A 54,765-nucleotide genomic window follows, 5' to 3' on the forward strand; every position below is an offset into this window, starting at 1 on the left:
CTGGTCCTGGGCTCCAACAGCTTCATCCCCGGCTTCGAAGAGCAGCTGACGGGCGTGAAGGCCGGCGACGAGAAGAACGTCGAAGTTACCTTCCCCGAGGAATACGGTGCAGAGCACCTGGCCGGCAAGGCCGCCGTCTTCGAGTGCAAGATCAAAGAGGTCAAGGCGCCCAAGGCCGCCGAGATCAACGACGAGCTGGCAACCAAGTTCGGCGCGGAAGACCTGGCTGGCCTGAAGGCCCAGATCGCAGAGCGCCTGGAAGCCGAATACGCCGGTGCCGCCCGTGCCGTCATGAAGCGCAAGCTGCTGGACGTGCTGGACGAGACCGTGACCTTCGAACTGCCGCCGAGCCTGGTGGAAGCCGAGGCCAGCCAGATCGCGCACCAGCTGTGGCACGAGGAAAACCCCGACGTCCACGACCACAACCACGACACCATCGAGCCCAGCGAAGAGCACACCAAGCTGGCCGAACGTCGCGTGAAGCTGGGCCTGCTGCTGGCCGAGCTGGGCCAGAAGGCAGAGGTCCAGGTGACCGATGCAGAGATGACCCAGGCCGTCATGAACCAGGCACGTCAGTACCCGGGCCAGGAACGCCAGTTCTTCGAATTCGTTCAGCAGAACCCGCAGATGCAACAGCAGCTGCGCGCGCCGATCTTCGAAGACAAGGTCGTCGACTATGTCTTCGAACTGGCAGAAGTGTCCGAGACGGAAGTGTCCAAGGACGATCTGCAGAAGGCCGTGGAAGAGCTCGACGACGAGTAATTTCCGCCGCAAGGCAATCGCGAAGGGCCGCCCCATGGGGCGGCCCTTTTGCGTTGCGAGATATGCTTTGCCCCGTCAAACCATCTGCCGCCGAACCGCCGGCCGGTACGTACCCGCCGTTGTTTCGCCAAGTGGCTGAAAAGCCGCGATCAAAACGTCGGTATTACGTCGGTATCGTAGCGGTATCGCGACGGTGGAACATTCAGTGCCGTGAAAGCAGCCGGGCCAGGTGCGCCATATGCGCCTCTGCCGCGTCTGGGCCGGGCGCGCCGGCGAAAACCGCCAGGGTCAGCGGGTCAGGCAGATCGGGCAGGTGGGTCACCACGCAGCCCGCGAAGGGCCCGCCGCCGGTATGCCCGAAGCTGGACCCGAGCGCGCCCAGCCCGCCCGCCATCAGGCCACCACCATAGCCATGTTCCGTCCAGGGACGGCCGGGCAGGGCGCCGCCCAGGGGCGTGACCTGCCGCATCCAGGCCAGCGCCGGGGCCGGCAGCAGCGCGCCGGTGGCCAGGGCCTGCAGCACGCGGGCCGCCGCCCGGGCGGTGCCGGTGAAGCATCCGTGATAGACCCAGCCGGGATCGTAATCCGCCCCCGGCGGCCAGAGCGCGGCCATGTCTGCCCGGCTGCGGGCCAGCGGGATTTCCACCCCCAGGGGGCGGGCAATGCGGGCGGCGACCTGCGCCTCGATATCGCCCGCGATGCCTTCGAGGTGACGGCGCAGCAGCAGGCTTGCCAGGTTGGAATAGGCCCAGCCGGTGCCGGGGGCGAAAAGCCGGGGCTGCGCCAGCGCGCGGGCGCGCAGCAGATCGGCGGGCCAGGCATCGCGCCCGGCCGCCACATCGGCCCGGTAGGCGGGCAGGGTGAAATAGTCGGGCAGGCCCGAGGTCTGCGCGATCAGCTGTCGCGGGGTGGGCGCGGGGGCTGGCAACTCGAGCGGGACGTCGAGGTCCAGCTGACCTTCGGCAGCCAGGGCCAGGGCGCAGATCGCCAGCAGGGTCTTGGAAAAGCTCCACCAGGGGAAGCGCCGCTCGCCCGCCGTGCCGCCTTCGGCGCCGGAGGCGCGGATCGCATGCCAGGGCAGGCTGTCGGTCATTCCGCTTCCACCAGGCAGAAGGCGGGCAGGGTGTTTTCGTTCTTGAACGAGCGCAGCAGGAAGTTCGTGCGGTAGGAAGCGACGGAGGGCCATTCGCCGAAGACCTCCTGCGCGAAGTCGTGGTAGGCCTCGATCGAGCGTTCCTGCACGATCAGCAGGAAGTCGAATTCGCCGGTGACCGCGTGGCACTGGGTGACCTGTTCGAAGGTGGTGATGCGCCGGGCGAAATCGCTGCTGACCGAGGCCTTGGGCGCGGTCAGCGTGACCATGACCGCCGCCGTCACCGGCTTGCGAAAGCGCCTGCGGTCGATCAGCGCCACGGCGCGGGTCAGGTAGCCATCGGACCAGAGGCGCGCCACGCGCTTGGCACAGGCAGAGAGCGAGAGGCCCAGTTCCTCTGCCAGGTCGGCATTGGTGCGCCGCGAATCTGCCTGAAGCGCCATGAGCAGCCGCTTGTCGCGAGGGTCGAGCATAATTCCTGTCCTGATGTCTGGTGTTGCGCATTTTTATCACGTTTGCGAGGTTTGCGACAGAGGTTCCTGAATGGGCGGCAATATCGTGGAAAATGTGGATCCAGCGCCCTCTATCGTTCCGGGCAGAGCGTTTTGCCCGAAAGAGAGGCCCTTGATGACCCAGTCCAACTTCCTTGCCCGCGCCGATGGCAGCCTGATCCGCTATGGCGCGCATTTCTTCGAGCGGGAGATCGTGTCGGCCCATGGCAGCTACGTGGTGGCCGCAGGCGGGCAGGAGATCCTGGATTTCACCTCTGGCCAGATGTCGGCGGTGCTGGGGCACAGCCATCCGGAGATCCGGGAGGTGATGCATGAATGGGTCGACCGGGTGTGCCACCTGCATTCGGGCATGCTGTCGGCGCCGGTGCTGGATCTGGCGGAGGGGCTGAAGGCGGTGACGCCCGAGGGCCTGGACCGGGTGCTGCTGCTGACCACCGGGGGCGAGGCCAATGACGCGGCGATCCGCATGGCCAAGCTGGTGACCGGCGGCCACGAGGTGGTGAGCTTTGCCCAGAGCTGGCACGGGGTGACCGGCAGCGCCTCGGCCGCGACCTATTCGGCGGGGCGCAAGGGCTATGGCCCGGTGGCGCCGGGCAATTTCGCCATCCCGGTGCCCAATGCCTACCGTCCGCGCTTCGCGGGGGTCGCGCTGGACTGGCGGGCGGAGCTGGACGATGCCTTCGCCCAGGTGGATGCCATGTCGACGGGCAACCTGGCGGCCTTCATCGCGGAGCCGATCCTGTCCACCGGGGGCATCATCGACCTGCCGGAGGGCTATATCGCGGCGCTGAAGAAGAAATGCGAAGAGCGCGGGATGCTGCTGATCCTCGACGAGGCGCAGACGGGGATCGGGCGCACGGGGCTGATGTTCGCCTTTGAACGCGACGGGGTAGCGCCGGACGTGCTGACCCTGTCAAAGACGCTGGGCGCGGGGCTGCCGCTGTCGGCGGTGATGACCAGCGCCGCGATCGAGGCGGAGGCCCATGCGCGCGGCTTCCTCTTCTACACCACCCACGTGGCCGACCCGCTGCCCGCCGCCGTGGGCTGCAAGGTGCTGGAGATCGCGACGCGGGACGACCTGCCGGGGCGGGCGGCGCGGATGGGCGCCTATTTCAAGGCCGGACTGGAGAAGCTGAAGGACCGCCACGAGATGGTGGGCGATGTCCGGGGGCGCGGTCTGCTGCTGGGCGTGGACGTGGTGGAGGACAAGCTGTCGAAGCGCCCGAACGAGGCCTACGGGGTGCGCGTCATGGACATCTGCGCGCGCGAGGGCCTGTCGATGAATATCGCGGGGCTGCCGGGGCTGGCCTCGGTCTTTCGCATCGCGCCGCCACTGACGGTGAGCGAGGCCGAGCTGGACACCGCGCTGGAGATCTTCGGCGCGGCCTTGGCCGAGGCGGAGTAGTCGCTCCCGGGGGCAGGGCGCGCGCCCGGCCGGGCCCTTGCCTTTTGAGTATTTGGGGCGGGTTGAAGGAGGGGCCTGGGCGCGTTTTTGGCGCGGGCGGGCCCGGCGGCAAGGCGGCCAAGCGCAGTCGAAAAGTGGGCCGGGCTGCCGGACCGGGTGCCGGGCCCATGGCTTCAACCCGCCGAAAATACTCCGGGGGTGAATTGAGCCGCAGGCTCAAGAGGGGGCAGAGCCCCCTGCCTTGCCTCAGGAAAGGAAAAGGGCCTGCCCGGTGTCCCGGACAGGCCCATTTTACTGTCTGGCGAACCGGATCAGTCAGGCAGTGCGTAGGCGATCACGTAGTCGCCGCGGTCCGGGGAGTTCCGGGCGCCGCCGGCGGAGATCACGATGTACTGCTTGCCGGTCTCCGGCGAGACGTAGGACATCGGAGTGCCCTGGCTGCCGACGGGCAGGCGGGCTTTCCAGACTTCCTTGCCGGTCGCGCTGTCGAAGGCGCGCAGCCAGTTGTCCTGGGTGGCCGCGAAGAACACCAGGCCGCCCTGGGTGGTCAGCGAGCCGCCGATCGTGGGCATGCCCACGGGCATCGGCAGGTGCATCTTGGTGCCGAAGAGGACGGTGTCCTGCACGGTACCCAGCGGCACTTCCCAGTTCACCTGCTGCGTTTCCATGTTGATGGAGGTCAGCGTGCCGAAGGGCGGTTCCTGGCAGGGGATGCCCAGCGGCGACAGGAAGCGGTTCTTGTTGACCGAGTAGGGCGTGCCCTTCAGCGGAACGGCACCCATGACGGTGTTCACGTCCTCGTTGCCGTCAGAGGCTTTCGCGCCCTGCTGCTGCTCCTGCATGTGGACCCAGAGGCCGAGGCGCATGTCGTTGACATAGAGCGTCTTGGCGGTCGGATCGTAGGAGAGGCCACCCCAGTTCATGCCACCCAGCGAGCCGGGGAAGGACAGGGAGTAGTCGGTGTCCGGCGCGGTGAAGAGACCTTCGTAGCGGTAGCCCTTGAAGATGATGCGGCACATCAGCTGGTCAAAGACCGTGGCGCCCCACATGTCGCGTTCTGCCAGGTGCTGCGCCCCGATCTGCGGCATGCCGACGGAGACGGGCTGCGTCGGGGAGTAGGGTTCGTCGGGGATGGAGGCGGGTTTCACCGGAACCTCTTCCACGTCGGTCAGCGGCTGGCCGGTCAGACGGTCGAGCACGAAGATCTGCCCCACCTTGGTGCCGAAGGTCAGCGCCTTGGTGCCGTCGAAGTCGATCAGCGTCGGCTGCATCGGCACGTCGAAGTCCCACAGGTCGTGGTGGACGGTCTGGTAGACCCACTTCTCGCGGCCGGTGGTGGCATCCAGCGCCAGCATGGAGGCGCCGTATTTCTCGTCTTCCGGGGTGCGTTCCACGCCCCAGAGGTCGATGGCCGCGCCGCCCACGGGCATGAAGACCGTGTTGGACCAGGCGTCATAGGTCATCGGCGCCCAGACGTTCGGCGTGGACCGCGTGAAGGCGGTTTCGCCGGTCATCGGACCGTCGATGGTCGGATCCGCAGCGCCCGGGTCGAAGGCCCACTTCATCTCGCCGGTCATGACGTCGAAGCCGCGCATCACGCCGCCGGGCATGTCGAGGGCGACGTTGTCGGCCACGCGGCCGCCGACGACGACGGTGGTGCCGGCCACCAGGGGCGCGGAGGTCAGCGAGTAGAGCGGCGATTGCGCGTCGCCCAGGCCTTCCTTCAGGTCCACGGTGCCATTGGTGCCGAAATCGGAGCAGAGCTCGCCCGTCTGGGCATCCAGCGCCACCAGGACGGCGTCGATGGTGTTCATGAAGATGCGCTGTTCACACTGCGCCGGATCGGCCGCGAGCGGCGTGACCGGGGTGCTGTCGGGGGCATCGGGTTGCTGGATCGGCGCGGAGGCGTCGAAGTAGGCCAGGCCACGGCACCGGACCCAGACGCGGGTGTCGGTGGGGAATTCGTGGCGCCACTTTTCGACACCGGTGGCGTTGTCGAGCGCGATCACGGTGTTGGCCGCGGTGCAGAGGTAGAGCGTGTCACCGACCTGCATCGGCGTGTTCTGATCTTCGAGGCCACCGCCGGTGGATTCGGGGATCTCGCCCGTCTGGAAGGTCCAGGCGACCTGCAGCTCATCCACGTTGTCGCGGTTGATCTGGTCGATGGAGGCGAAGCGATCCTCGTTCGGGGTGCCGCCGTAGTTGGACCAGTCGTTGGTTTCCTCGGGGGCTGCGACCATGCCGGTGGCGGCGTCGGCGTAGTGCTTGCCGTGCGGGATGAACATGCCGTAGCCCATGCCGAGAACGGCGATCAGGGCGAGGACGGCCGCGCCGTACCAGGTGCCGGTGCGGGCACGGATGCCGGCGCGGCGTTCGATGATCGGCTGGACCAGGAAGAGCACGAGGAGCGCCACAAGGAAGGTGTAGATCCGGGCGTGCAGGGCCCAGAAGTCCAGGCCGGCTTCCCAGAAGGCCCAGATGACGGTGGCCACGAAGGCGACCAGGTAGATGATCATGGCGGTGGTCTTGCCGCGGATCAGTTCGATCCCGGTGGCGAGGCCTGCCAGACCCATGAGGAGGTAGTACCAGCTGCCGCCGCGCGCGATCAGCATCACCCCGCCCGCGGCCAGGCCGAGGCCGGCCAGGGCGAAGAGAACGCCCAGGACGATGGTGAGGATCACGCCGGCGCGCTTGGCGCGGGGTGTATCGATTTCGGACATGTGAACTCCGTCTGCGGGGCCGGAGGGAGGAAGCCCCAACGTGTTGAGGCGCCCGGGGCGGGCGCCTGGTTCATGGCTGTGCCATAGGCATGGCGACGGCGCTCTCATCGGCCGCGTGCGACAAGTTGTCAAGAGTTGGCTCTGTCAATCACTTTTTCCAAGTGTTTGAAATTGCGTAAGTAAATTGGAGGTATGCAAAAGTATGCGCGCAGACTGTGCCAGATTGCACAGCCAGAAGCGTAGGGTTCGGAGCCGGGATACGGGAGCGTTCCCACTGGTGCAGGGCCGCTATGTGTCTGGCGGGACAGCGGACGCGCGCCGCCGAATGTGACCTGGGGTGAGTCTCTGGCCGGAACGGCGGGGGAGGCGGTCATGGAGGGGCAGTTCGGCTGGCGTGGCCGCAGGGCACGAAAAAACCGCGCCCCCGGGGGGACGCGGTTCGTAACTTCGAAAAGCCCGGAGGATCAGTCCTCTTCGGACTCTTCTGCCGGTGCTTCGTCGTCGTCGGAAGCGGCGGAGCCGATGTCGTCGAAGAGTTCGGAGATCTCGAACTCTGCGGCGGCTTCTTCTTCGGCGGCCAGTTCCTGGATGGACTTGCCGGCAGCCTGAACTTCGGCTTCTTCCGGGGTCCGTGCGACGTTGAGGATCACGGTGACCTCAACTTCGGGGTGCAGGGTGACCTTGGCTTCGTGCAGGCCCAGTTCCTTGATGGGATCGGGGATGATGACCTGCTTGCGCTCGACGGTGAAGCCGTTTTCGGTGGCGACGTTGGACACGTCACGCGGCGAAACGGAGCCGTAGAGGTTGCCGCCGTCGGAGGCTGCGCGAATCACGACGAACTTCTGACCGTCGAGCTTTTCGCCCAGGGCTTCGGCTTCTTTCTTGGTCTCCAGGTTGGTCGCTTCGAGCTGCGCTTTCTGCGCTTCGAAGTGAGCCAGGTTTTCCTTGGAGGCGGTCAGCGCCTTGCCCTGCAGCAGCAGGTAGTTGCGGGCGTAGCCGGGCTTGACGGAGACGACATCGCCCATCTGGCCGAGCTTTGCGACGCGTTCGAGAAGGATGACTTCCATGTTACGGGCTCCTTACTTGACGGCGTAGGGCAGCAGGGCGAGGAAGCGGGCACGCTTGATGGCACGGGCCAGTTCACGCTGCTTCTTGGCCGAGACGGCGGTGATGCGGGACGGGACGATCTTGCCGCGCTCGGAGATGTAGCGCTGCAGCAGACGGGTGTCCTTGTAGTCGATCTTGGGTGCGTTGTCCCCGGAGAAGGGGCAGACCTTACGACGACGGAAAAACGGTTTAGCGGCCATGGTTTATGTCCTTTCCTGGTTAGATCAGCGGCGACCGCGGCGCTCTTCGCGCTCGTCGCGTTTCTGCATCTGGACCGAGGGGCCCTCTGCGTGCTCGTCGACCTTGATGGTCAGGACGCGCATCACGTCGTCATGCAGGCGCATCAGGCGTTCCATTTCCTGGATCGCGGTCGACGGTGCGTCGGTGCGCAGGAAGGCGTAGTGGCCCTTGCGGTTCTTGTTGATCTTGTAGGCCATCGTCTTGACGCCCCAGTATTCCTGATCAACCAGCTTGCCGCCGTTGTCGGAAAGGACGGCACCGAAATGTTCGATGAGACCTTCGGCCTGCGCGTTGGAAAGGTCCTGGCGCGCGATGAAGACATGCTCGTAAAGCGGCATGTGCACTCCTGTCTGTCGGGCGCATTTCATAGGAGGGTCTGACCTTCCGCGACCCATCCACGAGAGACTGCGCGGTTCAAGAAAACTGCGGAAGGAGGGCACCCCTTACAGCGGACGCGCGAAAAGGGCAAGCGCTTGTCGGGCCAATGCCGGAGCGGTGCGGGGCCAGGGTGGGGTCAGTGTGGGGCCTCGGCCGCGCCCCTGTCAGGCCACTGTCAGGCCCGGACCCGAGGGTATTTCAGGCCGGGTGTGGGAGCAAGGCTGCGCCCGCACGCTGCGGCGGGCTGCGATCGGGCGCGGCTTCGGCGGCGCGGATAGCTGTTGTGACTGGCCCCCGGATTTGGCCCCGAAGGTCGGGGCGGGGCGCCGGTGGCCTCACTTCAACCCGCCGGAAATACTCCCGCCGGAGGCTTCGGGCGGCGGGCAGGTGGCGCGCGGGCAGGATTTCGCGGGTTCATGTTCGCAATTCCACAGACCCTGTGGGGATGTGCGGAATTGAGAAGACCGCGCGTGACGGCGACATTCGCCTCATCGCAAACGCTTCTCCCGAAAGAGGAAACCATTCCATGAAGACGCTGCTTCTGGGCACCGCCCTGACCCTGGCCGCCGCCACCTCCGCCTTTGCCGAGCCGGTCAAGTACACCCTCGACAACACCCACACCCAGCTGGTGTTCCACTACAACCACCTGGGCTTCTCCACCGGCTTCGGCATGTTCGCCGGCTTCGACGGCACCATCATGTTCGACGCCGAAGATCCCGCTGCTTCCTCCGTCGAAGTGTCCATGCCGACCGCCTCGCTGATCACCGGCATCGCACCGCGCACCGAGCACTTCCTGACCGATGACTTCTTCGGTGCGGAGGCCAACCCGGCGATCACCTTCAAGTCGACCTCCATCGAGGTGACCGGCGACGACACCGGCCTGATCACCGGCGATCTGACCATCAACGGCATCACCAAGCCCGTCACCCTGGACGCCAAGCTGACCCAGATGGGCGACCACCCGATGGCCGGCACCCCCTGGGCAGGCTTCGACGCCACCGCCACCGTGCTGCGTTCCGACTACGACATGGACATGTACGCCCCCTATGTCTCCGACGAGGTCGAGGTGGAAATCTCCATCGAGGCGATGAAGGCCGACGAGTGATCCGTTTCGGATAAGCCTGGCGCGGTGCATCCCCACCGTGCAGGTGCAAGGGCCGTCCCGAAAGGGGCGGTCCTCTTCGTTTGGCCGGGGGATGGCTGGGGAGCTTTGAATTCTGGTTGTTGACGGCAGCGCGCCGGGGGCGGAGGGTCTGGCGGATGGCGGCCCGTGGGGGCGCGGGGGCAAGGTTCGAAAGAGGGGGTGCGGATGAGCGAGACGGGATTTGCGCGCAGGATCCTGACGGGGCACTGCCTGTGCGGGGCCTGCCGGTTCGAGCTGGAGGGGCCGGCGAACTGGGTCGGTCATTGCCATTGCGAGAGCTGCCGGCGGGCGACGGCCTCTGCCTTCACCACCTGGATCGGGCAGGCCGACGGGCGCTGGCGGATCAGCGGAGAGATGACGCGATACGAAAGCAGCCCGGGCCGGCGGCGCGGGTTCTGCACCACCTGCGGCACGCCGATGTATTACGAGGCGGACAGCTACCCCGGGGAGCGGCATTTCTACGCCGCCCTGCTGGAAACCCCGGAGGCGGTGGAACCCGCCGCGCAGTATCACGCGGCGGAGCACCTGGGATGGATCGGCCGGGCGCTGGATTTGCCCGAGGGATAGGGGCGCGGATAGGGGCGTGCCTGGGCCCGGGTCAGGCGGAGAGGTTCAGGCGGAGAGGTCCTGTGCCAGCATGAGGGCGTTGCCGTCCGGGTCGTAGAAGGTGGCGGTGGCGACCATGCCGTCGATCACCTCGGTCGCGCCGTCGAAGGCGACGCCCTCTGCCTCCAGCGCGGCGCGGGAGGCGGCGATGTCTGGCGTGCCGAAGACGGGGACGCTGTTGCCGGGAGTGGGGGTGGCCTGTTCGCCGAGCCCGAGGGTGACGCCGGGGGTGTGGGTTGAAAGCTCGCTCCAGCCGGCGTCGTCCATGTGGAAGCGCAGGGAAAATCCCAGCATCCTGTCGTACCAGCCGGCGCTGGCGTGGCGATCGCGGACGGAGAGGGCGAGGGTAATCGTCTTGTCGAGTGTCGCGATGGACATGGCAATTCCCTTTCTGATGAAAATATATTAACTATACTTTATGAACATCGACCTTCTTGTCAAGATTTCCGCGCGGGCCTGGGCCATGCCGGTGCTGGCGGCGCTGGATGGCGGGGTGGCAGGGCGGCAGGCGCCGCTGCTGGCCGCCACGGGCGCGGGGCGCGGGGCGCTGGTGCAGAGCCTGGAGCGGCTGATCGAACTGGGTCTGCTGGAGCGCAACCCGGGCCATGGCCACCCCCTGCGGCCGGAATTCCGGCTGACGGTCGCCGGGCAGGCGGTGGCGCCGGTGGCGGCGCGGGTGCTGCGGCTGGGCGGGAACATGCGGCATGATGAGGAGGGGGGCGCGGTGCTGTTGCGGCGCATGTGGACGCTGCCGGTGCTGTCGGTCTGCCGCGCGCCGCGTCATTTCGGGGAGATCCGTCAGCAGCTTGCGCCGATCACCGACCGCGCCCTGTCGCACTCCCTGAAGCAGTTGCACGGGCAGCGCTGGATCCGTCGCGATGCCGATCCCGGCGCCTTCCCCCTGCGGCCGCGTTACCAGGTGGTCAATGCCGGGGCGGAGATCGCGGAGGCGCTGACCGGGTAGCCTGATCGCCGGGGCGGGCGGGGCGCCTGCGGTGACATGCGAAAGGGGCGGCCGGGTGGCCGCCCCTTGCTGTTTGGTTGCTTGCGGGCTGTGGTTGTCCCGGGTGGGGGCCGGGTGGAGATCCGGGGTCAGGCCCTCAAGATCTGGCCCTCAAGATCAGTTCCGTTTCGCCGTCAGCTCGAACCCGCCGGCGACGGCGAAGGCGACGCTTTGTTCGTCGGGCATCGAGTCGCCGATGCCGAAATCGCGGCGATCGAGGGTGAAGCCTGCGCTGGCGGTGGCAAGGCCGGTGTCGTCGATCGTCAGCTCGAACGGGAAGGAGAGCGGCACGGACTGGCCGCGCAGGGTCAGTGTGCCCTCGGCCCGCTGGGTGCCGTCTTCGGCCTTCACCAGGTCGGCGTCGAAGACGGCCGTCGGGTTCGCCTCTGCCGCGAGGAAGTCATCGCCGAGCGCCTGCTTGGTGACGGAGCCGAGAGAGAGCGTGGGCACCGAGACGGTGACGGTGACATGGCCCGCGACACCGGCGGGGGCGTCGGGGTTCCAGGAAATGGCGGCGGTCCAGTCCTCGAAGCTGCCTTCAACCTGCTTGCCGAACTGCGTGACGGAGATGAAGAGGCGCCCGTCCTGGACCTGCCAGTCGGATTGCGCCTGGGCCAGCTGCGGGGCGGCGGGGCCGTCGGAGGGGGCGGGGCGGATCGCCAGGCCACCGGCGACGACCACGGCCAGCACCACCAGCGCGCCGAGCGCCGGGGCGAGGTGGGAGGGCTGGGTGGCCGAGCCTTCGGCGGAGGTGCCGCGCCACATGCGGCGCAGGGTGGCGTCACGGTCGATGACGTGGTGTTTCACCGCGCCCAGGATGTGCAGCGCCAGCACCGCGGCGAGGGTCCAGGCGAAGGTCCAGTGCAGGATCGTGAAGAGGTCCGACACCCGTTCGTTTTCGGAGACGAGGGGGAAGCCCTGGCCGAAGGGCCAGAGGATCGGCGCGAAACCGGGGGAGGCGGCGTGGTGGATCCAGCCGGTGACGGGCACCAGGATCAGAAGGGTGTAGAGGAGGTAGTGCACGACCTCTGCCGCGAGGGCTTCGGCCTTGTGGTCGCCGTTGATCAGGCCCGGGCGTTTCTGCACCAGCGCCCAGAGGATGCGGATGATCGAGACGAAGACGACGGCGACGCCGAGGGTCTTGTGCAGCGAAAAGAGCGCGAAGACGCGATCCATGTCGGGCTGGGTCGCGGTGGAGAGGGTGTGGGCGTAATAGCCCACCGGCCAGGCGGTGAGGATCAGCAGCGCGGTCAGCCAGTGGATGGCGCGGGTGATGCCGCCGTAGCGGGAGGAGGAATCGGTGAGCGACATTGGTCTCTTTCAGCGATACGGGCGCCCGGGGCCCGGAAAGGGGCCGCGCGGGGCGTCGGGGAGTTGCGGTTTGGGCCGAATTTAGCCGCAGTGCGGCATGGCCCAAACCCCGAGGCCCGCGCAGGGTCTGTGCACAGGCGAACCGGACCGGTGAGATTGTGATCCACGTGTGAGCGGGCCAGTGGTGGGGCTGCGGCGGGCCAGCGGCGGGGCCGGGAATGGGGCCGGGAATAGGGGGTGAGGGCCGGCGGGCGTTGCCATGCGGGGCTGCAAGGGGTATTCGGCGCGTCAAGTTGCAAGCCAGAACAGACAGACGCTGAAGGAGGCCCTATGAGCCGTGCATTCGTCTTCCCCGGGCAGGGGGCGCAGACCATCGGGATGGGCAAGGCCCTGGCAGAGGCCTATCCGGCCGCGAAGGCCGTTTTCGAAGAGGTCGATGCCGCCCTGGGCCAGGACCTGAGCGGGCTGATCTGGGAGGGGGACGCGGCCGAGCTGACCCTGACCGAGAACGCCCAGCCGGCGCTGATGGCAACCTCGCTTGCCGCGCTGCGCGCGCTGGAGGCCGAGGGGCTGGAAATCGGATCCGCCGCCTATGTGGCCGGTCACTCGCTGGGTGAATATTCCGCGCTGGCCGCCGTGGGCTCCGTCAGCATCGCCGATGCCGCGCGCCTGCTGAAGATCCGCGGCCGCGCCATGCAGGCCGCCGTGCCGGTGGGCGAGGGCGCCATGGCCGCGCTGCTGGGCCTGGATTTCGAGACCGCAAGCGCCGTGGCCGCCGAGGCCGCGGGCGAGGAGGTCTGCCAGGCCGCCAATGACAACGACCCGAGCCAGGTGGTGATTTCCGGCCACAAGGCCGCCGTGGAACGCGCCTGCGAGATCGCCAAGGGCAAGGGCGCCAAGCGCGCCGTGCTGCTGCCCGTCTCCGCGCCCTTCCACTGTGCGCTGATGCAGCCCGCAGCCGAAGCGATGCAGGAGGCGCTGGCCGGTGTCACCTTCAACGCCCCTGCCGTGCCGCTGGTGGCCAATGTGCGCGCCGAGGCCGTGACCGACCCGGAGCTGATCAAGGCGCTGCTGGTGGAGCAGGTGACCGGTTCCGTGCGCTGGCGCGAAAGCGTGGCCTGGATGGCGGGCCAGGGTGTCGACGAGATCTGGGAAATCGGCGCGGGCAAGGCCCTGTCGGGCATGATCCGCCGCATCGAGAAGACGATCGCCTGCAAGCAGGTGGGCACCCCCGACGAGGTGCGCGCGGTGATGGCACCGGCGGAGTGAGCGGAGAGGCCGGGGGGCTGTCTGCCCCCCGGACCCCCCGAGGATATTTAGAGCCAGAAAATGGGTGGGGCGGGGTGCTCTGCCAGAGGGAGCAAGAGAATGTTTGACCTGACGGGCAAGACCGCGCTGGTGACCGGCGCAAGCGGTGGCATCGGTGGCGAGATCGCCAAGGCGCTGCATGGTGCAGGCGCGACGGTGGGCCTGAGCGGCACCCGGGAGGCGCCGCTGCAGGCGCTGGCGGAAGAGCTGGGCGAGCGGGCGCATGTGCTGCCCTGCAACCTGTCCGATCCGGAGGCCGTCGATGCGCTGCCCAAGGCCGCCATCGCCGCCATGGGCGGGCTGGACATCCTGGTGAACAATGCGGGCATCACCCGCGACCAGCTGTTCATGCGGATGAGCGACGAGGACTGGCAGCAGGTCATCGACGTGAACCTGACCGCCACGATGCGCCTGTGCCGGGGCGTGATGCGCCCGATGATGAAGGCGCGCTGGGGGCGGATCATCAACATCAGCTCCATCGTCGGGGCCACCGGCAACCCGGGGCAGGTGAACTATGCCGCCTCCAAGGCGGGCATGGTCGGCATGACCAAGTCCATTGCCTATGAGGTAGCCAGCCGTGGCATCACCGCCAACTGCGTCGCGCCGGGCTTCATCGCGACGGCGATGACCGACAAGCTGACCGACGACCAGAAGGCGGCCATCGACGCGAAGATTCCCGCCGCCCGCATGGGCACGCCGGAAGAGATCGCGGCGGCCGTTCTTTACCTTGCCAGCCCCGAGGCGGGCTATGTCACGGGCGCGACGCTGCACGTGAACGGCGGCATGGCGATGCTGTAACCCCCTTGGGGTGCCCTTGAGGGTACAATTTCTGCCCCGGGCCGCTGGCCCGGGGTTTTGCCTTTCGCCAGCGGGGCTTGCGGCGCGTTCTGCAGTCGTCCTGCGGTGAAAAACCGGGCGTTTTCGCCCAGCTTCCGGCCATTCACGGCCGGCTCACGCCTTGCGGAGCCGAGTGTGAAGGCCCACTTCGGGATAGTGCCGCGAAAGCGTTTGCGTTACCGGAAGCATGTGCTATAGGCGGCGCAGATTTGCGGGTGAGGGTCCTGGTGGCCGGCGCCCGCGCCTCGCATTTGCGGGGTTGAAGAGCCCGCAAGGGCGTCGAAACTGCCCCGCAGTGGGCGAGGCAAGAAACGGGCCCCTGGCCCAGAGTGACGTGAGGGGAAATCCTATGAGCGATGTCGCAGAGCGCGTGAAGAAAATCGTTGTCGAGCATCTCGGCGTGGAAGAAGAAAAAGTGACCGAGAACGCTTCGTTCATCGACGACCTGGGCGCAGACAGCCTGGACACCGTCGAGCTGGTCATGGCCTTCGAAGAAGAGTTCGGCATCGAGATCCCCGATGACGCCGCCGAGAACATCCAGACCTTCGGCGACGCGGTCAAGTTCATCTCCGAAGCGGCCTGAGGCCCGGAGATGCCGGGGAACCGGCCTTGAATTGCGAAGGGCTCCTGCCGGATGGCGGGGGCCCTTTTTCTTTGTGAAGGTTTCGTGACCTGCCCGGGCGGCCGCCGGACGTGATGCCGGAGGTGACGCCCGAAGTGACGCCCCGAGTGACGCGTGAGATGATGCCCGAAACGCCCCCCGACGTGCCCCCGCAAACGCCCCCCGAAACGCCATCTGCCGGCGCGGACGGCGCGCTGGTTCCGCTGCCGCTGTCGCATCCGCTGTGGGACAGGCTGTACGGCCCCTACGGGCTGCGCGACGTGGCGCAGCAGCTGGGGCACCTGGCGGCGCGGTGGGACGGCCGGGCGGCGCAGCACCTGTTCTGGGAGGAGCTGCACCACCAGGAGGATCTGTACCCGGTGAGCTACGCGGCACTGCCCTGGCTGGACCGGATCGCGCCGCGCGGCGCGGCGGAGCGGGAGCGGGTGCTGGAATTCTGGGCGCAGGCGCTGTTCTGTGCGCGGCGGCAGGCCGGGCCGGATGCGCCCTTTGCCGGGCTGTCGCTGGATCCGGCGGCCCATGCGCAGCCCTGGATCGCGGAGGACCGCCGCCTGCGGGCGCAGGACATGCCGGTTCTGGCCGCCCAGGCGGACTGGCTGACGGCCAATGGGGACCGGCTGGCCGATCAGTGCCTTGATGCGGTGCCGGGCGACCGGCCGCACCTGGCGGCATTGCTGGCAGGCGGTTACGCGGGCTGGCACGGGGCGCGGGACCTGCCCCATGCGCTGCGGATGTGGGCCGACGAGGAGCCGGTGGAGGCGATCCGCGCAGAGGGCGCGCCGGCCCCGGTGGACCGGCAGATCGCCGCAGGGATCGCAGAACGGGTGGCGCAAGACGCCCCGGCGCTGGCCGCCCTGCTGGAGGCCTATGCCGCCGCCGGCGGCTGAGCCGGGCCGGCGAAGGACCGCAGATGGGCCCCCATGGGCCGGAAACTCCTTGCCAGACAGGCGCCTGGGGCAGGGGAAGTCTTGCCCCCGGGGCGCGGCCTCGGGTAAGAGCGGGCGGAGAGCAAATCAAAGGGGCGGAAATACATGCGTCGTGTCGTTGTTACCGGTCTGGGTCTGGTGACCCCGCTGGCTTCCGGAGTCGAGGAAAGCTGGAGCCGGATCCTGGAAGGAAAGTCGGGCGCAGGCCCCATCACCCAGTTCGATCCGGAAGGCCTGACCACCACTTACGCCTGCGAAGTTCCGCGCGGTGATGGCACCGACGGGACCTTCAATGCCGATGACTGGATGGAGCCGAAGGAACAGCGCAAGGTCGATACCTTCATCCTGTTCGGCGTCGCGGCGGCCCAGCAGGCGGTTCAGGACAGCGGCTGGATGCCCGAGGACGAGGAGGCGCGCTGCCGCACCGGCGTGCTGATCGGCTCCGGCATCGGCGGTCTGAACTCCATCGCGAACACCGCCGTGATGATGGAACAGAAGGGTCCGCGCCGCGTGTCCCCCTTCTTCGTCCCCGGTGCGCTGATCAACCTGATTTCCGGCCAGGTCAGCATCAAGTATGGTTTCAAGGGCCCGAACCATTCGGTCGTCACCGCCTGTTCGACCGGCGCGCATGCCATCGGCGACGCGGCCCGGCTGATCCAGTGGGGCGATGCGGACGTGATGGTGGCCGGCGGCGCCGAAGCGGCGATCTGCAAGATCGGCATCGCGGGCTTCAACGCCTGCAAGGCGCTGTCCACCAAGCGGGGCGACGAGCCCGAAAAGGCCAGCCGTCCCTATGACGCCGACCGTGACGGTTTCGTCATGGGCGAGGGCGCGGGCATCGTCGTGCTGGAAGAATACGAGCACGCCGTCGCACGTGGCGCCAAGATCTACGGCGAATACCTGGGCTACGGCCTGTCGGGCGACGCCTACCACATCACCGCCCCGTCCGAGGACGGCGACGGCGCACGGCGCTGCATGGAAATGGCGCTGAACCGCGCGGGCCTGACCCCGGCGGACATCGATTACGTCAACGCGCACGGCACCTCGACCATGGCCGACACGATCGAGCTGGGCGCGGTGGAGCGGCTGATGGGCGAGCATGCCTCGAACGTCACCATGTCCTCGACGAAGTCGGCCACCGGGCACCTTCTGGGCGCGGCCGGGGCGATCGAGGCGATCTTCTCGATCCTGGCGATCCGCGACCAGGTGGCCCCGCCGACGATCAACCTGGAGAACGTCGCGGTCGAGACCAAGATCGACCTGGCCCCCAATGCCAAGCGCGAACGCAAGATCGACGTGGCCCTGTCCAACAGCTTCGGCTTTGGTGGCACCAATGCGTCGCTGATCTTCGGCAAGGTCCGCTGATATGTGGAAATCCGTGGCCTCCAACGGCTTTACCCTGCTGATCGTGGGGGCCGTCCTGCTGGCCGGCGCCCTGATCTGGGGGCAGCGGCAATACGTGGAGCCGGGTCCGCTGACGGAGGCCATGTGCCTGCGGGTGGAAAGCGGGTCCAACATGCGCCGGGTCAGCCAGGAGCTTGAAGACAAGGGTGCCGTCAGCCATGCCGCGATCCTGCGGATCGGGTCCGACTACGCCGACAAGTCCGACGAGCTGAAGGCCGGTGCCTTCCTGGTGCCTGCCAATGCCTCCATGGAGCAGATCGTCGATATCGTCACCCGTGGCGGTGCCTCGACCTGCGGGACCGAGATCGTCTATCGCATCGGCGTGCGTCAGTCCGACGTGCTGGTGCGCGAAACCGATCCGACGACGGCCCGTTTCGTCGAACTGGCGCGCTTCGTGCCGGGCGACGGGGCCGAGGTTCCGGCCGCCTTCACCGAGATGAGCGCCAAGGCCGACACCAGCTATCGCGTGCTGATGGCAGAGGGCGTGACCTCCTGGCAGGTGGTGCAGGTCCTCAACTCCATCGACGCGCTGAGCGGAGAGGTGACGGAGATCCCGGCGGAAGGCACCCTGGCGCCCGACAGCTACGAGTTTTCCAAGGGCGAGGCCCGGGCGGATATCGTGGAAGAGATGCAGGGCCGCCAGAGCGCGATCCTGGCCGAGGCCTGGGCCAACCGGGCCGATGACCTGCCGCTGACCTCTCCGGAGGAAGTGCTGATCATGGCCTCGATCATCGAGAAGGAGACCGGCGTGCCCGAAGAGCGGCGCACCGTGGCCTCCGTCTTCGAGAACCGGCTGAAGAAGGGCATGCGCCTGCAGACCGACCCGACGGTGATCTATGGCATCACCAAGGGCGAGGGCGTGCTGGATCGCGGCATCCGCCAGAGCGAGCTGCGCAAGGAAACGCCCTACAACACCTATGTCATCGACGGGCTGCCGCCGACGCCGATCGCCAACCCGGGCCGTGCCTCCATCGAGGCGGCGGTGGATCCGGAGGTGACGGATTACGTCTACTTCGTCGCCGATGGCAGCGGGGGGCATGCCTTCTCCTCCACCCTGGACGAGCACAACCGCAACGTCGCCAAGTGGCGGGAGATCGAGGCGGGCCGGACCAGCGAGTAGAGCCGGAGCGACCTGAGAAGAATTGCGCAACCCGTTGGTTTTCCAGCGGGTTGTTGCGTTTTCGGGGGGTGCGTTCCGGGCAGGTGTTAACGGTTGGTTACCCGTACGCGACGGTCCGGTTCGTTGACCGAACGCGCGGTCTCCCGTAGAAATTGTGCCATGCTGGAACAATTGGGCAGGCGGCCGGGGCGGTTTCCCCGGGGTGTCGGTTCATGCGCTCGTGTCGGGGGGACAACGATAATGCGCGAGGCAAATACAGACGATGGTCAATATCGCAGATGAAGAGGCTCGGCTCCGCGAGGCAGTCGAGACGGTCGAACGGCAAGTGCGCGACATCACGGCCGATCTGAGGGGCGTGCAGGACAGGGTGCGCGCCGGAGAGGTCGAAGCGGTGAAGGACGCCGCGAAGATGTGCACGGAAATCCGGTACTGGATCCGGTTTGCGTTGGAAATGGAGGCAAGGCTCGATGAAGGACGACAGCGGAATGGAGCAGGGAGGACCGGGGGAGAGGAAATCGACCTCGGGGCCGCAAGGGCTTCGATCGGGTGCCGCCTGGATCGCCTCCGCAGATGCGGATGTTCAGCAGCGGTTTCTGGATGACCTTGATGAGGGAGAGCTTCGCGCTCTCCCTTTTTTGTTCGAGTTCTGGGCGCTGCCGCACCAGCTGCCGCCCGAGGGCGCCTGGCGGACCTGGGTGATCCTGGGCGGGCGCGGCGCGGGCAAGAGCCGGGCCGGGTCGGAATGGGTGCGTGCGCAAGTCGAGGGCGACCGGCCGGGCGATCCGGGGCGGTGCCGCAGGCTGGCCCTGGTGGGGGAGACCTACGACCAGGTGCGCGACGTGATGATCTTTGGCGAGAGCGGGATCCTGGCCTGTTCGCCGCCCGATCGGCGGCCGGAGTGGCAGGCGAGCCGGCGGCGGCTGGTCTGGCCCAACGGCGCGGAGGCGATGGCGTTTTCCGCAAGTGAACCGGAGGCGCTGCGGGGCCCGCAGTTCGACGGCGCCTGGCTGGACGAGTTGGCGAAGTGGAAGAAGGCGGGGGACACCTGGGACATGCTGCAGTTCGCGCTGCGGCTGGGCGAGGATCCGCGGGTCTGCGTGACGACGACGCCGCGCAACGTGGGCGTGTTGAAGCAGCTGCTGGAGAGCCCTTCGACGGTCGTCACCCATGCGCCGACGGAGGCCAACAGGGCCAACCTGGCGGAAGGATTTCTTGAGGAGGTGCGCGCGCGATACGCGGGCACGCGGCTTGGGCGGCAGGAGCTGGACGGGCTTTTGCTGGGCGAAGCGGAGGGCGCCCTGTGGACGTCCGCCATGCTCTCTGCCGCCCAGGTCGAGGTCGTGCCGGAGCTGGATCGCGTGGTCGTGGCGGTGGATCCGCCGGTGACGGGGCACGAGGGGTCGGACGAATGCGGCATCGTGGTCGCCGGCGTGGTGACCCAGGGGCCGGTCAACCAGTGGCGGGCCTATGTGCTGGAGGATGCCAGCGTGAAGGCGGCGAGCCCGGTGCAATGGGCAGAGGCCGCGATTGCCGCGATGGAGCGGCACGGCGCGGACCGGATCGTGGCGGAGGTGAACCAGGGCGGCGACCTGGTGGAGGCGGTGCTGCGGCAGGTCGATCCGCTGGCGCCGTTGAAGAAGGTGCGCGCGGTGCGCGGCAAGGCCGCCCGGGCGGAGCCTGTGGCCGCGCTTTACGAACAGGGACGCGTCCGGCACGTGAAGGGCCTGGGCGCGCTGGAAGAGCAGTTGGCGCAGATGACGCAGCTGGGTTGGGAGGGGCTGGGCAGCCCGGACCGGCTGGATGCGCTGGTCTGGGCGCTGCACGACCTGATGCTGTCCGCGCAGCCCAGGCGCATGCCGAAGCTGCGCGCGATCTGAAGAGCTGAAACAGGCGGGCCGCAGGGCCCGAAGATGTCGCCGGTCCCGGGTGGGGCCGGCGCCTTTTTCGTTTTGGCGCCAGTTTTTCCCAGCTTTTCAAACGGTTGGGAGGCACCGCGCGGTGGTCTGAAAGCTTTTTAAGACAATAGTTGGAGATTTCTTCGCAACGGACCGCCGGAGCGTGGCGGGCCAGATGCCGCAAGGGCCAGCGAAGGAGAGACGCATGGGTGTGATCGACTATTTCCGCCGCGAGACGCAGGCAGCCGCCGCGCCGGAGCGGAAGGCTTCGGCCACGGGCCGGGTGATCGCCCAGAGCGCGGGCCGCGTCGCCTGGAGCCCGCGGGACACCGCGTCGCTGACCCGCACGGGGTTTGCGGGCAACCCGGTGGGTTTCCGCGCGGTGAAGATGCTGGCGGAGGCCGCCGCCGCCCTGCCGCTGGTGCTGCAGGACGAGGAGCGCCGCTACAGCGAGCACCCGGTGCTGTCGCTGCTGCGGGCGCCGAACCCGGCCCAGGGGCGCGCGGAACTGCTGGAAAGCCTTTATGGTCAGCTGCTGCTGACGGGCAACGGCTACCTGGAAGCGGTGGCGGCGGAAGAGGGCGCCCCGGTGGAGCTGCACGTGCTGCGGTCGGACCGGATGAACCTGGTGCCGGGCGCCGATGGCTGGCCTGTGGCCTTCGACTACGTGGTGGGCGGGCGCAGCCATCGCTTCGACGTGACGGGCGCGCGCGCGCCGATCTGCCACCTCAAGAGCTTTCACCCGCAGGATGACCACTACGGGTTGTCGCCCATGCAGCCCGCCGCCCAGGCGCTGGACGTGCACAACAGCGCGTCGCGCTGGTCCAAGGCGCTGCTGGACAATGCGGCGCGGCCGTCCGGCGCGATCGTCTATCGCGGGCCGGATGGCGAGGGGACGATGACCAGCGACCAGTACGATCGCCTGGTCAGCGAGATGGAGAGCTACCACCAGGGGGCGGCGAACGCGGGGCGTCCGATGCTTCTGGAAGGGGGGCTGGACTGGAAGCCCATGGGCTTCAGCCCCTCGGACATGGAGTTCCACAAGACCAAGGAGGCCGCCGCGCGGGAGATCGCCCTGGCCTTCGGCGTGCCGCCGATGCTGCTGGGGATCCCGGGGGAGGCGACCTATGCCAACTACCAGGAGGCGCATCGCGCGCTCTACCGGTTGACGGTGCTGCCGCTGGCGACCCGGGTCGCTGCCTCGGTCGGCGAATGGCTGGAACGGTTCACCGGGGAGCGCCTGACGCTGATGCCGGACATGGACATGATCCCGGCGCTGTCGGCGGAGCGGGATGCGCAGTGGAAGCGCGTGGCGGAGGCGGAGTTCCTGACCACCGCCGAGAAGCGCCGCATGCTGGGCCTGCCGCCGCTGGATGAGCCGGATGAGTGAACAGCGGGAGATCAAGCGGGCCACCGGCTACGAGGCCTTCGAATGCGGCCCCTCCCTGCGGCTGGAGGCGCATGAGCGGCTGACGGCGCACCAGCTGGAGACGATCGGAGACCGGATCAGCCGGTTGGAACAGATCGTGGAGCGGCTTGAGAAGCGGCTGTGGCTGACGGTCTACGGCATCGTGGGCGTGATCCTGGCCCAGGCCTTCCAGTCGATCATCGAGAAGCTTCCCTGAGGAGAGAACAATGGAAATTCAGAGCCTGAGCGGGCTGGAGCAGAAGTTCCACCGTTTCGACGCGGAGCTGACCGTCCAGGAGGACGGCATGGTGATCGAGGGCTATGCCTCTCGTTTCGGGGCCTGCGACCAGGGGGGCGACGTGGTGCAGAAGGGCGCCTACGCCGCCTGCCTGAGCCGGATGGCGGCCGAGGGGCGGCGGGTGAAGATGCTGTGGCAGCACGACCCGGCGCAGCCGATCGGCGTCTGGGAGGAGCTGCACGAGGATGCGACGGGCCTGTGGGTCAAGGGGCGCCTGCTGGAGACGGTCGAGAAGGGCCGCGAGGCCGGTGCGCTGGTACGGGCCGGGGCGATCGACGGGCTGTCGATCGGCTATCGCACCCGGCGGGCATCGAAGGATGACGGGGGCCGCAGGCTCCTGACGGAACTGGAGCTTTGGGAAGTGTCGCTGGTGACCTTCCCGATGCTGCCCAGTGCGCGGGTCGCGGCCAAGGGCGAAAGCCCGGCCGACGCGGCGCTGCGTGAATTGGCGGCGGCCTTCGAGGCCGCACGGGCCGAATTGGGCGACCGCTAGGGCGCTCTCTCTCACGATCCATCCGAGGAGAAGACGATGGGCAAAGCCGAGACCACATCCCGGGCGGGGGAGAGCCTCTCCCCGGTGGCCGAGATGAAATCCGCGGTGTCGGGTTTCATGCGGGAGTTCAAGGACTTCCAGGACGACATCCGTGACCGACTGCAACAACAGGAAAGCCGACTGACCATGCTTGACCGCAAATCCCTGACCGCCGCGCGGCCCCACCTTTCCGCCGCGGCGGAGACCGAGGCCCCGCATCAGAAGGCCGTGGCCGCCTACCTGCGCTCCGGCGATGACGATGGCCTGCGTGGCCTGGAACTGGAAGGCAAGGCGCTGTCCATCACCGGGGATGGCGGGTACCTGCTGGATCCCCAGACCTCTGCCTCGATCCAGTCGGTGCTGAAGTCCGGCGCCTCGATCCGCCAGGTGGCCAACGTGGTGAACGTGAACGCCACATCCTACGACGTGCTGGTGGATACCACCGAGGTCGGCGCCGGCTGGAACGACGAGACGACGGTGAGCGAGACCACGACCTCTTCCGTCGACCGGATCTCGATCGAGCTGTTCGAGCTGTCGGCGCTGCCCAAGGCATCGCAGCGGCTGCTGGATGACAGTGCCTTCGACGTCGAGGGCTGGCTGGCAGAGCGCATCGCCGACAAGTTTTCCCGCGCCGAGGCGGAGGCCTTCGTCAGCGGCGATGGCGATGACAAGCCGATGGGCATCCTGAGCCACACCAAGGTCGCCGAGGCGTCCTGGAGCTGGGGCAACCTGGGCTACATCGTCACCGGCACCTCCGGCGGGTTCGACCCGTCCGAGCCGGCGGATGCGATCATCGACCTGGTCTATGCGCTGGGCGCACGCTACCGCGCCAACGGTACCTTCGTGATGAATTCGAAGACCGCCGGCGCCGTGCGCAAGCTGAAGGACGGCGACGGCCGCTTCCTGTGGTCCGATGGCCTGGCCGCCGGTGAGCCGGCGCGCCTGCTGGGCTACCCGGTGCTGATCGCGGAGGACATGCCCGACATTGCCGCGGGCAGCTACTCCATCGCCTTCGGCGACTTCCATGCGGGCTACACCGTGGCGGAGCGCCCGGACCTGCGCGTGCTGCGCGATCCGTTCAGCGCCAAGCCGCATGTCCTGTTCTATGCCACCAAGCGCGTGGGCGGCGACGTCAGCGACTTCTCGGCCATCAAGCTGCTGAAGTTCGGCACGTCGTAAGACGCGCCGGATCGGCGGGGCCGCAACGACGGCCCTGCCGGACGCGTGTCTCCGAGAGGCGTTGTCCAGCAGCTCCCTCCGTCCGAGCAACGTTGGGAGGCACGCGTCGAGGGCTGCGCCCCCTCTAGCCCAGGGCCGGGAAAGCCGGGCCCCATTACCGGAGTAGGATGATGATACTGATCGAAGTGAACCAGGTCGCGACCGGGGTCCTGCCGATCGCCCAGCTGACGCAGCATCTGCGGCTGGGCAGCGGGTTCGCCGAAGACAGCGTGCAGGACGATGTGCTGGAAAGCTATATCCGCGCGGCCCTGGCCGCGGTGGAGGGGCGCACCGGGCAGGCGATCTTCGAACGCGAATTCCTCTGGTCTGTCGACAAGTGGACCAACAGCGAGGCGCAGAGCTTCCCCCTGGCGCCGGTACGGGCGATTTCGAGCGTGGCCAAGGTGGCCGCCGACGGAACGCGCGACGAGCAGAGCATCGGCGATTACACCTTTGTCGAGGATGTCTTCGCCCCGAAACTGCGGGCCCTGAGCGGCACGCTGCCCGAGCCGCCCACCGACGGCAAGATCGAGGTGCAGCTGGTGGCGGGATCCGCGCAGGAGTGGACCCAGGTCCCCGCGGACCTGGCCCAGGCCGTGCTACTGCTGGCGGCGCATTACTACGAGTACCGCGACGACCTGGCGCTGGGTAAGGGATGCACGCCCTTCGGCGTGACGACCCTTCTGGAACGCTATCGCCCGATGCGGATCGGGCTGGGGGGCCGCACATGATCCCGCGGCTGACCAGAGAACTGACGCTGGAACGCCGGCTGCGCGTGGCCGATGGCGCCGGCGGCTTCGTTTCCGCCTGGGATGCGCTGGGCACCCTGTGGGCGGAGGTCCTGCCGAGCCGGGGCACGGTGACCGACCGTGCCGGCCAGGCGAGCCATGATCAGCTGATGAAGATCACCGTGCGGGGGGCGCCCCATGGCGCCTCCAACCGGCCGGTACAGGGCCAGCGTTTCCGCGAGGGGGACCGGATCTACCTGATCGTCTCCGTCCAGGAGGCGGACGCGACGGGGCGGTTCCTGCTGTGCCGGGCCCGCGAGGAGGTGATGGCATGAGCTACGCCGTTTCCGCCGCCCTGCAGAAGGCGCTTTACGAGCAGTTGACGGGAGATGCGACACTGGTCGGTCTGGTCGGCAGCGACATCTTCGATGCGCCGCCCACGGGCACCCCGCCCGCAACCTACGTCAGCATCGGGCCCGAGATGGTGCGGGACTGGTCCAGCCAGTGCGGCGCCGGGGCTATGCATGACCTGGTGATCTCGGTCGTGACCTCCGACGTGGGGTTTCACGCCGCCAAGGAGGTCGCCGCCGCGGTGAGCGATGCCCTGGCGCTGCCGCTGCCGACGCTGAGCCGGGGGCACCTGGTCAGCCTCAACTTCCTCAAAGCCCGGGCGCGCAGGGACGAGGCGGGGCAGTTGCGCCGCATCGACCTGAGCTATCGCGCCCGGGTGCAAGACACCTGACCCTTATTCGATGGAGTGACGAACATGGTGGCCCAGAATGGCAAGGACCTTCTGATCAAGGTGGACATGACCGATGCCGGTCTGTTCGAGACGCTGGCGGGCCTGCGCGCCACGCGGCTGAGCTTCAACGCTGAAAGCGTGGACGTGACGAGCCTGGAAAGCACCGGGGGCTGGCGGGAACTGCTGGCCGGTGCCGGTGTCCGGTCTGCCGCGATCAGCGGGTCGGGCGTTTTCAAGGACGGGACCAGCGACGAACGCGCGCGGCAGATCTTCTTTGACGGCGTGACCCCGGATTTCCAGGTGATCATTCCGGATTTCGGCGTGGTCGAGGGGCCGTTCCAGGTCACCGGGATCGAGTATTCCGGCACCCATGACGGGGAAGCCACCTTCGAGCTGTCGATGGCCTCCGCCGGGGCGCTGAGCTTTACGGCGCTGTGATGGCGAACCCCCATGCAGGCGAGGTGGCGCTGATCCTGGATGGGGAACGCCACGTGATGAAACTGACCCTGGGTGCCCTGGCGGAGCTGGAAACCATGCTGGAGAGCGGATCCCTGATCGCGCTGGTCGAGCGGTTCGAGGCCGGGGGGTATTCGACCCGGGATGTGCTGGCGCTGATCGTGGCCGGGCTGCGCGGCGGTGGCTGGCAGGGCCGGGCGGAAGACCTGCTTCAGGTGGAGATAGAAGGCGGCCCGCTTGGGGCCGCGCGCAAGGCGGCGGAGCTGCTGGCGCGGGCCTTTGCCGTGCCGGGTGGCGCTGGATGAGCGGGGCGGGCCTGAGGTCGGGCCTGGACTGGCCTGCGTTGATGCAGGTGGGCCTGAGGGGGCTTGGCCTGCGGCCTGCGGAATTCTGGGCCCTGACCCCGGCGGAGCTGCGGCTGATGCTGGGGGACGAGGCGGCCGCGGCCAAGGTGCTGGGCCGGGCCCGTCTGGACGAATTGCTGGCGGCCTTCCCGGATGGCGCGCCGATCAGAGATGGAGGCGGAAATGGATGAGTTCAATGGTTTCGAAGGGTTGCAGGCCCAGGTGGACGGCCTGGATGCGACCCTGTCCGGGGCGGCGGACATGGCGGCCAGTTTCGACAGCGAACTGCGCCGGATGCGCAGCGCCCTGGCCGAGACGGGCAAGGATGTGCAGACGCTGGAGCGCGGGTTGAGCCGGGGGCTGCGGCGCGCGCTGGATGGTGTCCTATTCGACGGGATGAAACTGTCGGATGCGCTGCGCACCGTGGCGACGAGCGCGTCCAACGCGGCCTATTCCGCGGCGGTGAAACCGGTGACGGATCACTTCGGAGGTCTGCTGGCACAGGGCGTCGGCGGGTTGATGCAGGGGGTCATGCCCTTTGCCAAGGGCGGTGTCGTCAGTTCACCCACCTTGTTCGGGATGCGCGGTGGCACCGGGCTGATGGGAGAGGCCGGGCCGGAGGCGATCATGCCGCTCTCGCGTGGTCCCGACGGCAGCCTTGGCGTGCGCATGGAAGGCGGGCGACCGATGAACGTGGTGGTCAACATCTCCACCCCCGACGTGGAAGGCTTCCGCCGTTCCCAGAGCCAGATCGCCGCACAGATGAGCCGGGCCCTTGGCCGCGGTCAGCGCAATCGCTGAGGAGGACCCCATGACGTTTCACGAGATACGCTTTCCCGCGAACCTGTCCTTCGGCTCCTCCGGGGGGCCGGAGAGACGTACCGAGGTCGTGACCCTTTCCAACGGGTTCGAGGAACGCAATACCCCCTGGAAGCATTCGCGCCGCAGGTATGATGCGGGGATGGCGATGCGCTCGCTTGACGATATCGACACGCTGATCGCCTTCTTCGAAGCCCGCCAGGGACAGCTGCATGGCTTCCGCTGGAAGGACTGGGCGGACTACAAGTCCTGCAAGCCAAGCCTGGACGTGGCCCCCGGTGACCAGGTGATCGGCAGCGGGGACGGAACGACAAGCGCGTTTTCCCTGATCAAGACCTATGCCTCGGGCGGGCAGGCCTATGTGCGCCCCATCGCCAAGCCGGTGCAGGGCAGCCTGCGCGTGGCGCTGGACGGTGCGGAGGTTTTCGAAACGACGGACTATTCGGTCGACTGGTCGACGGGGGAGATCACGTTTGCCAGTGCGCCTGGGGGCGGGGTCGTGATCTCTGCCGGGTTTGAGTTCGACGTGCCGGTGCGTTTCGATACCGACAGCATCCAGACCTCGATTTCTACGTTCCGCGCCGGAGAGGTGCCGAGCGTTCCGGTGGTGGAGGTGCGGGGCTGATGGCATTCAACGCGGATCTTGAAACCCACCTCGAAACCGGGGCCACGACAACCTGCCATGCCTGGTCGATCCTGCGCAGGGATGGCGTGGTGATGGGATTTACCGATCACGACTGTGATCTTGCCTTCGAGGGGGTCACGTTCAGGGCCGACACCGGTGTCAGCGCCACGGCGCTGCAGCAGGGAACCGGGCTTTCAGTCGACAACAGCGAGGCCATGGGCGCGCTGAGCGATGCCGCGATAACCGAGGAGGACATCCTTGCCGGCCGCTACGATGGGGCAACGGTCACGGCATGGATGGTGAACTGGGCCGATACGGAGGCCCGGCAGCTGGTGTTTCGCGGATCAATCGGCGAGCTGACCCGCAGCGACGGGGCCTTCCGTGCCGAACTGCGCGGACTGTCGGAATTGCTGAACCAGCCCTGCGGACGGATCTATCAAAAGCCCTGTGCTGCGGTGCTGGGGGGCAAGGGGTGCGGTTTCGATCTTGCCCAGGGCGGATATCGTACCGAGGTCACCGCGATCGGGGTCGTGGACCTGGCGGTCTTCAGGTTCGGGGCGCTGAGCGGCTTTGCCGAGGGATGGTTTACCCATGGACGTCTCGAAGTGCTGGATGGCGCTGCAGCGGGGCTGTTCAGTCCGATCAAGCGTGATGCCGTCGTGGGCGGGGAGCGGATCATCGAACTCTGGACGCCACTGCCCGTCGATCCGGGCGCCACGCCGTTTTGCCGGCTCGATGCGGGGTGCGACAAGCGGATGGAGACCTGCCGGGTGAAATTCGGAAATATCCTGAACTTCCAGGGTTTCCCGGACATCCCCGGAGAGGACTGGCTGATGGTGCAACCCTCGCAGAGCGGGGACATCAGCGGGGCGTCGCGCCGATGAGCCGGGCGGAGGAGATCATCGAGGCTGCCCGGGGATGGCTTGGGACGCCCTATGTGCACCAGGCGTCCGTACGCGGGGCCGGTGCGGATTGCCTGGGGCTGTTGCGCGGGGTGTGGCGCGAGGTGCTGGGGCAGGAACCCGAAGCGGTGCCGGCCTACACGCCCGACTGGTCGGAGACGCAGCGCCGCGAACAGCTTTGGCAGGCGGCGCTTCGCCATCTGACGCCCGCCAATGCGGCCCCCCGCCCAGGGGATGTCCTGCTGTTCCGCATGCGGAGCAGTGCGGTGGCCAAGCACCTGGGCCTGCTGTCCGATGTTCGTGACGGGGGCCGCTTTATCCACGCCTATACCGGGCACGGAGTGGTGGAGAGCCCGTTCAGCACCCCGTGGCGCCGCCGCGTGGTCGCGCATTTCTCATTTCCTGACGAGGTTTGAACCATGGCAACCGTTCTTCTGTCTGCTGCCGGTGCAGCCATCGGTGGCACTGTCGGCGGGTCCGTCCTGGGCCTGTCCGCTGTCGCTGCGGGTCGTTTCGTCGGGGCCACGCTTGGCCGATACATCGATCAGCGGCTTCTCGGGCAGGGATCCGATGCCGTGGAGACCGGACGGGTCGAGAGGTTCCGTCTGACCGGGGCGGGGGAAGGGGATCCGATCGCGCGGGTCTATGGCCGCATGCGTGTGGCCGGGCAGGTCATCTGGGCGACGCAGTTCCTCGAAACCACCACGACATCCGGCGGGGGCAAGGGCACAGCGCCGAAGCCCAAGGTTACATCGCATTCCTATACGGTCAGCCTGGCAATCGCGCTCTGCGAGGGAGAAATTTCCGGTGTTGGGCGTATCTGGGCGGATGGTGTGGAAATCGCGCCTGCGGATCTGGATATGCGGGTTTATCCCGGCAGTCCGGATCAACTGCCGGATCCCAAGATGGAGGCGGTCGAGGGCGCAGGACAGGTGCCGGCCTACCGTGGGACGGCCTACGTCGTGTTGGAGAACCTACAGCTGGAGCCCTTTGGCAACCGCGTTCCGCAGTTCACCTTCGAAGTGCTGCGCCCGGCGCCTGCGGCGCTTCCCGGGGCAGGTGAGGAGACTGCGCATGCGGTCCGGGCGGTGGCCCTCATGCCTGGCAGCGGTGAATATGCGCTGGCCACGACCCGTGTCAGCTATGACTACGGTGCGGGGCACTACGGGCTGGCCAACGTGAATTCCCCGTCCGGGAAAACGGACCTGGAAACTGCACTTGACCAGCTGGATCAGAGCATGACCGGCTGCGAGGCGGTTTCCCTCATCGTGAGCTGGTTCGGCGATGACCTTCGCTGCGGGACGTGCGAGATCAAGCCCAAGGTCGAAAAGCTTGATTTCGACGGGCGCGAAATGCCCTGGACGGTCGCGGGCCTGTCCCGGGGGGCAGCCCAGCTTGTTGCCCAGGATGACGATGACCGGCCCCTTTATGGGGGCACGCCTGCGGATGCGGCCGTGATCGAGGGCATTCAAGCCCTCGCCAGTCAGGGGAAGGCAGTGATGTTCTATCCCTTCATCCTGATGGATCAGACAGAGGGAAACACGCTGCCGGATCCCTACAGTGACGAGACAGGCCAGGCGCATCTGCCATGGCGTGGCCGCATCACGGCGTCGGAAGCGCCGGGGCGGACCGGATCGCCTGACGGGACGGCCGCCGCCGCCGCAGAAGTCGCGGACTTCTTCGGAAGCGCGGCGGCATCCGATTTCACCATTGGCAATGGCACGGTCAGCTACACCGGACCATCGGAATGGCGCTATCGCCGGTTCATCCTGCACTGCGCGGCGCTTTGCGCGGCGGCCGGTGGGGTCGATAGCTTCTGCATCGGTTCTGAAATGGTCGGTCTGACCGGCATCCGGGGCGCCTCCAACAGCTTTCCTGCGGTGACGGAGCTGCGGGCGCTGGCCGCAGAGGTCCGCACGATCCTGGGTGCTGGTGTGAAGATCGGCTATGCCGCCGACTGGAGCGAGTATTCCGGCTATCAGCCAAGCGACGGCAGCGGTGATCGTTTCTTCCATCTCGATCCCTTGTGGGCTGACGCGGAAATCGACTTCGTCGGGATCGACAATTACCTGCCCCTTTCGGATTGGCGTGAGGGGGACGACCATCTGGATGCCGTCGATCACAGGACGCTCTACGATGTCTCCTACCTCGAGGGGAACATCGAGGGCGGAGAGCTTTACGATTGGTACTATGCCTCGGGAACGGACCGGGACAACCAGCTGCGCACGCCCATCGAGGATGGCGCCCACGGAGAGCCCTGGATCTGGCGGCGGAAGGATATCCGCAACTGGTGGAGCAATGCGCATCACGAGCGGATCGGCGGCGTTCGTCAGGCTGCCGCCACTGCCTGGGTGCCCCAGTCCAAGCCTGTTTGGTTCACGGAACTGGGCTGTGCCGCCGTCGACAAGGGGACCAACCAACCGAACAAGTTCCTGGATCCCAAGAGCTCCGAATCCTCCCTGCCGCACTATTCCTCCGGTCAGAAGGACGAGGTGATCCAGCAGCAGTACCTTCGTGCCATGCACGGCTACTGGAACGACGCGGCTAACAATCCCGTGTCGTCGGTCTATGGTGACAGCATGATCGACATGTCCCGGGCCTTTGTATGGGCCTGGGATGCCCGGCCGTTCCCCGTCTTTCCCAACAACCTGGATCTCTGGTCCGATGGGGAAAACCGTGCCGCGGGTCACTGGATCACCGGGCGCGCGTCCGGCCGCTCGCTTGCGCTTGTCGTGGCCGAGATATGCGAGGCCTCCGGTCTGACCAACTACGACGTGAGCGGTCTTTACGGCTACGTGAGCGGGTATCTCGATGACGAGGTGAGGGAGGCGCGCGCGGCGCTGCAGCCATTGATGCTGCGCTATGGGTTCGATGCCGTCGAACGGGACGGCGTGATCCGCTTCGTCATGCGGGGCGGGCGTGCCGACCAGGTTCTGAGCCGCGACGACATGGTGGAGACGCGCGATCTGGATGGCATTGTCGAACGCCATCGCACGCCGGAGGCGGAGCTTGCCGGGCGCATGCGTCTCAGGTTCGTTCAGGCCAACGCGGATTTCGAGACCGTGGCGGAAGAAGCTATCCTCCCGGATGAGGAAAGCCGCGTTGTTGCGGGCAGCGAGATGTCCCTGGCCATGACCCGGGGCGAGGGGCGCCAGGTTGTCGAACGTTGGCTGGCAGAGGCACGCGTCGCCCGCGATGGGCTGCGGTTCGCCCTGCCGCCCTCGCTGCGGGCGCTGGGCGCGGGGGATGTGATCTCCTACAGCGACGGCGGTAGCGGCAGCCTCTACAGGCTGGACCGGACAGAGCACGGGGCGATGACCCTGGCAGAAGCGGTTCGCGTTGAACCCGAGCTCTATCGCCCGGGCGTCCTCTCCGAGGATCTGCCCTCTGGCGCCTCATTCGTGGCCCCGTTGCCGGTGCTGCCCCTCTGGCTCGATCTGCCGCTGATCCGTGGCGATGAGCTGCCGCATGCACCGCACCTGGCTGTCACGGGCAAGCCCTGGCCAGGTTCGGTCGCGGTCTATTCTTCCGGCAGTGATGCGGGCTATGCCCTCGATCAGGTGCTGACGACCAGGGCGACGATCGGGGTCACGACATCCCCGCTGGCGCGGGGACCCGTCGGGCGGGTGGATCGCGGTGCCGCGCTTGGCATCAGCCTGACCTCCGGCAGCCTGTGGTCAACGGATGAGGCAGGGCTCCTTGCAGGGCAGAACCTTCTGGCGATCGGAAACGGGGATCCGGCGGGCTGGGAGGTCTTCCAGTTCCGCGATGCAGAGGTCACCGGCGTCGACAGCTATGACCTCTCCTTCCGTCTCAGGGGCCAGTTGGGAACAGAGGCCCATATGCCCGAGGTCTGGCCCGCCGGATCCTGGGTTGTCCTGCTCGACCAGGTGCCCCAGCAGATCTCCCTTGCGCCGAACCAGAGACGGCTGACGCGCCACTACCGCATCGGCCCGGCCCAAAGCAGTGTCGATGATCCGTCCTACCTGCACGAGGAACGCGCCTTTGACGGCGTCGGTCTGAGACCCTATGCCCCCTGCCATCTGCGGGCGCAGGTCCAGACGGGCGGAGATATCGCATTCACCTGGGTCCGCCGCACCCGGATCGACGGTGACACCTGGGATCTTGCGGAAGTTCCTCTTGGCGAAGAGACCCTGTCCTTCCGTCTGCGCATCCTGCAGGGCGGAACGGTGGTGCGGGAGGAAACGGTGGGCGAAAGCGGCTGGACCTACACCGCGGCACAGCTTTCCGAAGATGGCCTCGGCGGTGCTGCGCAGCTGGAGGTGGCCCAGGTCTCCTCGACCTTCGGTCCCGGCAGCTTCGCATCCCTGGACTTCACCGTCTGACCCGGGCGTGAGCCGGCAATTCATTCTTGTGAACTGCCGGCTCACGCCTTTGCATTTTCCCCGGGATGACTATCTGGTATGGTCGATGGATCTTTGGGGCCGCCACGGGCCCGCAATGGGAAAGCGATCATGGCACAATCCAACCCGAAACTGGCGGAACTCGATCCCGTCTGGGACCGTATCCTGCGTGAGGCAAAGGAAGCCGTCGCGGAGGAACCGCTTCTGGGCGGCCTCGTCCATTCCACCATTCTGCACCACCCGTCGATCGAACGGGCCCTGGCCTATCGGATCTCGATGAAGCTTGCCTCGGACGAAATGCCGGGTCAGCTCCTGCGGGAAATCTGCGACGAGGCGATCACGGATGACCCCGGTATCGCCGCCGCCGCCCGGGCCGACATCGTCGCGATCCATGATCGCGATGCCGCCTGCCACCGGTTCATCCAGCCGCTGCTGTACTTCAAGGGCTACCAGGCGGTGCAGTCGCACCGGATCGGTCACTGGCTCTGGACGAAGGGGCGCAAGGACCTGGCCTATTTCTTCCAGATGCGCTGCTCCGAGGTCTTCGGCGTCGATATCCATCCCAATGCCCGGATCGGCAAGGGGATCATGATCGACCACGCCCACTCCATCGTCGTGGGGGAAACGGCCGTGGTCGGGGACAACGTCTCCATGCTGCATTCCGTCACCCTGGGCGGGACCGGCAAGGAAGAGGAGGACCGTCACCCCAAGATCGCCGATGGCGTGCTGATCGGGGCGGGGGCCAAGGTTCTGGGCAACATCAAGGTCGGCCACTGCTCCCGCATCGCGGCAGGCTCCGTCGTTCTGCACGAAGTGCCGCCCTGCACGACGGTCGCCGGTGTTCCGGCAAAGATCGTGGGCAAGGCTGGCTGCGATCAGCCGGCGCTGCAGATGAACCAGCTGCTGGGTGGCTGACAACCCGGCCTGTTGGGCTGAACCTTCAGGGCTGACAAAGGGCGCCCCGCCAGGGCGCCCTTTTCTGTTCCGGCAGACCTCAGCGACGGAAGACGAGGATCTTGCCCTCTGGCTTCGCCTCTGCCGCGGTGTAGCTGACGCCGTCGACCTTCAGGCCATGCGGGTCGAGCAGGGTGATGGTGCCCCCCTTGTTGGACAGCGCCACGCCCTCCATCGGGACGGCCAGCACATCACCGGGGGACAGCCAGGCATCGCCCGCAAGGGTGCGTGCCTCGTCCCGTCCGTTCAGGATCGACCAGCCTGCCAGCGACAGGCCGTCGCCGGAGCGGTTCATCAGGTAGACTGTTTCCGGCTGCCCCTCCGCACCTTCCATGTTTTCACGCCCGACCGGGTTGACCAGGGCGCCCATGATGGCGACCCGGCGGTCGGGCAGCATCGTCGGAACCGCTGGCGCAGGGGGCGCGGAGGGCTGCGGCTGGCCCCTGTCCGGGGCGACCGGCCGACCTGTCAGAAGCTCGGCAAAGGTCTGGGCGCCGGGCAGGCCGTTGCCCGTGTCCTCGTCGGTATGAACGGCCTGGCTGGCAAAGGCGAAGAACAGCCCGGCGAAACGGTCCTGATCCCGGAAATGCAAGATCACTGCCCCGTCCTGCCAGACCCCGTTGTACTTCGAAAAACGCCCGGCGCTGCCCTGGTTCATGTGGATGTCGTGGATGCCCTGCCGGTCGCTGTAGGGCTCTCCGAACAGGTAGATCGTCGCGCGACGGTCGATGGCGGCACGCAACACCGGCAGGACGTAGTCGATGATGTCGTTCGGCGCCTCGCCGGGGACATCGTGGGACAGGATACGACCGGCGTCGAAATCCAGAAGGTTCGAGCGGATGTAATCCAGCGCCCCGCCGCCCGGCGCATTGTCGAGCGGCGTGAAACCGGGGGGCAGGCCGCGCAGGGCATCCGTCACCGGGTGTCTCAGATCGGGCAGGTGCCAGTAGACCAGCTCCGACACGGCGGAAAGCGATTTGACATTGATTGACGCCCGCCGCGCGCCGTCGAAACTGCCGCCTGTGCCGTCATCGAAGAAAAGGTGGATGTGCGGGCTTTCCGGATCCTGATCGGCCCGCTCGGCCGAAACGCGAACGGGGGTCGCAGTCCAGACACCGTAATCGGAAATGGGCATGGGGGCTCCGCTTTGAAAAGGACAGGTCTCAAGCTCACCCTAGGCTGATCCTGTGACAGGACGTAGTCCGGAACGTCCCTTTGGGGACATCCGGGGGCGAAACGGCAAGAGGCCGCCCGCTGGGGCGGCCTGCTGTCCATTTTGCAGAGAGGGCAACTCGATGCCTCGCTGCCCGTCAGGCCGCGAATTCGTCCCAGGCTTCGATGGCATGGGCGGCGTACATGTAGGCGGGGCCTCCGCCCATCAGCGTGGCGACACCCAGCGTCTCGACCAGTTCCTCGCGGGTGGCGCCCGCCTTGATCGCCGCGAAGACATGGGAGGCGATGCAATCGTTGCAGCGCTGCGCCACGGCGATGGAGATCGCCTGCAGCTCCTTGTGCTTGACGGACAGGACACCTTCATCCAGCACGGCATTGTGCAATGCGCCGAACTCCTTCTGGATCTCCGGCTTCACCTTCTTGATCTCGCGCAGGCCCGCGGTGGTCTTTCCCAGCAGTTCCTTCCAGCCCATGGCATGTCCTTTCGTGTCGGCCTGGGCCGATCCTAGACCGGAGACGCGCAGAGTTCGGTGACTTGGTCACCGAACTTCGCATGGTTTTCCCTGACTTTACGGCGCAGTGTCAGGTCAGCGCGTCCCAGGCCGCGATGGCCTTTGACCCGTACATGTAGGCCGGGCCGCCACCCATCATCACCGCGACACCAACGGTTTCCACGACGTCTTCGCGGGTGGCCCCTGCCTTCTGCGCCGCGCGGATGTGGAATCCGATGCAGTCGACGCATTGCTTCGAGATCCCGATCGCAAGCGCCTGCAGCTCCTTCTCCTTGGTTGACAGGGCGCCCGGCTCCATCGCGGCCCTGTGCATCGCGGTGAAGCCCTCTCCGATCTGGGGCTTCACGTCGCGGATCTTGCCGAGGTTGGCGGATGTTTCGGCGAGGTAGGATTTCCAGTCCATGTCTTGTCCCTTTGCGTGACGTTCCTCCCCGGAACGAGTTTAGCGCAGGGGCCGCCGGTCGTTCCGTGACTAGGTCACCAAGCGCCGGGGAACATGGGCAGCGGAGGGGGCAGGGGGAATGAAAATACCCGCCAGGCGGGACCTGGCGGGTATTCTTGATCTGTGAATGTGGGCCCATGCGTCAGGCCCTCATCCTGCGATGGCCGTCAGGCCAGCATCAGCATCGGGTTTTCGAGGTTCTCGACGATGACCTTCAGCAGGTCCGCGCCAAGCGCCCCGTCGATCACCCGGTGATCCACGGACATGGTCACCGACATCACGGTTGCCACTTCGATCTCGCCTGCGTCATTGACGACGGGCTTTTTCACGCCGCCGCCGACGGCCAGGATCCCCGCATGGGGCGGGTTCACGATGGCGTCGAAGTTGTCGATCCCGTACATGCCGAGGTTCGAGATCGCGAAAGCACCACCCTGGTATTCATGGGGCGCGAGCTTGCGATCACGGGCGCGCTTGGCCAGGTCCTTCATCTCTGCCGACAGGGCCGACAGCGACTTCATGTCGGCGTCCTTCAGCACCGGGGTGAACAGGCCACCCTCGATGGCGACAGCCACGGCCACGTCCGACGGCTTCAGCTGCAGCACCCGGTCACCGGCCCAGACCGCATTGGCGGCGGGGACGGATTGCAGCGCCAGCGCCACGGCCTTGATGATGAAGTCGTTGACCGACAGCTTCACGCCACGCGGTTCCAGCTGCTTGTTCAGCTGGCTGCGGAACTTCAGCAGCGCATCCAGCTTGATGTCGCGGCGCAGGTAGAAGTGCGGAATGGTCTGCTTGGCCTCGGACAGGCGCGCGGCAATCGTCTTGCGCATGCCGTCGAGCTTGATTTCCTCGTACTCGCGACCCTCGTACATCTTCTTGACGGTCTCGGTGGAGGGGCCGGCAGGTGCGGCGGCAGCAGCCGGCGCCGCAGCGGCCGGGGCGGCTGCAGGAGCTGCGGCAGCAGCGGGCTTGGCCTCTGCCTTCTCCACGTCGGCCTTCACGATGCGGCCATGCGGGCCGGTGCCGGTGATCTGCGCCAGGTCCAGACCCTTCTGGGCCGCGATGCGGCGGGCCAGCGGAGAGGCAAAGATGCGCTCGCCATTGGCGCCCTTGGGCGCGGCGGGGGCAGGGGCCTCCGCCTTGGGGGCAGCGGCGGGGGCCGCAGCGGCCGGGGCTTCCGCAGGCGCGGCGGCCTCTGCCTTGGGAGCGGGCGTGCTGCCGATGTCATCGGCGCTTTCACCCTCTTCCAGCAGCACGGCGATCGGGGTGTTCACCTTCACGCCTTCGCTGCCTTCGGCGATCAGGATCTTGCCGATGACGCCTTCGTCGACGGCTTCGAATTCCATCGTCGCCTTGTCGGTCTCGATCTCTGCCAGCAGGTCACCGGACGACACGGTGTCGCCTTCCTTGACCAGCCATTTCGCCAGAGTGCCTTCCTCCATCGTGGGGGAGAGGGCGGGCATCAGGATTTCCGTGGGCATGGCTCTCTCTCCTTAACGGTAGGTGACTTTTTTCACCGCCGCGATCACCTCGTCCGTGGTGACCAGCGCCAGTTTCTCGAGGTTGGCGGCATAGGGCATGGGCACGTCCTTGCCGGTGCAGTTGATCACGGGCGCATCGAGGTAGTCGAAGGCGCGTTCCATGATCGTGGCCGACAGGTGGTTGCCGATGGAGCCGACGGGGAAGCCTTCCTCGACGGTGACGCAGCGGTTGGTCTTCATGACGGAGGCCAGCACGGTGTCATAGTCGATCGGGCGCAGGGTCCGCAGGTCGATGACCTCGGCCGAGATGCCTTCCTCTGCCAGCTTGTCCGCGGCTTCCAGCGCGTATTGCATGCCGATGCCGAAGGACACGATCGTCACGTCGGTGCCTTCACGCCAGATGCGGGCCTTGCCGAAGGGAATGGTGAAATCTTCCAGGACCGGCACTTCGAAGGTGCGGCCGTAGAGGATCTCGTTCTCCAGGAAGATGACCGGGTTGGGATCACGGATCGCCTGCTTCAACAGGCCCTTCGCATCGGCGGCGGAGTAGGGCATCACGACCTTCAGGCCGGGGATATGCGCATACCACGACGCGTAGTCCTGGGAGTGCTGCGCGCCCACGCGGGCGGCGGCGCCGTTGGGACCGCGGAAGACCATGGGCGCACCCATCTGGCCACCGGACATGTAGAGCGTCTTGGCGGCGGAGTTGATGATCTGGTCGATCGCCTGCATGGCGAAGTTGAAGGTCATGAACTCGACGATGGGCTTCAGGCCACCGAAGGCGGCACCCACGGCCAGACCGGCAAAGCCATGCTCGGTGATCGGCGTGTCGACGACGCGCTTGGGGCCGAACTCGTCCAGCAGGCCCTGGGACACCTTGTAGGCGCCCTGGTACTCGGCGACTTCCTCGCCCATGAGGTAGACCAGCTCATCCCCGCGCATTTCCTCGGCCATGGCGTCGCGCAGCGCTTCGCGCACGGTCTGCTCACGCATCTCGGTGCCCTCGGGGTAGTCGGGGCTTGCCTTGGACTTCACTTCCGCCGGGGCGGAGGGGGCGGGCGCCTCAGCGGCCGCAGGGGCCTCTTCGCCGCCCGCGTCGGCCGGTGCGGCCTCCGGCGCTGCGGCAACCTCGCCGATGTCGTCGGCGGATTCACCTTCTTCCAGCAGCACGGCGATCGGGGTGTTCACCTTCACGCCCTCGGTGCCTTCGGCGATCAGGATCTTGCCGATGACGCCTTCGTCGACGGCCTCGAACTCCATCGTCGCCTTGTCGGTCTCGATCTCGGCCAGGATGTCGCCGGAGGACACGGTATCGCCCTCTTTCACCATCCACTTGGCCAGGGTGCCTTCCTCCATCGTGGGGGAGAGGGCGGGCATCAGAACTTCAGTAGGCATTTGCGATCCTCCCTCAGGCGTTGTGCTGCGGAATCTCGTCCGCGTAGATGTCGGTCCACAGTTCGTCCAGCGCGGGTTCCGGGCTTTCCTTGGCGAAGTCGGCGGACTTGCTGACGATATCCTTGATCGTCTTGTCGATGGACTTCAGGTCTTCCTCGGAGGCATGCTTGCCGTCGATCAGCATCTGGCGGATGTGCTCGATCGGGTCGTGCTTCTCGCGCATGTTCTGCACTTCCTCGCGGGTCCGGTACTTCGCCGGGTCCGACATGGAGTGACCGCGGTAGCGGTAGGTCTTCACTTCCAGGATGTAGGGGCCGTCGCCGGCGCGGCAGTGCGCCACCGCCTTCTCGCCGGCGGCCTTCACGGCCAGCACGTCCATGCCGTCGACGATCTCGCCGGGGATGCCGAAGGCCTCGCCGCGCTTGAAGATCTCGGGGCTGGAGGTCGAGCGGTGCTGCGACGTGCCCATGGCGTACTGGTTGTTTTCGATCACGAAGATGACGGGCAGCTTCCACAGCGCCGCCATGTTGAAGCTTTCGTAGACCTGGCCCTGGTTGGCCGCGCCATCACCGAAGTAGGCGAAGGACACGCGGCCGTTTTCCTTGTACTTGTCGGCAAAGGCCAGCCCGGTGCCGATCGGCACCTGCGCGCCGACGATGCCGTGACCGCCGTAGAAGTTCTTCTCTTTCGAGAACATGTGCATGGAGCCACCCTTGCCCTTCGAGTAGCCGCCTTCGCGGCCCGTGAGCTCGGCCATGACGCCGTTGGGGTCCATGCCACAGGCCAGCATGTGGCCGTGATCGCGGTAGGAAGTGACGCGCTTGTCGCCTTCCTCCGCTGCAGCTTCGAGGCCGACCACCACGGCTTCCTGGCCGATGTAGAGGTGACAGAACCCCCCGATCAGCCCCATGCCGTAAAGCTGGCCCGCCTTCTCTTCGAAGCGCCGGATCAGCAGCATGTCGTGGTAGTACTTCTTCAGCTCGTCTGCCGAGACATTCGGCTTGGCTGCGGATTTGCGGGTCGCCATGCGGTGTCCTCCCCGTGAGTCGATGTGCAAATCAAAGATAGTTTAACGCTAAACTATCCCCTACAGCAAATCCTGACCCGATGCGAGAGTGAATTGCTGCGCAATTGGCCGGGTTGCCCTGAGTGCAAGACTAGAGGCGTCAGCGCCTTTGTCCATGGGGTTTCGCCCCACGCGTCCATTTGCGCGGCAGGCTGGGCAGGGGCCGGATCAGGGCCCGGTCAGCGCATCGTGATCAGTGGGGGAGGGGGTCAGCGCAGGACGAACTCGTCGCCGCGCACCATGCCAAGGACGTCGCGGGCCTGCTGGTCCAGCAGGTCGAGGTCGAGGTAGTCGTCGGAAAGGCGATGGGTCTTGTTCTGCATTTCGGCGATGCGAGCTTCGAGTCGCGCCAGTTCCGTTTCGAGGTCTTCATTCGCGGCCACCACCTCCGATCGCCGGAAAAGACCATACTCCCCCTGCACGGCGGCAAAGGTGAAGTACATCCCCAGCATCAGGATGGCACCGAAAGAAAGAAAGAACCCAAAACCCGGGCGCGACTCGTTGCTCATTGCTTGCCTCAATGGACCCGCCTCTGTCGGGCGGTGTAGGCGAATCATGCCATAGGTGATTCGCGATGTGAATCCCCTTTCGTCAAGAAAACGGGGATTTGAGCGAATTTTTTCCCGAAGGCAAAAGGGCGCCCGAAGGCGCCCCAGAATAATGTCTGAACAGGTCTTCTCGACCTCGGCCGGGGCGGTCAGCCCGCGACGGAGGCGTCGTAGATCCCGATGATGGAGGTCGCCAGGGTCTCGTCGAATTCCTCGTCCGACTGCTGCGCCGAAAGGCCTTCGGTCAGCGCGCGGGAGAAGGAGGCGATCATGCCGGTCTGGCGCGACAGCCGCTCATTGGCTTCCTCGCGGGAATAGCCGCCCGACAGGGCCACGACACGCATCACCGCGGGGTGATCCACCAGCGCCTTGTACTGGTTGTCGACCTCGGGAAGGGTCAGCTTCAGCATTACTTCGGTGCCGGCGGGCAGGGCATCCAGCGCCGCCAGGATCTCGTCCCGCAGGATGTTTTCCGCCTCGGCCTTGTCGGCGATGGAGATCGTCACTTCCGGTTCGATGATCGGGATCAGGCCATGCGACAGGATCTGCTTTCCCACCTCGAACTGCTGCGCCACGACCTTCTTGATGCCGACCGGATTGGCCGCATCGACGACGGAGCGCATCTTGGTGCCGAAGATACCCTTTGCCACGCCCTTTTCGCACAGCGCGTCCAGCTCCGGCATGGGCTTCATCATCTTCACGCCGTCTTCCGCGTCTGCCAGGCCCTTGTCGACCTTCAGCAGGGGCACGACCTTGCATTCCTTCCATAGGTATTCCGCGGTCGGCATGCCGTCGATCTCGCCGTCCATGGTGCGTTCGAACAGGATTGCCGCGATCACCTTCTCACCGTTGAAGGCGGGGGACTTGATGATGCGCGCGCGCATCTCGTGCATCAGCGCGAACATCTCGGCTTCGCTGGAATAGGCGTCTTCGTTGATCCCGTAGAGGCGCAGCGCCTTGGGGGTCGACCCGCCGCTCTGGTCCAGCGCGGCAATGAAGCCATCGCCGGAGCGCATCTGTTCCGCCATGGCGGGATCGGATTTGACCATCTCGGCCTGCATCGTGTCGGACATGTCAATCGCCTGAAATTCTTGGGTTTCACCAATCGGGACGCAGAGAGTGCGGCCCCGCTCACTTCCTCTCTAGGCGAGCCGTGTGACGCTGACAATTCAGGTTGCGCTAACGGCAGGCCGTGGGGGCAGGGCAGGCGGAGGATCGCGGAAAACATCAGCCACCCGCCGCCGGCCTCCTGCAGCCCCCCTGCGGGAACGCCACCCGGAGGCGGCGTTCCGCTGGGCCTGTCAGCCCTCCAGGGCCGCCACACCGGGCAGCGTCTTACCTTCCATCCATTCCAGGAAAGCGCCCCCGGCGGTGGAGATGTAGGTGAAGCTTTCGGCGGCACCCGATGCGTTCAGGGCCGCGACGGTGTCACCGCCACCGGCCACGGATTTCAGCGTGCCGGCCTTGGTCAGCTCGGCCGCCTTCAGGGCCGCGGCATTGGTGGCCATGTCGAAGGGCGGGATCTCGAAAGCGCCGAGGGGGCCGTTCCAGATCAGGGTCTTGGCGTTTTCGAAGGCGCCGCCGATCCGCTCCACCGCATCGGGGCCGGCATCCAGGATCATCGCGTCGCCGGGCACTTCGGTCGCCGGGACGGTCTCGCAATCGGCGCCGGCCTTGAACTCCCGCGCGACGACCACGTCGGAGGGCAGGATCACCTCGCAGCCGACATCCAGCGCCTTCAGCATGATCTGCTTCGCAGTCTCGGTCAGGTCATGCTCGCAAAGGGACTTGCCCACGTCGATGCCCTGCGCCGCAAGGAATGTGTTGGCCATACCGCCGCCGATCACCAGGCGATCGACCTTTTCGACCAGGTTGCCCAGCAGGTCCAGCTTGGTGGAAACCTTGGCCCCGCCGACCACGGCGACGACCGGGCGCACGGGCTTGCCAAGCGCGCTTTCCAGCGCCTCCAGCTCTGCCTGCATCAGGCGGCCGGCGCAGCTGGGCAGCTCCCGCGCGATGGCCTCGGTCGAGGCATGCGCACGGTGCGCGGCGCTGAAGGCGTCGTTGCAGTAGACATCGCCCAGGCTCGCCAGCTCCTTGGCGAAGGCCGGGTCGTTCTTCTCTTCTCCGGGATGGAAGCGGATGTTTTCCAGCAGCAGGACAGAGGCGCCGTCCTGTTCGCTGGTGTGGGCCTTGGCGGCCTCGATCGTCTCGATGAAGACGACCTTCTGGCCCAGGGCGGCTTCCAGCGCGGGCAGGGTGACGCGCAGCGACATTTCCGGCACGATCTTGCCCTTGGGGCGCCCGAAGTGGGCGATCAGCAGGGGCTGCCCGCCCTTGGCCAGGATGTCCTTCACCGTCGGAACGATTCGTTCGATCCGCGTCGCGTCGGTCACCTTGCCGTTTTCGACTGGCACGTTGATGTCCACGCGGGTCAGGACCCGCTTGCCGTCAAGTTCCATGTCATCAAGCGTTTTCCAGCCCATAGACCTCTCCCGAATGCGATTGGGGTTACTGTCGGGGCCAGTGATGGCGGCTTCCTGCGCCCCGGTCAACCGCGCCGGGTTGGCATTCGGGGCACATCTGCCTAATGCTGGCGCAAACAGTCTGAAGGAGAGGCGCATGGCCGAGATCAAGGACCCCGAGAACACCATCCTGATGGAACTGAAGGGTGGGACCGTCACCATCGAGCTGCTGCCCGACGTGGCACCGGCCCACAGCGAACGCATGAAGGAGCTGGCCCGCTCCGGCGCATACGACGGCGTGGTCTTCCACCGCGTGATCGAAGGCTTCATGGCGCAGACCGGCGACGTGAAGAACGGCAACAAGAACGGCGATTTCAACATCCGCATGGCGGGCACCGGCGGTTCCGACCTGCCGAACCTGCCGGCAGAATTCTCCAAGCTGCCCCACGATCGCGGCACCCTGGGCGCGGCCCGTTCGCAGAACCCGAACTCCGCCAACTCCCAGTTCTTCATCAACTTCAAGGACAACCACTTCCTGAACGGCCAGTACACCGTTTACGGTCGCGTCGTGGACGGCATGGAACACGTGGATGCCATCGTCCGGGGCGAGCCGCCTGCGGATCCCGACATGATGATCTCCGTCAAGGTCGCATCGGATGCGTAAGCTGCTGCTCTCCGCCGCGCTGATGGCGCTGGCGGGCCCGGCGCTGGCCACCGGTCTGGACATCCAGATTGCCGGTCAGGCCAATGGAACGGTCCATATCGACCTGTTCGATGATGTTGCGCCGCAGCACGTCGAACGGATCACCACCCTGGCCAGCGAAGGCGCTTATGATGGCGTCTACTTCCACCGGGTCATCCCGGGCTTCATGGCCCAGACGGGCGATGTGGAATTCGCGAAGAAGGACGGCGACATGCGCCGCGCGGGCATGGGCGGTTCCGACCTGCCCGACCTGCCGGCCGAATTCTCCGACATCCCCTATGAACGGGGCATCGTCGGCATGGCGCGCAGCCAGGATCCGAACTCCGCCAACTCCCAGTTCTTCATCATGTTCACCGAATACCCCTCGCTCAACGGCCAGTACACGGTCGTGGGCAAGGTCACCTCGGGCATGGACGTGGTGGATCAGATCAAGCTGGGCGAAGGCCGCAACGGCGCCGTCCTGGGTGAGCCTGACATGATGGAAAAGGTCACCGTGACCGAGTGATCGGGCAGGCAATCTTGTCCTGAGGGGGCCCCGGCTGGCAGCAGTCGGGGCCCTTTTCCGTTCGGGCGGCGGCGCAGCGGGGGCCTTACTCCGCCTTCATGCCCCGGCGCAGCATCTCGTCCACCTCGGCGCCGGAAATGGATTTCTTCAGCTTGGAGAAGCTCCCATCCTCCAGCAGCAGCGACATGGCATCGACGATCACCCGGTGCGTCGCCCGTGCCAGAGCCGAGCCGAGGGAAATGCGCGCCACGCCGATCCGGGCGAAATCCTCGGTGGTGTAGCTGGCCATCTGGCCGACAGCCAGCACGTTGACCGGCAGTTCGGTGCTCTCCACCAGCGCCTGCAGGTCCTCGAAACTGGGCGGGCCGGGCACGTAAAGGCAATCGGCGCCCGCCTCTTCATAGCCCCGGCACCGGGCGCGCGCCTCCGCCATGTCGTAGGTGCCGTTCAGCACCCCGTCGGCCCGGGCGGCCAGGACGAAATCGCGCGGCAGGGCGCGTGCGGCGGCAGCACCCGCGCGGATCCGTTCGACCGCCAGCTCCCGGTCGTAGGAGGTCGCGCCGCCCGGCGGATTGTCCTCGATCGTGATCCCCGAAAGCCCGGCCTCGCAGGCCAGTCGCACGGTTTCGGCCACGGTGTCGGGATCGTCGCCGAAACCGTTCTCGAAATCGCCGGAAACGGGCAGGGGGGTGGCGGCCACCATCGCCTCCGCATGGGCCAGCGCCTCGTCCCGGGTCACGTTGCCGTCGGGCCGGCCCAGGGTGAAGGCAAAGGCGGCAGAGGATGTCCCGATGGCCTTCGCCCCCGTGGCGGCCAGCATCCGGGCCGATCCCGCGTCCCAGGCATTGGCCAGGACAAAGGGCTCTCCCCTGCGGTGCAGGGCGCGAAAATCTTGGGCGGGAACGGGCATCTCGGTCTCCTTCAGCATCTGCGGCCGGGGCTGCAGGGCGGAGCGTCGGGCAGAAGGGCCGGGGGTGCAAGGTCTTTCCTCTTGTGTCGGTGCGCACCGACGGGTCAGGCTGAATGCATGAGCCAGACCGCCCCGCTTTCCACCTCCCGCCGGGATCCGCTGCCCGACCGCATCGCGGTCCTGGCCGATATCCACGGCAATTCCGACGCCCTGCGCGCCGTGCTGCGCGACCTGGACGGGCTTGAACCGCAGGCGATGCTGGTGCTGGGGGATCACTTCTCCGGGCCCCTCGATCCGGCCGGGACGGCGCGGCTCCTGATGGCGCGGCCCTGCCATGCGCTGCGTGGCAACCATGATCGCTACCTGCTTGAAATGACGCCGGAAACAATGGGTCCCTCGGACCGCGTGGCATATGACGAACTGCCCCGTGGGGCGCTCGACTGGCTGGCGCAGCTGCCCGAGGTGCTGGACTTCGGCGATGTCTGGGCCTGCCACGCGACGCCCTCGGACGACAACACCTACTGGACCCACACCGCCACGGCAGAAGGCACGGTCGCCCCGCGTCCCCTGGCGCAGATCGCGGCCGAGGCGCAGGGGCTGACCGCCTCGCTGATCCTGTGCGCGCATACCCACCTGCCGGGGCTCTGGCGCCTGCCCACCGGGCAGCTGCTGGTGAACCCCGGCTCCGTCGGCTGCCCCGCCTACGACGACATCGCGCCCGTCCCGCATGTGGTGGCGGCGGGTCACCCCATGGCGAGCTGGGCGCTCCTCACCCGCTGTGGCACTGGTTGGCACGTCAGTCACCGCCATGTGCCCTACGATCCGACCGGGATGGCCGCGCGTGCGAAGGCCCATGGCCGCGAGGACTGGATGCGTGCCGTGACCCTCGGGCATCTCTGACGGGCGCCGGGGAGGGGGGGCTTTGGCCCCCCGCTGCGCTCCCCCCAGAGTATTTGCGGCCCAGTGAGAGAGCGGGGCCTGCCCGGAAAGACGCGCCGCCCGCTCTTTCACTGGGCCCCAAATGCTCCCGCCGGAGGCATCGCCCGGAACGGGCGAAGCACGGCGATTGGGCCGGGCGCGCCACAAGGGGCTTGGCAGCCGCCACCGCAGCGTCTAAGACAGGCGCCATGAAGCATTGCATCGCCCTCATTATTGGCTGCTGCATTACCTGCTGAGTTCTCTCTCGCGGGCCGCTTCCACGTTTCCTCCTCCGGAATGACCTGATAAGCCGCCCGCGGGCGAATTGCGTCAAATGACCTGCGAGGAGCAAGACATGGTCGAGATCAAGCTGCACAACGCGAAAACGCGCCGCAAGGAGCTGTTCGTTCCCATCGACGCGACGAATGTGCGGATGTATGTCTGTGGACCCACGGTCTACGACCGGGCGCACCTGGGCAATGCGCGGCCCGTGGTGGTCTTCGACACGCTCTTCCGGCTGCTGCGCCACGTCTACGGTGCGGAGCAGGTCACCTATGCCCGCAACTTCACCGACGTCGACGACAAGATCAACGCCAAGGCAGAGGCAACGGGCCGCAAGATCCGCGACATCACCGATGAAACCATCGCCTGGTATCACGCCGACATGGACGCCCTCGGCGCCCTGCGCCCGACCCACGAACCCCGCGCGACCGAATATATCGGCTACATGATCGCCATGATCGAGGGGCTGATCGCCCATGGTCATGCCTATGAGGCGGAGGGCCACGTGCTCTTCTCCGTCGACAGCTACAAGGACTATGGCAAGCTTTCTGGCCGCTCCGTCGATGACATGATCGCCGGCGCCCGGGTGGAGGTCGCGCCCTACAAGCGCGACCCGATGGATTTCGTGCTGTGGAAACCCTCGTCCGAGGGCCAGCCCGGCTGGAACAGCCCCTGGGGCCGGGGGCGTCCCGGCTGGCACATCGAATGCTCCGCCATGAGCTACGAACTGCTGGGCGAAAGCTTCGATATCCACGGTGGCGGCATCGACCTGCAGTTCCCGCACCATGAAAACGAGGTCGCGCAGAGCTGCTGCGCCCACCCGCATGGCGAATTCGCCCGCTACTGGCTGCACAACGAGATGCTGCAGGTGGAGGGCAAGAAGATGTCCAAGTCCCTGGGCAACTTCTTCACCGTGCGCGATCTGCTGGACCAGGGCGTCCCGGGCGAGGTGATCCGCATGGTCTTCATGGGCACCCACTACGGAAAGCCGATGGACTGGACCGAGAAGAAGCGCGCCGAGGCGGAGGCGACGCTGCGCAAGTGGCACGCCATGGTCGAGGGCGTCGAACCGGGCACCCCGTCCGAGGCGGTGGTTGCGGCGCTGGCCGATGACCTGAACACCGCAGGCGCGGTGGCCGAACTGCACAAGCTGGCCGGGGAGGGGGATGCGCCCGCACTGCTCGCCTCCGCGCATCTGCTGGGCCTGCTGGAACCGGGCATGGGCGACTGGGCGGCGGCGCCCGATGTCGACCTGACGGCCTTTGCTGACAAGCTGGCAGCGGTGCGTGAAGCCGCGATGGCGTCCAAGGACTTCTCCCAGGTCGACACGCTGAAACAGGCGCTGTTGGCGGCTGGGGTCGAGGTGCGCATGTCGAAGGCAGGGGTGGAACTTCTGCCCGGCACGGACTTCGATGCGGCCAAGCTGGAAGGCCTGCTGTGATGTCCTTCTTCCCAACAGAGGGACGCGCCCGGCCGCGGGGGGGCGCAATCGCGCCCGCCCGGGGGGGCGGCCGGGCGCGGCCCGGCCCGCTGCGCGCCCCGGTCGGGTCCCCAGATCCTGACCTCACCACCCAAAGACACACGGGCGCCGCCCGCCATGAGGCCGGAGGAGGGCTCTGATGGAACGTCTCTATCTCTACGACACCACGCTGCGCGACGGGCAGCAGACCCAGGGCGTCCAGTTTTCCACGCCCGAGAAGATCCGCATCGCGGAGATGCTCGATGACCTGGGCCTCGACTACATCGAAGGCGGCTGGCCCGGTGCCAACCCGACCGACAGCGCCTTCTTCGATGCCGCCCCCACGACCTGCGCCACCATGACCGCCTTCGGCATGACCAAGCGCGCGGGCGTCTCGGCGGAAAACGACGACGTGCTGGCCGCCGTGATGAACGCCCGCACCCCCGCCGTCTGCCTTGTGGGCAAGACCCACGACTTCCACGTCACCACCGCGCTCGGCATCACGCTGGAAGAGAACCTGGACAACATTTCCCGCTCCGTCGCCCATATGGTGGCCGAGGGGCGGGAGGCGCTTTTCGATGCCGAACATTTCTTCGACGGCTGGAAGGCCAACCGCGAATATGCGCTGGAATGCGTCCATGCCGCGCTGAAGGCCGGCGCCCGCTGGGTCGTGCTCTGCGACACCAACGGCGGCACCCTGCCGGTGGAGATCGGGGAAATCGTGCGCGACGTCATCGCCGCCGGCGCACCGGGCGATCACCTGGGCATCCACACCCATAACGACACCGCCAATGCCGTGGCCGGCAGCCTTGCGGCCGTCGACGCGGGCGTGCGCCAGATCCAGGGCACGCTCAATGGCCTGGGCGAACGCTGCGGCAACGCCAACCTCGTGACGCTGATCCCGACGCTGCTGCTGAAGGAACCCTATGCCTCGACCTACCAGACCGGGATCAAGCCCGGGGCGCTGGTGAACCTCACGCCCATCTCGCGGCAGCTGGACGACATCCTGAACCGCGTGCCGGTAAAACAGGCGCCCTTCGTCGGCGCCTCCGCCTTTGCCCACAAGGCGGGGCTGCATGCCTCGGCCATCCTGAAAGACCCCTCCACCTACGAACACGTGGACCCGGCGGTGGTCGGCAACGAACGCATCATCCCCATGTCCAACCAGGCGGGGCAGTCGAACCTGCGCCGGCGGCTGGAGGAAACCGGGATCTCCGTCCCCAGGGGCGATCCGGCGCTGGCCACGATCCTGACCCAGGTGAAGGAGCGCGAAGACCACGGCTATACCTACGACAGCGCCCAGGCCAGTTTCGAACTGCTGGCGCGCCGCGCGCTCGGCCAGATGCCGGACTTCTTCGACATAGAACGCTACCGGGTGATCATCGAGCGCCGGAAGAACGCCCGAGGGCAGGTGGTCACCGTGTCCGAAGCGGTCGTGGTCACCCGGGTGGATGGCGAAAAGATCCTCTCGGTCTCCGAAAGCCTGGACGAGGCGGGCAATGACCAGGGCCCGGTCAACGCCCTGTCCAAGGCGCTGGCAAAGGATCTGGGCAAGTACCAGAGCCAGATCGACGACATGCGCCTGGTGGACTTCAAGGTGCGCATCACCCAGGGCGGGACAGAGGCCGTGACCCGCGTCATCATCGACAGTGAAGATGGCGAGGGGCGGCGTTGGTCCACCGTGGGCGTTTCGGCCAACATAGTCGACGCCAGTTTCGAAGCGCTGGTCGACGCCGTGCGCTGGAAGCTGCTGCAGGGGCAGGTCGCGGCGCAGGCGGCCGAGCAAAGCGGTGATCACGCCTCGGACCCCGGCCCCGATCAGACCGGCGGCCAGGCACTGGCCGGGGAATAGGGGGGCGGGCGCGGGACCATGTGGCAGATCCTCCAGACGGCGCTTTCCATCCTGGTCCCGGCCGCCGCGATCACCGCGGCGCTGCCCTTTGTCCTGATTGCCAGCCAGCGTCCCCGAAGGCTGCACCCCTGGGGGGCCTTCGATACCGCCCATCTCCTTGCCGGGGACAAGCCGCCGCTGCCGCTGACCTGTCTGCCTCTCGACGGTGGTGCGCAGATCCCGCTGCGCCACCTGCGCGGTCCCTCCGAAGGCGCGCCCCTGGTCGTCATGCTGCACGGATCGGGCTGGCACGGGGGGCAGTTCGACGGTCTCGCACGGGCCCTGTCGGCCCATGCCGAAGTCGTCGTGCCCGACATCCGGGGCCATGGCCACTGGCCCGCGCCGCATGGACAGCTCGGGCCGGACGACAGCCTGGTCTGGGACCTGATCGAGGTGATCTCCCGCTACGCCGGTCATGGCAATCGCCGGATCGTCGTGCTGGGCCACAGCTCGGGCGCGGGGCTTGCGTTGCGCTTCCTGCGATCGGGCTCGGGCGACTGGGCCGTGGGGGCGGTGCTTCTGGCCCCCTACATCCACCACGCGGCGCCGACCACGCGGCGGAACTCCGGCGGGTGGGCGCGGCCCCTGATGCGCCGCATGATCGGGCTTTCGATGCTCAACCGGGCGGGCATTCACGGGCTGGATCACCTGACGGCGTTGCAGTTCGCCTTCCCGCAGCGCGTGCTGGATGGCCCGCAGGGGGAGCTCGCCACGCCCGAATGGTCCTGGCGCATGGTCAACCGGTTTGCCGCCAACGACGACTTCGGCAACGATCTCGCCCTGCTGCCCGACACCCTGCTGATCGTGGGGGACAGGGACGAAGCGGTGGTGCCCGAAGCCTTCCAGCCCTTGCTTGACGCTCAGGACAATCACACCGGCGGCCGCCGCGCCTGTCACATCCTCCCGGGCCTTGGCCACCTCGACCTGGTCGATGCGCCCGAAACCGCCCGCCTTATCGGAGAATTCCTTGACCAGCTCCCAGATCCCGAACACGACACCGACATCGCATGAGACCGGCTGGACCGACGATCTGACCGCCTGCGCCGGCCTGGTCGAACGCGGCGACGCGGCGCGTTTTCGCGCGACCATGGCCGCCCCTCTGCCCGCGCGCCTGTCGCTTTTCCCGCTCTACGCCTTCAACATAGAGGTCTCCCGCGCGCCCTGGGTCACCCAGGAACCGATGATCGCCGAAATGCGCCTGCAATGGTGGCGCGACGCGCTGGAGGAGATCGGCAAGGGCGAGGGGATCCGACGGCATGAGGTCGTCACCCCTCTGTCCCATGCGTTGACCCCGGAGGGGGCGCAGGCGCTGGACACGCTGGTGGAGGCCCGCCGCTGGGACGTCTGGAAGGAACCCTTCGAGGATGAGGCACATTTCCGGCGCTACCTCGATGCGACCTCTGCGGGCCTGTTGCGGGCGGGGGCCGGGATGCTGGGCGGCACCCTGCCCGAAGAGGTCGCGGCAGATGCCGGGTTCGCGCTTGGGCTGGCGGCCTGGTTCCGGGCGATCCCGGCGCTTGAAGGGGCAGGGCGCATGCCGCTGCCCGACGGGCGCGACAGCGCGGTCGCGGCATTGGCAGCCGAAGGGCTGGACAGGCTGGCACGGGCCCGCAAGTCGCGCCGTGGCGTCTCCCGCAGCGTCGTGCCACTCCTCTTTGCCGCGCCGGAGGCGGCGATGGTGCTGAAACTTGCCCGCGCCGAACCGGGCCGCGTCAAGGACGGCGCGCTGGATCCGGCCCCCCTGGCTCAGCGCCTGGGCCTGCTGCGCGCCAGCTTCGGGCGCTGGTAGGGGGAGCGCGGCCAGAGGCGGGATAGCTCCCGCCCTACGGGGCCTCCCGTCCCATGGCCTGCGGCGTGCACCGTCGCGTAGGGCGGGAGCCATCCCGCCTTCTCCCGCTCCTAAACCGACCCCGAACCGCCCCGGCCCGGGGATCACCCCTGCGTCGTCTCCGCAATCACCCATGCCTCGTAATCGGCATTGGCCTGCACTTCGCTTCGCAGGATCGCGGGCAGGTCGTAGGGATGCCACTTGCGCAACGCCGCCTCCACCGCGTCGCCCAGCTCGACCCGGGTCTTCATCCGCAGGGAAAATTCCTGCTCGACCTGGACCTCCCCGTCCCAGCGGAAAAGGCTCACCACCGGGCTCGTCCGGTTGGCGCAGGCGATCAGCCGGGCCTCCAGCAGATGCGCCGCGATGCGGTCCGCCACGCCCCGCGCGGGGCAAAGGATCTCGATCTCCAGGATCATGCGGTGCCCTTCCGTGGCAGCTGTCGGCAGGCCCTAGGCCGCCTCTTCCTCGTCCTTCGGCCGCATCACCAGCCAGATCAGCGCACCCCCCGCCAGCGCCAGAAGCGGCGCCATGGCCAGGTTCACGGCGCTCCATCCGGCCTGCGCCGAACTGCCGGAACAGTTCATCAGCCCGCCCGAGGCGAGCGAGGCGCAGGTCACGCCGCCGAAGACAATCAGGTCGTTCAGGCCCTGCATCCGGCCGCGCTCTTCCTTCGTGTGGCTCTGGGCCAGCATGGCGGTCGCCCCGATAAAGCCGAAGTTCCAGCCGATGCCCAGCAGGATCAGCGCGCCGAAGAAATGTTCCAGCTCGACCCCGCTCAGGGCCACGGCGCCGGCGCCCGCCAGGATCGCCAGACCTGCGCCCACGACCTTTTCCACCCCGAATTTCGCGATGACATGGCCGGTGAAGAAGCTGGGGATGTACATCGCCAGCACGTGCGCGCTGACCACATCCGCTGCGTTGCTCTTGTCAAAGCCGCAGCCCACCACCGCCAGCGGGGTGGAGGTCATGACGAGGTTCATCAGCGCATAGCTGACCATGGCGCAGATCACCGCCACCAGGATGCGCGGCGTGGTGATCAGCTCCCACCGGCTGCGCCCGCGGGCCGGGGCTGCGGCCCCGTGGCTGCGCGGCGCCGGGCGCGGCAGATCGAGGAAGGCAAACAGGACCGGCCCCAGCAGGTTCAGCCCCATCACCAGCAGGTAGGTCCCCATGAAGGGCACCACCAGCGCGTCATTGGTCAGCTTGCCCAGCTGCGGCCCGATCAGCGCGGCCAGAAGCCCGCCGGCCATGACATAGGAAATCGCCTTGGGCTGGAACTCGGGGGAGGCGGTGTCCGTCGCGGCAAAGCGGAAGAACCCCTGGGTCGACATGTAGGTCCCGGTGCAGAGCGATCCCAGCAGGAAGATCGCGAAGCTCTGCATGTAAAGGCCATAGGCCGCGACCATCGCCCCGATCGCCCCCATCAGCGTGCCAAGGGTGAACCCGGCTCGCCGCCCGTAGCGCTGCATCACCGCCGAAACCGGCGTGGCCGACAGCATGGAGCCGAGCACGATCATGGAAATCGGCAGGGTCGCAAGGCAGGGGTTCGGCGCCAGCTGCTGGCCGGCCAGTCCGCCGATGGTGAAGATCATCGGCATCTGGGAGCCGAGGATCGCCTGGGCGAAGACAAGCACCACCACGTTGCGGCGGGCACTGTGATTTGCGTCGGGGGTGGCAGTTGTTTCCGTCATGTCGAAAGCCGTAGCCGCAGTGAACAGCGGCGGCAAGCTTTCTCGAAGCGCAACGGCAGGCCCGGGTTGCGCCTTCGTGCGGATAACCATGCGTCAAGGTCTGTATTGGGCGAGCCAGTCAGTTGTGCGAGTCAGGTGGGCCAGTCAGTTGGCCTGGCCAGGCGGCAGACCCGCGCCGGGCCGGATCAGCCGCCGATCTCTTCCCGGTTCCGGCCCAGCGGGTCGATGTCGCGCGGCGCCGCCCCGGCGGCCAGTGCCTGCCAGTCCAGCGCCTGCCGCATCAGCACGGATCGCCCGATGCACAGGATCGCCGGGGGCTGCAGGTCAGAGGCATCGATATCGTCCGCCAGGGATCCCAGCGTGGTTTCCAGCACCTGTTGCCCGGGCGTGGTCGCGTTGCAGACCACGGCGGCGGGCTCATCCGCCGGGCGCCCGGCCGCCATCAGTTCGTTCGCGATGTGGCGGGCATGTTTCATGCCCATGTAGATCACCAGGACCTGCGCCCCCTCGGCCACCGCGCGCCAGTTGATCGACCCGGGCGCCTGGCCGGTGTGGTCATGGCCCGTCAGGAAGGTGACCGACTGGTTCACGTCGCGGTGGGTAACGGGGATGCCCGCGTAGGCCAGCCCGCCGATGCCCGCGCTGATCCCGGGGATGATGCGGAAGTGCACCCCGTGCTGCAGCAGGGTCTGTGCCTCTTCACCGCCCCGGCCGAAGACGAAGGGATCGCCCCCCTTCAGCCGCAGCACCCGCTTGCCCGCCCGGGCAAGCTCGACAAGGCGCAGGGAAATATCGGCCTGCTTTGCCGAAGGCTTGCCGCCGCGCTTGCCGGCATAGACCTTCTCGGCCTGCGGGGCCCAGTCCAGGATCTCCGGGGCGACAAGGGCGTCGTAGACGACGACGTCCGCCTGCCGCAGCGCATTCAGCGCATGCAGGGTCAGCAACCCCGGATCACCGGGGCCCGCGCCGCAAAGCCAGACCCATCCGGGCTGCATCTCGGGCCATTGGGAAGAGGGAAGGGGCATGTCGTTCATCTGCCCAATATGCCCTCTCGCGCGGGATTTCGGTAGATCCCGCGCCGATCCGGCCCCCAGATAAGAACGCTGTCTATGCCCGCGTCACCTCTGGCGAACGCCATCCCGTGTCCTGCGCGGGCCGCACAGGCCCATTCCACGCATCGCCTCGGGCGGCCACCACTGTTCCGCCCCCTTCCTCCCCGATGCCGCCCCCGCCCCGCAGGGCATCGTGGGGCAGGCCGTCGGCGGACAGGGCATCTTCGGGCAGAGCGTCGTCGGGCAGAGCTCCGGCCCCCAACCATTTTTTGGCCAAAAATATCCTGGGGGGAGCCTCCGCAGGAGGCGGGGGGCAAAGCCCCTCAAACCGCCCGCTCACCACGCGCCCCGCCCAGATCCCGCCGCCCAGATCCCGCGACTCAGATCCCGCCACGCGGGCGCCGCATCGCGCGTGCGCCGATCCAGCGATCCAGCGCCCCGCTCAGCCGCAGGACCGTCGGGCTCAGGGCAAAGGCCACGGCCCCCGCCGCAGGCCAGGTGCTGGACCAGGCATGCATCCAGCGATCCAGGAACCCTGGGGTCAGCCCGGTGTTCAGCCAGGTCACCCAGCAGGTCAGCAGAAACGACAGGCAGCCCGACAGCATGACGGAGAAGATGATCCGCTGACGCATCGCTCAGGCCTCCTCTGCCACGGGGG

General features: G+C 67.1%; 58 protein-coding genes (2 of these 58 only partly in view). 35 read left to right on the top strand and 23 right to left on the bottom strand.

Annotated features, from left to right (window positions below):
- A protein-coding gene (tig, locus tag AC2IR1_RS09920) for a trigger factor (protein ID WP_486476118.1) crosses the window boundary here: on the top strand, positions 1-762 show its 3' portion. 567 nt of this gene lie to the left of the window's left edge; 762 of the gene's 1,329 nt are visible here — the last part of the coding sequence; its start codon lies beyond the left edge, outside the window; the stop codon is at positions 760-762.
- A 202-nt stretch (positions 763-964) separates the two neighbouring features.
- Here tig and AC2IR1_RS09925 read toward each other — a convergent pair whose 3' ends face one another.
- Both AC2IR1_RS09925 and AC2IR1_RS09930 read right to left on the bottom strand, forming a co-directional pair.
- A complete protein-coding gene (locus tag AC2IR1_RS09925) occupies positions 965-1,855 on the bottom strand; it encodes a serine hydrolase domain-containing protein (protein ID WP_486476119.1) in 891 nt (296 codons plus the stop codon).
- Positions 1,852-2,328 carry an Lrp/AsnC family transcriptional regulator gene (locus AC2IR1_RS09930; RefSeq protein WP_486476120.1) on the bottom strand — a complete coding sequence of 159 codons (477 nt, stop codon included), beginning with the start codon at positions 2,326-2,328 and terminating at the stop codon, positions 1,852-1,854. The genes AC2IR1_RS09925 and AC2IR1_RS09930 overlap by 4 nt, the downstream gene beginning before the upstream one ends.
- A 154-nt stretch (positions 2,329-2,482) precedes the next feature.
- Between AC2IR1_RS09930 and AC2IR1_RS09935 the strand changes: the two genes are divergently transcribed.
- Positions 2,483-3,772: an aspartate aminotransferase family protein gene (locus AC2IR1_RS09935; protein WP_486476121.1), complete on the top strand. Its 1,290-nt coding sequence runs from the start codon at positions 2,483-2,485 to the stop codon at positions 3,770-3,772.
- A 311-nt stretch (positions 3,773-4,083) separates the two neighbouring features.
- Here AC2IR1_RS09935 and AC2IR1_RS09940 read toward each other — a convergent pair whose 3' ends face one another.
- The 4 genes from AC2IR1_RS09940 to rpsF all read right to left on the bottom strand — a co-directional run bounded on the left by AC2IR1_RS09940 (position 4,084) and on the right by rpsF (position 8,177).
- Positions 4,084-6,492 carry a membrane-bound PQQ-dependent dehydrogenase, glucose/quinate/shikimate family gene (locus tag AC2IR1_RS09940; RefSeq protein ID WP_486476122.1) on the bottom strand — a complete coding sequence of 803 codons (2,409 nt, stop codon included), beginning with the start codon at positions 6,490-6,492 and terminating at the stop codon, positions 4,084-4,086.
- A 464-nt stretch (positions 6,493-6,956) separates the two neighbouring features.
- Positions 6,957-7,559, bottom strand: coding sequence for a 50S ribosomal protein L9 (rplI, locus tag AC2IR1_RS09945; protein ID WP_486476123.1), 603 nt, complete (start codon positions 7,557-7,559; stop codon positions 6,957-6,959).
- 12 nt (positions 7,560-7,571) lie between these two features.
- Complete coding sequence (rpsR, locus tag AC2IR1_RS09950; RefSeq protein ID WP_005982441.1) at positions 7,572-7,799, bottom strand: 30S ribosomal protein S18; 228 nt, start codon at positions 7,797-7,799, stop codon at positions 7,572-7,574.
- 24 nt (positions 7,800-7,823) lie between these two features.
- The gene (gene rpsF, locus AC2IR1_RS09955; RefSeq protein ID WP_486476124.1) at positions 7,824-8,177 is read right to left on the bottom strand and encodes a 30S ribosomal protein S6; all 354 of its coding nucleotides are present in this window, start codon (positions 8,175-8,177) and stop codon (positions 7,824-7,826) included.
- A 566-nt stretch (positions 8,178-8,743) separates the two neighbouring features.
- Between rpsF and AC2IR1_RS09960 the strand changes: the two genes are divergently transcribed.
- Together AC2IR1_RS09960 and AC2IR1_RS09965 are read left to right on the top strand one after the other, a co-directional pair.
- Positions 8,744-9,322, top strand: coding sequence for a YceI family protein (locus AC2IR1_RS09960; protein ID WP_486476125.1), 579 nt, complete (start codon positions 8,744-8,746; stop codon positions 9,320-9,322).
- A 204-nt stretch (positions 9,323-9,526) separates the two neighbouring features.
- Entirely contained in the window at positions 9,527-9,928 is a 402-nt protein-coding gene (locus AC2IR1_RS09965) for a GFA family protein (protein WP_486476126.1), read from the top strand.
- Positions 9,929-9,973: 45 nt separating this feature from the next.
- On the opposite strand, the gene AC2IR1_RS09970 is transcribed toward AC2IR1_RS09965, so the two are convergent.
- Entirely contained in the window at positions 9,974-10,345 is a 372-nt protein-coding gene (locus AC2IR1_RS09970; protein ID WP_486476127.1) for a VOC family protein, read from the bottom strand.
- Positions 10,346-10,385: 40 nt separating this feature from the next.
- On the opposite strand from AC2IR1_RS09970, the gene AC2IR1_RS09975 reads away from it, so the two are divergent.
- Positions 10,386-10,931, top strand: a complete 546-nt coding sequence (locus AC2IR1_RS09975) for a winged helix-turn-helix transcriptional regulator (RefSeq protein ID WP_486476128.1) — start codon at positions 10,386-10,388, stop codon at positions 10,929-10,931.
- A gap of 156 nt (positions 10,932-11,087) precedes the next feature.
- Here AC2IR1_RS09975 and AC2IR1_RS09980 read toward each other — a convergent pair whose 3' ends face one another.
- Entirely contained in the window at positions 11,088-12,281 is a 1,194-nt protein-coding gene (locus tag AC2IR1_RS09980; RefSeq protein ID WP_486476129.1) for a cytochrome b/b6 domain-containing protein, read from the bottom strand.
- Positions 12,282-12,611: 330 nt separating this feature from the next.
- Here AC2IR1_RS09980 and fabD point away from each other — a divergent pair, with 330 nt between their 5' ends.
- The 23 genes from fabD to cysE all read left to right on the top strand — a co-directional run bounded on the left by fabD (position 12,612) and on the right by cysE (position 33,744).
- Positions 12,612-13,550 (top strand): ACP S-malonyltransferase, encoded by a 939-nt coding sequence (fabD, locus tag AC2IR1_RS09985; protein WP_486476130.1) that lies wholly within the window; start codon positions 12,612-12,614, stop codon positions 13,548-13,550.
- A 99-nt stretch (positions 13,551-13,649) separates the two neighbouring features.
- Positions 13,650-14,387 (top strand): 3-oxoacyl-[acyl-carrier-protein] reductase, encoded by a 738-nt coding sequence (fabG, locus tag AC2IR1_RS09990; protein ID WP_486476131.1) that lies wholly within the window; start codon positions 13,650-13,652, stop codon positions 14,385-14,387.
- A 388-nt stretch (positions 14,388-14,775) separates the two neighbouring features.
- Positions 14,776-15,009: an acyl carrier protein gene (locus tag AC2IR1_RS09995; RefSeq protein ID WP_119840776.1), complete on the top strand. Its 234-nt coding sequence runs from the start codon at positions 14,776-14,778 to the stop codon at positions 15,007-15,009.
- Positions 15,010-15,155: 146 nt separating this feature from the next.
- On the top strand, positions 15,156-15,935 hold the full coding sequence (locus AC2IR1_RS10000) for a hypothetical protein (protein WP_486476132.1): 780 nt from the start codon (positions 15,156-15,158) through the stop codon (positions 15,933-15,935).
- A 144-nt stretch (positions 15,936-16,079) separates the two neighbouring features.
- Positions 16,080-17,339, top strand: coding sequence for a beta-ketoacyl-ACP synthase II (gene fabF, locus AC2IR1_RS10005; protein ID WP_486476133.1), 1,260 nt, complete (start codon positions 16,080-16,082; stop codon positions 17,337-17,339).
- Between the two features lies 1 nt (position 17,340).
- A complete protein-coding gene (gene mltG, locus AC2IR1_RS10010; RefSeq protein ID WP_486476134.1) occupies positions 17,341-18,498 on the top strand; it encodes an endolytic transglycosylase MltG in 1,158 nt (385 codons plus the stop codon).
- A 485-nt stretch (positions 18,499-18,983) separates the two neighbouring features.
- Positions 18,984-20,375, top strand: a complete 1,392-nt coding sequence (locus tag AC2IR1_RS10015; RefSeq protein WP_486476397.1) for a DNA-packaging protein — start codon at positions 18,984-18,986, stop codon at positions 20,373-20,375.
- Between the two features lie 223 nt (positions 20,376-20,598).
- On the top strand, positions 20,599-21,783 hold the full coding sequence (locus tag AC2IR1_RS10020; RefSeq protein ID WP_486476135.1) for a phage portal protein: 1,185 nt from the start codon (positions 20,599-20,601) through the stop codon (positions 21,781-21,783).
- Positions 21,776-22,018, top strand: a complete 243-nt coding sequence (locus AC2IR1_RS10025; RefSeq protein ID WP_486476136.1) for a GTA head formation protein, RCAP_rcc01685 family — start codon at positions 21,776-21,778, stop codon at positions 22,016-22,018. Before AC2IR1_RS10020 ends, AC2IR1_RS10025 begins: the two co-directional genes overlap by 8 nt.
- Before the next feature lie 10 nt (positions 22,019-22,028).
- On the top strand, positions 22,029-22,592 hold the full coding sequence (locus AC2IR1_RS10030) for an HK97 family phage prohead protease (protein WP_486476137.1): 564 nt from the start codon (positions 22,029-22,031) through the stop codon (positions 22,590-22,592).
- A 36-nt stretch (positions 22,593-22,628) separates the two neighbouring features.
- A complete protein-coding gene (locus AC2IR1_RS10035) occupies positions 22,629-23,810 on the top strand; it encodes a phage major capsid protein (RefSeq protein ID WP_486476138.1) in 1,182 nt (393 codons plus the stop codon).
- A 170-nt stretch (positions 23,811-23,980) separates the two neighbouring features.
- A complete protein-coding gene (locus AC2IR1_RS10040) occupies positions 23,981-24,580 on the top strand; it encodes a head-tail connector protein (protein ID WP_486476139.1) in 600 nt (199 codons plus the stop codon).
- Positions 24,577-24,912 carry a phage head closure protein gene (locus AC2IR1_RS10045; protein ID WP_486476140.1) on the top strand — a complete coding sequence of 112 codons (336 nt, stop codon included), beginning with the start codon at positions 24,577-24,579 and terminating at the stop codon, positions 24,910-24,912. Before AC2IR1_RS10040 ends, AC2IR1_RS10045 begins: the two co-directional genes overlap by 4 nt.
- A complete protein-coding gene (locus AC2IR1_RS10050) occupies positions 24,909-25,319 on the top strand; it encodes a DUF3168 domain-containing protein (protein ID WP_486476141.1) in 411 nt (136 codons plus the stop codon). Before AC2IR1_RS10045 ends, AC2IR1_RS10050 begins: the two co-directional genes overlap by 4 nt.
- Positions 25,320-25,343: 24 nt before the next feature.
- Entirely contained in the window at positions 25,344-25,757 is a 414-nt protein-coding gene (locus AC2IR1_RS10055; RefSeq protein ID WP_486476142.1) for a phage major tail protein, TP901-1 family, read from the top strand.
- Complete coding sequence (locus AC2IR1_RS10060) at positions 25,757-26,080, top strand: gene transfer agent family protein (RefSeq protein ID WP_486476143.1); 324 nt, start codon at positions 25,757-25,759, stop codon at positions 26,078-26,080. The genes AC2IR1_RS10055 and AC2IR1_RS10060 overlap by 1 nt, the downstream gene beginning before the upstream one ends.
- Positions 26,077-26,310 carry a rcc01693 family protein gene (locus tag AC2IR1_RS10065; protein ID WP_486476144.1) on the top strand — a complete coding sequence of 78 codons (234 nt, stop codon included), beginning with the start codon at positions 26,077-26,079 and terminating at the stop codon, positions 26,308-26,310. Before AC2IR1_RS10060 ends, AC2IR1_RS10065 begins: the two co-directional genes overlap by 4 nt.
- A complete protein-coding gene (locus tag AC2IR1_RS10070) occupies positions 26,303-26,920 on the top strand; it encodes a phage tail tape measure protein (protein WP_486476145.1) in 618 nt (205 codons plus the stop codon). The genes AC2IR1_RS10065 and AC2IR1_RS10070 overlap by 8 nt, the downstream gene beginning before the upstream one ends.
- 10 nt (positions 26,921-26,930) lie before the next feature.
- Entirely contained in the window at positions 26,931-27,563 is a 633-nt protein-coding gene (locus AC2IR1_RS10075) for a phage distal tail protein, Rcc01695 family (RefSeq protein ID WP_486476146.1), read from the top strand.
- Entirely contained in the window at positions 27,563-28,447 is an 885-nt protein-coding gene (locus tag AC2IR1_RS10080) for a DUF2163 domain-containing protein (RefSeq protein WP_486476147.1), read from the top strand. Before AC2IR1_RS10075 ends, AC2IR1_RS10080 begins: the two co-directional genes overlap by 1 nt.
- Positions 28,444-28,881, top strand: coding sequence for an NlpC/P60 family protein (locus AC2IR1_RS10085; protein WP_486476148.1), 438 nt, complete (start codon positions 28,444-28,446; stop codon positions 28,879-28,881). The genes AC2IR1_RS10080 and AC2IR1_RS10085 overlap by 4 nt, the downstream gene beginning before the upstream one ends.
- A 3-nt stretch (positions 28,882-28,884) precedes the next feature.
- Entirely contained in the window at positions 28,885-32,811 is a 3,927-nt protein-coding gene (locus AC2IR1_RS10090) for a baseplate multidomain protein megatron (RefSeq protein ID WP_486476149.1), read from the top strand.
- Between the two features lie 129 nt (positions 32,812-32,940).
- Positions 32,941-33,744 (top strand): serine O-acetyltransferase, encoded by an 804-nt coding sequence (cysE, locus tag AC2IR1_RS10095; protein ID WP_486476150.1) that lies wholly within the window; start codon positions 32,941-32,943, stop codon positions 33,742-33,744.
- 79 nt (positions 33,745-33,823) lie between these two features.
- Here cysE and AC2IR1_RS10100 read toward each other — a convergent pair whose 3' ends face one another.
- From AC2IR1_RS10100 to AC2IR1_RS10140, 9 genes are all read right to left on the bottom strand, one after another.
- Complete coding sequence (locus tag AC2IR1_RS10100; RefSeq protein WP_486476151.1) at positions 33,824-34,918, bottom strand: DUF2278 family protein; 1,095 nt, start codon at positions 34,916-34,918, stop codon at positions 33,824-33,826.
- A 175-nt stretch (positions 34,919-35,093) separates the two neighbouring features.
- Positions 35,094-35,429 (bottom strand): carboxymuconolactone decarboxylase family protein, encoded by a 336-nt coding sequence (locus tag AC2IR1_RS10105; RefSeq protein ID WP_486476152.1) that lies wholly within the window; start codon positions 35,427-35,429, stop codon positions 35,094-35,096.
- Positions 35,430-35,538: 109 nt separating this feature from the next.
- Entirely contained in the window at positions 35,539-35,871 is a 333-nt protein-coding gene (locus AC2IR1_RS10110) for a carboxymuconolactone decarboxylase family protein (RefSeq protein WP_486476153.1), read from the bottom strand.
- Between the two features lie 206 nt (positions 35,872-36,077).
- Positions 36,078-37,391, bottom strand: coding sequence for a pyruvate dehydrogenase complex dihydrolipoamide acetyltransferase (locus tag AC2IR1_RS10115; protein WP_486476154.1), 1,314 nt, complete (start codon positions 37,389-37,391; stop codon positions 36,078-36,080).
- 12 nt (positions 37,392-37,403) lie between these two features.
- Positions 37,404-38,786 (bottom strand): pyruvate dehydrogenase complex E1 component subunit beta, encoded by a 1,383-nt coding sequence (locus tag AC2IR1_RS10120; protein ID WP_486476155.1) that lies wholly within the window; start codon positions 38,784-38,786, stop codon positions 37,404-37,406.
- A gap of 13 nt (positions 38,787-38,799) precedes the next feature.
- Positions 38,800-39,813, bottom strand: a complete 1,014-nt coding sequence (pdhA, locus tag AC2IR1_RS10125) for a pyruvate dehydrogenase (acetyl-transferring) E1 component subunit alpha (protein WP_486476156.1) — start codon at positions 39,811-39,813, stop codon at positions 38,800-38,802.
- Positions 39,814-40,061: 248 nt separating this feature from the next.
- Entirely contained in the window at positions 40,062-40,361 is a 300-nt protein-coding gene (locus AC2IR1_RS10130) for an FtsB family cell division protein (protein ID WP_486476157.1), read from the bottom strand.
- Positions 40,362-40,549: 188 nt separating this feature from the next.
- Entirely contained in the window at positions 40,550-41,473 is a 924-nt protein-coding gene (locus AC2IR1_RS10135; RefSeq protein WP_486476158.1) for a fructose bisphosphate aldolase, read from the bottom strand.
- Positions 41,474-41,701: 228 nt separating this feature from the next.
- Complete coding sequence (locus tag AC2IR1_RS10140; RefSeq protein ID WP_486476159.1) at positions 41,702-42,886, bottom strand: phosphoglycerate kinase; 1,185 nt, start codon at positions 42,884-42,886, stop codon at positions 41,702-41,704.
- Positions 42,887-43,022: 136 nt separating this feature from the next.
- Between AC2IR1_RS10140 and AC2IR1_RS10145 the strand changes: the two genes are divergently transcribed.
- Together AC2IR1_RS10145 and AC2IR1_RS10150 are read left to right on the top strand one after the other, a co-directional pair.
- Positions 43,023-43,529, top strand: a complete 507-nt coding sequence (locus AC2IR1_RS10145; RefSeq protein ID WP_486476160.1) for a peptidylprolyl isomerase — start codon at positions 43,023-43,025, stop codon at positions 43,527-43,529.
- The gene (locus AC2IR1_RS10150) at positions 43,522-44,073 is read left to right on the top strand and encodes a peptidylprolyl isomerase (RefSeq protein WP_486476161.1); all 552 of its coding nucleotides are present in this window, start codon (positions 43,522-43,524) and stop codon (positions 44,071-44,073) included. Before AC2IR1_RS10145 ends, AC2IR1_RS10150 begins: the two co-directional genes overlap by 8 nt.
- Positions 44,074-44,158: 85 nt before the next feature.
- Here the strand turns inward: AC2IR1_RS10150 and AC2IR1_RS10155 are convergent, their stop codons facing one another.
- Complete coding sequence (locus AC2IR1_RS10155) at positions 44,159-44,983, bottom strand: isocitrate lyase/PEP mutase family protein (protein ID WP_486476162.1); 825 nt, start codon at positions 44,981-44,983, stop codon at positions 44,159-44,161.
- Between the two features lie 117 nt (positions 44,984-45,100).
- Here AC2IR1_RS10155 and AC2IR1_RS10160 point away from each other — a divergent pair, with 117 nt between their 5' ends.
- From AC2IR1_RS10160 to AC2IR1_RS10180, 5 genes are all read left to right on the top strand, one after another.
- Entirely contained in the window at positions 45,101-45,883 is a 783-nt protein-coding gene (locus tag AC2IR1_RS10160; RefSeq protein WP_486476163.1) for a metallophosphoesterase family protein, read from the top strand.
- A gap of 373 nt (positions 45,884-46,256) precedes the next feature.
- On the top strand, positions 46,257-47,624 hold the full coding sequence (gene cysS, locus AC2IR1_RS10165; protein WP_486476164.1) for a cysteine--tRNA ligase: 1,368 nt from the start codon (positions 46,257-46,259) through the stop codon (positions 47,622-47,624).
- Between the two features lie 178 nt (positions 47,625-47,802).
- Entirely contained in the window at positions 47,803-49,494 is a 1,692-nt protein-coding gene (gene cimA / locus AC2IR1_RS10170) for a citramalate synthase (protein ID WP_486476165.1), read from the top strand.
- Between the two features lie 18 nt (positions 49,495-49,512).
- On the top strand, positions 49,513-50,544 hold the full coding sequence (locus AC2IR1_RS10175; RefSeq protein WP_486476166.1) for an alpha/beta fold hydrolase: 1,032 nt from the start codon (positions 49,513-49,515) through the stop codon (positions 50,542-50,544).
- A complete protein-coding gene (locus AC2IR1_RS10180; protein ID WP_486476167.1) occupies positions 50,501-51,322 on the top strand; it encodes a squalene/phytoene synthase family protein in 822 nt (273 codons plus the stop codon). Before AC2IR1_RS10175 ends, AC2IR1_RS10180 begins: the two co-directional genes overlap by 44 nt.
- A gap of 143 nt (positions 51,323-51,465) precedes the next feature.
- On the opposite strand, the gene cutA is transcribed toward AC2IR1_RS10180, so the two are convergent.
- The 5 genes from cutA to AC2IR1_RS10205 form a co-directional block, all read right to left on the bottom strand.
- Positions 51,466-51,780, bottom strand: a complete 315-nt coding sequence (gene cutA / locus AC2IR1_RS10185; RefSeq protein ID WP_486476168.1) for a divalent-cation tolerance protein CutA — start codon at positions 51,778-51,780, stop codon at positions 51,466-51,468.
- A gap of 33 nt (positions 51,781-51,813) precedes the next feature.
- Complete coding sequence (locus tag AC2IR1_RS10190) at positions 51,814-53,055, bottom strand: MFS transporter (protein WP_486476169.1); 1,242 nt, start codon at positions 53,053-53,055, stop codon at positions 51,814-51,816.
- A 185-nt stretch (positions 53,056-53,240) separates the two neighbouring features.
- On the bottom strand, positions 53,241-54,089 hold the full coding sequence (cobA, locus tag AC2IR1_RS10195) for a uroporphyrinogen-III C-methyltransferase (RefSeq protein WP_486476170.1): 849 nt from the start codon (positions 54,087-54,089) through the stop codon (positions 53,241-53,243).
- A gap of 398 nt (positions 54,090-54,487) precedes the next feature.
- Complete coding sequence (locus AC2IR1_RS10200; protein WP_486476171.1) at positions 54,488-54,739, bottom strand: DUF2798 domain-containing protein; 252 nt, start codon at positions 54,737-54,739, stop codon at positions 54,488-54,490.
- Positions 54,740-54,742: 3 nt separating this feature from the next.
- Positions 54,743-54,765: the 3' end of a putative quinol monooxygenase gene (locus AC2IR1_RS10205; RefSeq protein ID WP_486476172.1), read on the bottom strand. The gene runs 280 nt beyond the window's last position; 23 of the gene's 303 nt are visible here — the last part of the coding sequence; its start codon lies beyond the right edge, outside the window; it ends in the stop codon at positions 54,743-54,745.

Source organism: Pseudooceanicola sp. NS-SX8, assembly GCF_057380755.1.

Bases quoted from the DNA above. Each gene is read 5' to 3' on its own strand.
- AC2IR1_RS10140 (WP_486476159.1), bottom strand. From the start codon at position 42,886: ATGGGCTGGAAAACGCTTGATGACATGGAACTTGACGGCAAGCGGGTC.
- AC2IR1_RS10060 (WP_486476143.1), top strand. From the start codon at position 25,757: ATGGCGAACCCCCATGCAGGCGAGGTGGCGCTGATCCTGGATGGGGAA.
- AC2IR1_RS09970 (WP_486476127.1), bottom strand. From the start codon at position 10,345: ATGTCCATCGCGACACTCGACAAGACGATTACCCTCGCCCTCTCCGTC.
- AC2IR1_RS10090 (WP_486476149.1), top strand. From the start codon at position 28,885: ATGGCAACCGTTCTTCTGTCTGCTGCCGGTGCAGCCATCGGTGGCACT.
- AC2IR1_RS10075 (WP_486476146.1), top strand. From the start codon at position 26,931: ATGACGTTTCACGAGATACGCTTTCCCGCGAACCTGTCCTTCGGCTCC.
- AC2IR1_RS09960 (WP_486476125.1), top strand. From the start codon at position 8,744: ATGAAGACGCTGCTTCTGGGCACCGCCCTGACCCTGGCCGCCGCCACC.
- fabG (WP_486476131.1), top strand. From the start codon at position 13,650: ATGTTTGACCTGACGGGCAAGACCGCGCTGGTGACCGGCGCAAGCGGT.
- AC2IR1_RS10020 (WP_486476135.1), top strand. From the start codon at position 20,599: ATGGGTGTGATCGACTATTTCCGCCGCGAGACGCAGGCAGCCGCCGCG.
- cimA (WP_486476165.1), top strand. From the start codon at position 47,803: ATGGAACGTCTCTATCTCTACGACACCACGCTGCGCGACGGGCAGCAG.
- cutA (WP_486476168.1), bottom strand. From the start codon at position 51,780: ATGATCCTGGAGATCGAGATCCTTTGCCCCGCGCGGGGCGTGGCGGAC.
- AC2IR1_RS09995 (WP_119840776.1), top strand. From the start codon at position 14,776: ATGAGCGATGTCGCAGAGCGCGTGAAGAAAATCGTTGTCGAGCATCTC.
- AC2IR1_RS10030 (WP_486476137.1), top strand. From the start codon at position 22,029: ATGGAAATTCAGAGCCTGAGCGGGCTGGAGCAGAAGTTCCACCGTTTC.
- AC2IR1_RS10200 (WP_486476171.1), bottom strand. From the start codon at position 54,739: ATGCGTCAGCGGATCATCTTCTCCGTCATGCTGTCGGGCTGCCTGTCG.
- cobA (WP_486476170.1), bottom strand. From the start codon at position 54,089: ATGAACGACATGCCCCTTCCCTCTTCCCAATGGCCCGAGATGCAGCCC.
- cysS (WP_486476164.1), top strand. From the start codon at position 46,257: ATGGTCGAGATCAAGCTGCACAACGCGAAAACGCGCCGCAAGGAGCTG.
- pdhA (WP_486476156.1), bottom strand. From the start codon at position 39,813: ATGGCGACCCGCAAATCCGCAGCCAAGCCGAATGTCTCGGCAGACGAG.
- mltG (WP_486476134.1), top strand. From the start codon at position 17,341: ATGTGGAAATCCGTGGCCTCCAACGGCTTTACCCTGCTGATCGTGGGG.
- fabD (WP_486476130.1), top strand. From the start codon at position 12,612: ATGAGCCGTGCATTCGTCTTCCCCGGGCAGGGGGCGCAGACCATCGGG.
- AC2IR1_RS09980 (WP_486476129.1), bottom strand. From the start codon at position 12,281: ATGTCGCTCACCGATTCCTCCTCCCGCTACGGCGGCATCACCCGCGCC.
- AC2IR1_RS10145 (WP_486476160.1), top strand. From the start codon at position 43,023: ATGGCCGAGATCAAGGACCCCGAGAACACCATCCTGATGGAACTGAAG.
- AC2IR1_RS10160 (WP_486476163.1), top strand. From the start codon at position 45,101: ATGAGCCAGACCGCCCCGCTTTCCACCTCCCGCCGGGATCCGCTGCCC.
- AC2IR1_RS10100 (WP_486476151.1), bottom strand. From the start codon at position 34,918: ATGCCCATTTCCGATTACGGTGTCTGGACTGCGACCCCCGTTCGCGTT.
- AC2IR1_RS10040 (WP_486476139.1), top strand. From the start codon at position 23,981: ATGATACTGATCGAAGTGAACCAGGTCGCGACCGGGGTCCTGCCGATC.
- AC2IR1_RS10115 (WP_486476154.1), bottom strand. From the start codon at position 37,391: ATGCCCACGGAAATCCTGATGCCCGCCCTCTCCCCCACGATGGAGGAA.
- AC2IR1_RS10120 (WP_486476155.1), bottom strand. From the start codon at position 38,786: ATGCCTACTGAAGTTCTGATGCCCGCCCTCTCCCCCACGATGGAGGAA.
- rpsR (WP_005982441.1), bottom strand. From the start codon at position 7,799: ATGGCCGCTAAACCGTTTTTCCGTCGTCGTAAGGTCTGCCCCTTCTCC.
- AC2IR1_RS10105 (WP_486476152.1), bottom strand. From the start codon at position 35,429: ATGGGCTGGAAGGAACTGCTGGGAAAGACCACCGCGGGCCTGCGCGAG.
- cysE (WP_486476150.1), top strand. From the start codon at position 32,941: ATGGCACAATCCAACCCGAAACTGGCGGAACTCGATCCCGTCTGGGAC.
- AC2IR1_RS10025 (WP_486476136.1), top strand. From the start codon at position 21,776: ATGAGTGAACAGCGGGAGATCAAGCGGGCCACCGGCTACGAGGCCTTC.
- AC2IR1_RS09975 (WP_486476128.1), top strand. From the start codon at position 10,386: ATGAACATCGACCTTCTTGTCAAGATTTCCGCGCGGGCCTGGGCCATG.
- rplI (WP_486476123.1), bottom strand. From the start codon at position 7,559: ATGGAAGTCATCCTTCTCGAACGCGTCGCAAAGCTCGGCCAGATGGGC.
- AC2IR1_RS10065 (WP_486476144.1), top strand. From the start codon at position 26,077: ATGAGCGGGGCGGGCCTGAGGTCGGGCCTGGACTGGCCTGCGTTGATG.
- AC2IR1_RS10080 (WP_486476147.1), top strand. From the start codon at position 27,563: ATGGCATTCAACGCGGATCTTGAAACCCACCTCGAAACCGGGGCCACG.
- fabF (WP_486476133.1), top strand. From the start codon at position 16,080: ATGCGTCGTGTCGTTGTTACCGGTCTGGGTCTGGTGACCCCGCTGGCT.
- AC2IR1_RS10135 (WP_486476158.1), bottom strand. From the start codon at position 41,473: ATGTCCGACACGATGCAGGCCGAGATGGTCAAATCCGATCCCGCCATG.
- AC2IR1_RS09940 (WP_486476122.1), bottom strand. From the start codon at position 6,492: ATGTCCGAAATCGATACACCCCGCGCCAAGCGCGCCGGCGTGATCCTC.
- AC2IR1_RS09930 (WP_486476120.1), bottom strand. From the start codon at position 2,328: ATGCTCGACCCTCGCGACAAGCGGCTGCTCATGGCGCTTCAGGCAGAT.
- AC2IR1_RS10155 (WP_486476162.1), bottom strand. From the start codon at position 44,983: ATGCCCGTTCCCGCCCAAGATTTTCGCGCCCTGCACCGCAGGGGAGAG.
- AC2IR1_RS09965 (WP_486476126.1), top strand. From the start codon at position 9,527: ATGAGCGAGACGGGATTTGCGCGCAGGATCCTGACGGGGCACTGCCTG.
- AC2IR1_RS10110 (WP_486476153.1), bottom strand. From the start codon at position 35,871: ATGGACTGGAAATCCTACCTCGCCGAAACATCCGCCAACCTCGGCAAG.
- AC2IR1_RS10070 (WP_486476145.1), top strand. From the start codon at position 26,303: ATGGATGAGTTCAATGGTTTCGAAGGGTTGCAGGCCCAGGTGGACGGC.
- AC2IR1_RS10045 (WP_486476140.1), top strand. From the start codon at position 24,577: ATGATCCCGCGGCTGACCAGAGAACTGACGCTGGAACGCCGGCTGCGC.
- AC2IR1_RS10055 (WP_486476142.1), top strand. From the start codon at position 25,344: ATGGTGGCCCAGAATGGCAAGGACCTTCTGATCAAGGTGGACATGACC.
- AC2IR1_RS10050 (WP_486476141.1), top strand. From the start codon at position 24,909: ATGAGCTACGCCGTTTCCGCCGCCCTGCAGAAGGCGCTTTACGAGCAG.
- AC2IR1_RS09935 (WP_486476121.1), top strand. From the start codon at position 2,483: ATGACCCAGTCCAACTTCCTTGCCCGCGCCGATGGCAGCCTGATCCGC.
- AC2IR1_RS10130 (WP_486476157.1), bottom strand. From the start codon at position 40,361: ATGAGCAACGAGTCGCGCCCGGGTTTTGGGTTCTTTCTTTCTTTCGGT.
- AC2IR1_RS10150 (WP_486476161.1), top strand. From the start codon at position 43,522: ATGCGTAAGCTGCTGCTCTCCGCCGCGCTGATGGCGCTGGCGGGCCCG.
- rpsF (WP_486476124.1), bottom strand. From the start codon at position 8,177: ATGCCGCTTTACGAGCATGTCTTCATCGCGCGCCAGGACCTTTCCAAC.
- AC2IR1_RS10035 (WP_486476138.1), top strand. From the start codon at position 22,629: ATGGGCAAAGCCGAGACCACATCCCGGGCGGGGGAGAGCCTCTCCCCG.
- AC2IR1_RS10015 (WP_486476397.1), top strand. From the start codon at position 18,984: ATGGAGCAGGGAGGACCGGGGGAGAGGAAATCGACCTCGGGGCCGCAA.
- AC2IR1_RS10175 (WP_486476166.1), top strand. From the start codon at position 49,513: ATGTGGCAGATCCTCCAGACGGCGCTTTCCATCCTGGTCCCGGCCGCC.
- AC2IR1_RS10085 (WP_486476148.1), top strand. From the start codon at position 28,444: ATGAGCCGGGCGGAGGAGATCATCGAGGCTGCCCGGGGATGGCTTGGG.
- AC2IR1_RS09925 (WP_486476119.1), bottom strand. From the start codon at position 1,855: ATGACCGACAGCCTGCCCTGGCATGCGATCCGCGCCTCCGGCGCCGAA.
- AC2IR1_RS10190 (WP_486476169.1), bottom strand. From the start codon at position 53,055: ATGACGGAAACAACTGCCACCCCCGACGCAAATCACAGTGCCCGCCGC.